Origin of the sequence: Pseudomonas sp. dw_358, assembly GCF_018449655.1 — a bacterium.
Taxonomy (GTDB): Bacteria; Pseudomonadota; Gammaproteobacteria; order Pseudomonadales; family Pseudomonadaceae; genus Aquipseudomonas.
Genome location: NZ_JAAVUX010000001.1, coordinates 510,034 through 567,337, shown reverse-complemented (window position 1 = coordinate 567,337; position 57,304 = coordinate 510,034). Strand labels below are relative to the sequence as shown.

Below are 57,304 nucleotides of genomic sequence, written 5' to 3'. Positions count from 1 at the left end.
CCGGTGGCTACCCGGATACTCAGGTGGCCCGAGTGGTGGGCTATGCGTCTTCATCGCTGTTTGATCGCAAGAACCCGCTGAACCCGGTCAACCGGCGGATCGATATCATCGTCATGACCAAAAAGGCCCAGCGTGACCTTGAGGGTGAGCAGAAGCCTGAGGACGCAGCGCCGCCTGCGGCACCGGCCGATGGTGCGTCGGCGCCGGCAGCCCCGGAAAGCACCCCGGCTCCAGCCGCTCCAGCGGGCGCCCCGGGTGCTTCGGCGTCGCCGTCCAATGTGCAGGTGCCGGCCCATGAGGTACGGGAGAAGTTGAACCTGTTCGACGATAACGGTAAACCGGCGCTGGGCGCGCCGGGCAAGGGTAATGCGCTGTAAAGGCTGGATATCGGATCCGGGGCATGCCTGGGCGCTGTGGGAGCAAGCAGCCCTTGGGCGCGATTCAGGCGACGCAGTCGGCCGGCCATGCTCTCACAGGTCCCACAGAAACGGCGATGCGATCAGTAGGAATCCTGCGGCAAACTCGCAATGATCGACCGGTAGCTGTTCATCCGCTGCTGCTGCACACGGCCATCCTCCAGCGCCATCAGCAAGGCACAGCCAGGTTCGCGGTCGTGCTTGCAATCGCGAAAGCGGCAAGTACCCAGCAAGTCGTTGAACTCTATGAAGCCGGCTTCCACATCCGCTCGGCTCACATGCCCCAGGCCGAATTCGCGAATCCCCGGTGAGTCGATCAGTTCACCGCCGCCCGGGAAGTGGAACAGTCGCGCCGTGGTGGTGGTGTGGGTGCCCTGGCCGGAGAGTTCCGACAGGGGCCCGACCCGGGTCTGCACTTCGGGCAGCAGGCTGTTGACCAGCGATGACTTGCCCACCCCGGACTGCCCGACGAACACACTGATGTGCCCATCCAGACGCGCCTGCAATTGCTGCATGCCATCGCCGTGGTGTGCCGACACTTCCAGTAACGGATAGCCCAGCTGTCGATACACGGCCAGCAGCGCATTGAGCGCCGGGGCATTCTGCTCGTCGATCAGGTCGGCCTTGTTCAGCAGCAGCAGCGGGTGGATGCCGGCATGTTCGGCGGCCACCAGATAGCGGTCGATCAGGTTGGCATGGGGTTCGGGCATAGGGGCGAAAACGATGACGATCAGGTCGACGTTGGCCGCCACTGGCTTGAGCTGGCCACGGCTGTCGGGCCGGCACAATTCGGTGTGACGCGGCAGCTGTGCGACGATCACCCCGATGCCCTGGTTGCCTGCCCGCCAGACTACAGTGTCGCCGGTGACCAGCGCTGGCAGGTTGGCGCGCAGGTGGCAACGAAACACCTGGCCGGCCAGTTCACCTTCGGTGGCTTCGACTTCCACCTGCACACCAAAGTGCGCAATCACCAGCCCGGTCTGCTCGGGGCCAAGGTCGCCGCCCTCAAGGGTCTCCAGGGTCTGTGATTCGCGTTTGGCAGCGCGGGCGGCGCGCTCGCCCTGGATTTTTTCGATGCGCCAGTTTTGGCGGCGATTGAGCTGGCGTTTGGCCATGAGTGTTCCGAGTGAATGCGTCTAGATAAAAGGTCGAGCGACAAGAATCGAACGGCAGCGAGTTTAGCACGCTCGCCTGGGCTAAACTGCGCGCCTATGCCGAGGAGCCCAACCATGCAAAACCCACAGAACCTGATCTGGATCGACCTGGAAATGACCGGTCTGGACCCTGACCATGACGTGATCATCGAAATGGCCACCATTGTCACCGACAGTCAGCTCAATACCTTGGCCGAAGGCCCGGTGATCGCGATTCACCAGAGCGACGAGATTCTCGCTGGCATGGACGAGTGGAACACCCGCCAGCACGGCGGCTCGGGCCTGACCCAGCGGGTGCGCGAAAGCACTGTCAGCATGGCCGAGGCCGAGGCGCAGACCATAGCCTTTCTGGAGCAGTGGGTGCCCAAAGGCAAGTCGCCGATCTGTGGCAACAGTATCTGCCAGGACCGCCGCTTCCTGTATCGCCACATGCGCGGCCTGGAAGAGTACTTCCACTACCGCAACCTGGATGTCTCCACCCTCAAGGAGCTGGCCGCGCGCTGGGCACCGGAGGTCAAGGACAGCTTCAAGAAAGGCAGCACTCACCTGGCACTGGACGACATCCGCGAGTCGATTGCCGAGCTGCAGCATTACCGCAAACACTTCATCAAGGCTTGAGGGTTCCGGCCCGGTGCTGTTTACCCTCTATCTGATTGCCATCACTGCCGAGGCCATGACCGGTGCCCTTTCCGCCGGGCGTCGCGGCATGGACTGGTTCGGCGTGGTGCTGGTCGCCAGCGTGACGGCGCTGGGCGGTGGTTCGGTACGCGACGTGCTGCTGGGGCACTATCCACTGACTTGGGTGGCGCATCCGCGCTATTTGATCCTGACCAGTGTCGCGGCCTTGCTGACGATTTTCCTGGCGCCGTTGATGCCGCGTCTGCGCAGTCTGTTTCTGGTGCTGGACGCGCTGGGCCTCGTGGCCTTTACCCTGATCGGCTGCCAGATTGCCCTTGAACTGGGGCTCGACCCGTTGGTGGCGTCCATCAGCGGGATGATCACCGGGGTGTTTGGCGGGATTCTCCGGGACATTCTTTGTAACGATATTCCGCTGATTTTTCGGCGGGAATTGTATGCGAGTGTCTCATTTGTTTCAGCCTGGTGCTTTTTAGGCTGCCGGTACGTCGGCTTGCCCGATGAGCAGGGGCTGTTGATCACGTTGTTTGGCGGGTTTCTGTTGCGGCTGTTGGCCATTCGTTTTCATTGGGAAATGCCCAAGTTCGTTTATGACGACGAAGCCTGAGCGTTACGCAGACCGGCTGGCATGCTCCGCCAGCGCCCATTCCACGTGCTCGCGCACCATCTCCGAGGGCGAATCGCGCCGCGCCTGCAAGGCCTCCAGTACGGGGATGGTGGAGGGCGCATTGCCCAACCCCACCGCCAGATTACGCAGCCAGCGCTCGTAACCTGCCCGCCGCAAGGGCGAGCCCTCGGTATTGCTCAGAAACTGCTCTTCATCCCAGAGAAACAGTGTCGCCATTTCGGCATTGTCCAGGCTATGGCGCGGGGTGAAATCACTTTCCGCTGACGGCCGCGCAAAGCGATTCCATGGGCAGACCATCTGGCAGTCGTCGCAGCCGAACACGCGGTTGCCGATCAGCCCGCGCAGTTCCACCGGAATTGAAGTCTTCAGTTCGATGGTCAGGTATGAAATGCAGCGTCGCGCGTCCAGTACGTAAGGGCCGACAAAGGCATCGGTCGGGCATACGTCCAGGCAGGCGGTGCAACGGCCGCAGTGCTCGCTGGCATGGGGTGGGTCCACCGGCAGGGCAATGTCGACGAACAGCTCGGCGAGAAAGAAGTAGCTGCCGGCCTTGCGGTTGAGCACCAGAGTGTTCTTGCCGATCCAGCCCAGCCCTGCCTGTTCGGCAATGGCCTTTTCCAGCACCGGCGCGCTGTCGACGAAAGCGCGAAAGCCGAACGGCCCGATGTCCTGCTGGATACGCTCGGCCAACTGCTGGACGCGCTTGCGGATCAGTTTGTGATAATCCCGGCCCAGGGCGTAGCGGGACACATAGGCTTTCTCGGGCTGGGCAAGGCGTTGGGCCATCTGGGTGTCGCCCGGCAGGTAATCCATGCGCAGGGATACCACCCGCAAGGTGCCCGGTACCAGTTCGGCAGGCCGGGAACGTTTCTGGCCGTGGGCAGCCATATAGTCCATCTCGCCGTGATAGCCCGCTTCGAGCCAGCGGGTCAGATGATTTTCGTGTTCGGCCAGGTCAAGGCCGGAGATGCCGACCTGCTGAAAGCCCAGCTCACGGCCCCATTGCTTGATGGAGTCGGCTAATTCGGGAAGGTTGAGCGTTGACGCGGTCATGCGATGAGGAAACCGAAGCGGAGGTGCGTATAATTCTGCCAGACATCGACCCCCAGAGTTGCATCATGCCGACGCCTAACCACGAATTACCGGAAGCGCTGTACAGCGCCGCGCAGGTGCGCGCCATTGACGCCCAGTTGATTGACGGCGGAACGCCAGGCATCGAGCTGATGGCGCGGGCGGCCAGCGTGGTCTGGTGCGCCTTGCGTCAACACTGGCCTGAGGCCCGCTCGCTGTGCGTGATGGCCGGTCACGGCAACAACGCCGGTGACGGCTACCTGGTCGCCGCGTTGGCTCGGCGTGCCGGCTGGCACGTGGAAGTGCTGGCGGTGACCGACCCGGGTCGGCTGCAAGGTGATGCCGCCACGGCACATGCCGAGGCGCAAGTGGCGGGTGTGCTGGTCAAGCACTGGAGTGCCGATGACGTCCTGCAAGGCATCGTCCTCGATGCCCTGCTGGGCACCGGCCTCAGTGGCGAAGTGCGCGGGCCTTATGTGGCGGCTATCCAGGCGATCAATGCCAGCGGCCTGCCGGTGGTGGCCGTGGACATTCCTTCCGGCTTGAGCAGCGACACCGGGCAGATTCTCGGCTGTGCGGTCAAGGCCGACCTCACGGTCAGCCTGGTCGGCCTCAAGTTCGGCCTGCTGACGGGACAGGCTGCCGACGTGGTCGGGGCCTTGGTTTTCGACGACCTGCTGGTGGGGTCGCCGGATCTGCTGACCTCGCCGACGGTGGCTCAGCGTTTGCGCCCGGCCAATCTGCCCCGGCTGGCGCCGCGGCCGCCGACGGCGCACAAGGGGAAATATGGCCGAGTGTTGGTGATAGGCGGCGATCATGGCACCGGCGGTGCCACCCTCATGGCGGCCGAGAGCAGTCTGCGTTGTGGGGCTGGCATGGTCTCGCTGGCGACCCGCGTCGAGCATGTGGCTCCCGCGCTGACCCGTTTGCCGGAAGTCATGACCGTAGCCGTTGCTTCGGCCAACCAGTTGATGCCGTTACTGGAGGCGGCGGCTGTGCTGGTGGTGGGGCCGGGCATGGGGCAGGGCGCATGGGCGCGCAGCCTGCTCTCCGCCGTGGCCAACGCCGACAAGCCGCAAGTCTGGGACGCCGATGCGTTGAACCTGCTGGCCAGCGGCTATGTGTCTTTGCCCCGGGGCTGCGTGATCACACCGCACCCTGGTGAAGCGGCACGGTTGCTGGGCAGTGACGTCGCCCGGGTGCAGGCTGATCGAGCCAGTGCCGCGCACCAGTTGGCACAAAAATACGCCAGCGTAGTGGTCCTCAAGGGCTCTGGCAGTTTGATTGCCGCGCCGGATGGCCGCCTGGCCCTGTGTGACAAAGGCCACCCGGCCATGGCCACCGGCGGCCTGGGGGATGTCTTGTCGGGGGTGATCGGCGCGCTGCTGGCGCAGCACCTGCCGCCTTTCGAAGCGGCTTGCCTGGCGGTCTGGCTGCACGCCAGTGCCGGAGAGGAGCTCGGCACCCACGGCCGAGGGTTGGCGGCGACCGATCTGATCCCGGTCATCCGTCGACTTCTGGAGGAGCAACAACCATGCCTGAGCTGAACCTCTATATCCCTGACGAGGCCGCCATGGTCGGTCTTGGTGGGCGTCTGGCCCAGGTGACGGCCGGCACGGGGGTGATTTTTCTCGAGGGGGATCTGGGCGCGGGCAAGACCACCCTGTCACGTGGCCTGATCCGCGGCCTGGGTCACGTGGGCGCGGTGAAAAGTCCGACATTCACCTTGGTCGAGCCCTATGAGTTCGACGATGTGCGTGCCTTTCATTTCGATTTATATCGTCTGGTCGACCCCGAAGAGCTGGAGTACCTCGGCATTCGCGACTATTTCGACGGTCAGGCCCTGTGCCTGGTTGAATGGCCGGAGCGCGGCGCGGGCTTTTTGCCAAAGCCCGACCTGACCATTACCATAAGCGCCCAGGCAAGCGGACGTTCGCTGATTTTGTCGCCACTGGGCTCGCGTGGCGAGTCGTGGTGTGCCGTTCTGGCACGGGAATACATATAGATGAGGCCATAGGTGAGGTTAGGTATGCGCATTCGCGCGATGGTTGCGGTCGCCGGGTTGTTTCTCATGGCGCAGGCCGTCGACGCGTGGGCCGTCACCCAGGTCAAGAGCGTACGTCTGTGGCGAGCGCCGGATAACACGCGGCTGGTGTTCGACCTGTCCGGGCCGGTGGAACACAGCCTGTTCACCCTGACTTCACCTGATCGCCTGGTCATCGACATCAATGGCGCCAACCTGGCATCGCCGCTCAAGGTATCCACCGCCAACACGCCGATCACCAGCCTGCGCTCGGCCCAGCGCACGCCCACCGACCTGCGGGTGGTGATCGACCTGAAAAAGGCGGTCACCCCCAAAAGCTTCGTGCTCGCCCCCAACCAGCAGTACGGCAATCGCCTGGTGGTCGACCTCTACGACTCGCCGGCCGATGCCGAGCCAAGTCCCGTCGACACGCCGGTGAGCAGCGCGCCGGCGGTGCCGGTGTTGCCGAATCAGCCACCGATCAAGCTGGCGCCGGTGCCCAATGGCAAGCGCGACATCATTGTCGTGATCGATCCCGGTCATGGCGGTGAGGACCCGGGCGCTTCGGGCTCCCGGGGCCAACATGAAAAAGACATCGTGCTTTCCATCGCCAAAGAGCTACAACGTCAGATCAATAGCGAAAAGGGCTTCCGAGCCGAGTTGACCCGCACCGGCGATTACTTCATCCCGCTGCGTGGTCGTACCGAGATCGCTCGCAAGAAGGGCGCCGACCTGTTCGTGTCGATCCATGCCGATGCGGCGCCTTCGTCGGCAGCCTTCGGCGCGTCGGTGTTTGCCTTGTCCGAGCGTGGCGCCACCTCGGAGACGGCGCGCTGGCTGGCTGACAGTGAAAACCGCTCCGACCTCATCGGCGGCGCTGGCAACGTCAGTCTCGATGACAAGGATCGCATGCTGGCCGGGGTGCTCCTGGACCTGTCAATGACGGCCTCGCTGACCTCGAGCCTCAACGTCGGACAAAAAGTCCTGAGCAACATCGGCCAGGTCACCACGCTGCACAAGCGCCGTGTGGAGCAGGCCGCGTTCATGGTACTGAAGTCTCCGGATATTCCGTCGATCCTGGTGGAAACCGGGTTCATTTCCAATGGCAGCGAAGCGTCCAAGTTGCAGAGCGCATCCCATCAGCAGGCGCTGGCCCGCTCGATCCGCGCGGGGGTCAAGCAGTTCTTCCAGCAGAACCCGCCGCCGGGGACCTACATTGCCTGGCTGCGTGACAGCGGCAAGATCGCTCAGGGCCCGCGCAATCATGTGGTGGCCAGTGGCGAGACCCTGGCCATGATCGCGGTGCGTTATCAGGTCAGCCCGGGCGTCTTGCGCAATGCCAATGAGCTGAAAAGCGACGATCTCAAGATAGGTCAGAACCTGACGATTCCCGGCACGACCCTGGCGTCGCAACCATGAGTGAGGCCATCGCAATGGACAGTGCCCGTATAGAACTGCTCAGCCCCCGTCTGGCTAACCAGATCGCCGCTGGCGAAGTGGTCGAACGTCCTGCCTCGGTGATCAAGGAGCTGCTGGAAAACAGCCTGGACTCCGGTGCCCGGCGAATCGACGTGGAGGTCGAGCAAGGCGGCGTCAAGTTGTTGCGTGTGCGCGATGATGGCAGCGGCATTTCTGCCGACGACCTGCCGTTGGCCCTGGCGCGCCATGCCACCAGCAAGATCCGCGACCTGGAGGACCTTGAACGGGTCATGAGCCTGGGCTTTCGCGGCGAGGCGCTGGCGTCCATCAGTTCGGTGGCGCGCCTGACCCTGACCTCCCGCACGCGCCAGGCCAGCGAGGCCTGGCAGGTGGAGACCGAGGGTCGGGACATGGCGCCCCGCGTGCAGCCCGCTGCGCATCCGGTGGGAACGTCGGTGGAGGTGCGGGACCTGTTTTTCAACACGCCGGCGCGGCGCAAGTTTCTCAAGACCGAAAAAACCGAATTCGATCACTTGCAGGAAGTGATCAAGCGTTTGGCCCTGGCACGTTTCGATGTCGGCTTTCATCTGCGCCACAACGGTAAAAGCATTCTCAGCCTGCATGAAGCCGCTGACGATATCGCGCGTGCCCGGCGTGTGGCAGCGGTCTGCGGCCCCGCGTTCCTCGAACAGGCCTTGCCTATCGAGGTGGAGCGCAACGGCCTGCATCTGTGGGGCTGGGTGGGGCTGCCGACGTTTTCCCGCAGCCAGGCCGACCTGCAATATTTCTACGTGAACGGCCGCGCGGTGCGTGACAAGCTGGTGGCCCATGCGGTGCGCCAGGCTTACCGCGACGTGCTGTTCAATGGCCGGCATCCAACCTTCGTGCTGTTTCTGGAAGTCGACCCGGCGGTGGTGGACGTCAACGTGCACCCTACCAAGCACGAAGTGCGCTTCCGCGACGGCCGCATGGTTCACGATTTCCTCTACGGCACCCTGCACCGTGCACTGGCCGACGTGCGCCCTGAAGATCAGCTGGCCGCGCCGGCTGCAGTCAGCGAGATGGTCCGTCCGACTGGACTCGGCGCCGGCGAGTTCGGTCCGCAGGGTGAAATGCGTCTGGCGGCCAACCTGTTGGAGCCGCCGATGGCCGAGCCGCGTGCCTACAGCTCCGGCGCTGGCGCCGGCTATCAATATGTACCTCGCAGCACCTCGGCCCTGCCGGTGGCAGAGTCCCAGGCCGCCTACCGGGAATTTTTCGCGCCTCTGCCAGCAGCGGTCAATGGGTTGAAGGGTGCCAATCTGCCGGAAGGGCAAGGCGACATTCCGCCATTGGGGTATGCCCTGGCGCAGCTCAAGGGCATCTATATTCTTTCGGAGAACGCCCAGGGACTGGTGCTGGTGGACATGCACGCCGCCCACGAACGCATCATGTACGAGCGTCTGAAAATCGCCATGGCCAGTGAAGGCCTCAGCGGTCAGCCATTGCTGGTGCCCGAGTCGATTGCCGTCAGCCAGCGCGAGGCCGACTGCGCCGAAGAACATGCCGGCTGGTTTCAGCGGCTGGGTTTCGAATTGCAGCGCCTGGGCCCGGAAACGCTGGCAATCCGCCAGATACCGGCCTTGCTGAAGCAGGCCGAAGCCAATCGGTTGGTCCATGATGTGCTGGCCGACCTGATGGAATACGGTACCAGCGACCGCATCCAGGCCCACCTCAACGAGCTGCTCGGGACCATGGCCTGCCATGGTGCCATTCGCGCCAACCGCCGCCTGGCGGTGCCGGAAATGAATGGTTTGTTGCGGGACATGGAAAACACCGAGCGCAGCGGCCAGTGCAACCACGGTCGCCCGACCTGGACGCAACTGGGTCTGGATGACCTCGATAAACTCTTCATGCGCGGTCGTTGAGCATGAGTGCGCTACCTCCGGCGATCTTTCTCATGGGGCCCACTGCCTCCGGCAAGACCGACCTGGCCATCGAATTGAGCAAGGTGCTGCCCTGCGAGCTGATCAGTGTCGACTCGGCGCTGGTCTATCGCGGCATGGACATCGGCACCGCCAAGCCGTCCAAAGAGCTGCTGGCAGCTCACCCGCATCGCCTGATCGACATTATCGACCCGGCCCAGAGCTACTCGGCAGCAGAGTTTCGTCGCGACGCCCTCGAGGCCATGGCTGACATCACACGTCGCGGCAACATTCCGTTGCTGGTGGGCGGCACCATGTTGTATTTCAAGGCGTTACAGGACGGCCTGGCCGACATGCCGGCGGCCGACCCGCTGATTCGCGCCGAACTCGAAACCCAGGCGGCTACCGAGGGCTGGCAGAGGCTGCATGACGAGTTGGCGCGTGTCGATCCCGAGTCCGCAGCGCGTATTCATCCCAATGACCCGCAGCGTCTGATCCGCGCGCTCGAGGTGTTTCGTGCCAGCGGTACCAGCATGAGCGGGCACCGTGCACGGCAATTGGCGCAAAGTACCGAGGTAGCCGCATCGGGCGGGGCACAATTACCCTATACTGTGGCCAACCTGGCCATCGCTCCACAGGATCGGCAGGTGTTGCACCGCAGAATTGCGCTGAGATTCGAGCAAATGCTGGAACAAGGCTTCGTCGACGAGGTCATTGCCCTGCGCGCACGAAGTGACTTGCATCCGGCGCTGCCGTCTATACGTGCAGTGGGTTATCGCCAGGTCTGGGATCACCTGGATGGCAAGCTGACAGCAGTTGAAATGCAGGAGCGTGGGGTCATAGCCACTCGCCAGTTGGCGAAACGGCAATTTACCTGGTTGCGCAGCTGGGCTGATCTTCACTGGCTTGACAGCCTGGAACGCGACAATCTATCGCGTACCTTGAAATACCTGGCTTCGGTCTCCATATTGGCCTGAGTCCTTTGCAATTGCCGTCTATCCTTGGGGGTGGGGCGGCGTGAACCATCTAATTTCTCAGCTTTTTCTATTGATCCTTAAAGGAGTGCGGCACATGTCAAAAGGGCATTCGCTACAAGACCCTTACTTGAACACTTTGCGTAAAGAGAAGGTCGGCGTTTCGGTCTATCTCGTTAACGGCATCAAGTTGCAAGGTACGATCGACTCGTTCGACCAGTTCGTGATCGTGTTGAAAAACACCGTCAGCCAGATGGTCTACAAGCACGCGATCTCCACCGTGGTTCCCGTGCGTGCGATCCGTTTGCCTAGCGCAACCGAATCCGAGCAGGGCGACAACGAGCCAGGTAACGCTTGATAGGAGTCTGCCTTGTTCTTTGAGCGCCACGGTGGTGGTGAGCGGGCCATACTCGTTCATCTGGATGGTCAGGACCCTGAGGCGCGAGAAGATCCGCAGGAGTTTCAGGAGCTGGCCATTTCGGCCGGCGCCGAAACCGTCGCGTTCGTCAATGTGGCGCGGCACCGTCCTTCAGCAAAATTTCTGATTGGCAGCGGCAAGGTCGAAGAATTGCGTGATCAGGTGAAAACCGAACACGCCGACCTGGTCATTTTCAATCACACCCTTACACCCAGCCAGGAGCGCAACCTCGAGAAGGTCTTCGAGTGTCGTGTGCTTGACCGTACCGGTCTGATCCTGGACATCTTCGCGCAACGCGCCCGCACCCATGAAGGCAAGCTGCAGGTCGAACTGGCCCAGCTCGAGCACATGAGCACGAGGCTGGTACGCGGCTGGACTCACCTTGAGCGCCAGGGCGGTGGTATCGGCCTGCGCGGGCCCGGTGAAACCCAGCTGGAAACCGACCGGCGGCTGTTGCGGGTGCGCCTGCGGCAGATCAAGGCGCGCCTGGAAAAGGTCCGCAGCCAGCGCGAACAGGCGCGGCGCGGCCGCCAACGGGCCGACATCCCCTCGGTGTCGCTGGTGGGTTACACCAACGCCGGCAAGTCGACGCTGTTCAATGCGGTGACCGATTCTACGGTGTATGCCGCCGACCAACTGTTTGCCACCCTTGACCCGACCTTGCGCCGCCTGCAACTGGACGACCTTGGTCCGGTGGTGCTGGCTGACACGGTAGGTTTCATTCGCCACCTGCCGCACAAGCTGGTCGAAGCGTTTCGTGCCACCCTCGAAGAGTCCAGCAACTCGGATTTGTTGCTGCATGTGATCGATGCCCATGAGCCCGAGCGCATGGCGCAGATCGAGCAAGTCATGGCCGTGCTCACCGAGATCGGCGCGCAAGGGTTGCCGATCCTCGAGGTGTATAACAAACTCGATTTGCTGGAAGGGGTGGAGCCGCAGATTCAGCGTGATGCCGATGGCAAGCCGCAGCGGGTCTGGGTTTCGGCCCGCGACGGACGCGGTCTTGACCTGGTGCGCCAGGCCGTGGCAGAGCTGTTGGGCGAAGACCTGTTCGTGGCGACCTTGTGCCTGCCGCAGAATCTGGGCCGGCTGCGTGCTCAGTTCTTTGCCCTGGGGGCCGTGCGCAACGAGCGCCATGACGAGCAGGGCTCAAGCCTGCTGGACGTGCGCATACCTCGAATCGAGTTGAATCGCCTGGTTAGCCGAGAAGGGATGGAGCCCGAAGATTTCATCGAGAAACACACTTTGCAATAAAAGCGCAGCAAAGCGGTTGTGCCGTGACGCTGCGCATTCTGTAGCATTGGTTGGCGCGCCGTGGGCGCGTCTTTGCTTTATCAGATGGAGAGCGCTATGGCTTGGAATGAGCCGGGTGGCAACTCGAACAATCAGGATCCCTGGGGTGGCAAACGCCGTGGCGGCGACCGCAAGGGGCCACCGGATCTCGACGAAGCCTTCCGAAAGCTGCAGGAAAGCCTGAACGGTTTGTTCGGTGGCGGAAAGAAACGCAGCGGCAGCGGAGGTGGTGACGGCAACTCGTCCCGTGGCGGTGGCTTCGGCCTGCTGGGGATCGGTCTGGTCGTGCTGGCCGCCATCTGGCTGTACAGCGCCGTCTATGTCGTCGACGAGCAGGAGCAGGCTGTGGTGCTGCGCCTGGGCAAGTACTACGAAACGGTCGGCCCGGGCCTGAACATCTATTTCCCGCCGTTCGATAAAAAGTACATGGAGAACGTCACGCGCGAGCGTGCCTACACCAAGCAGGGCCAGATGCTGACCGAGGACGAAAACATCGTCGAGGTGCCTTTGACCGTGCAGTACAAGATCACCAATCTGCAAGATTACGTACTGAACGTCGATCAGCCGGAAGTCAGCCTGCAGCACGCCACCGACAGTGCCCTGCGTCATGTGGTCGGTTCGACTGCCATGGACCAGGTCCTGACCGAGGGCCGCGAGTTGATGGCCAGCGAAATCAAGAAGCGTCTGCAAGGCTTCATGGACACCTACAAGACCGGCATCACGGTGACTCAGGTCAACGTGCAGAGCGCCGCCGCGCCGCGTGAGGTGCAGGAAGCCTTCGACGACGTGATCCGTGCCCGTGAAGACGAGCAGCGTTCGCGCAACCAGGCCGAGACCTACGCCAACGGTGTGGTGCCGGAAGCCCGTGGCCAGGCGCAGCGCATCATCGAGGACGCCAATGGCTACCGCGATGAAGTGATCTCCCGTGCCAAGGGTGAGGCCGACCGCTTCACCAAGCTGGTGACCGAATACCGCAAGGCGCCAGATGTGACGCGTCAGCGTCTCTATCTGGAAACCATGCAGGACGTGTACAGCAACACCAGCAAGGTGCTGGTCAGCAGCAAGGAAGGTCAGAACAACCTGATCTACCTGCCGCTGGACAAGATGGTCGACGGTGGCCGCAGCAACAGCGCATCCGCTACCGGTACGCCGGCTGCTGCCAGCGATGCAGGCGCCCGCGCGGCTGCCGATCTGCAGCAGCAACAGCGTGAACTGCGTTCAAGGGAGAGTCGCTGATGGGCAATAAATCACTGATCGCCCTGGTCGTCGCCGTCATCCTGGCGGTCGTGGCGTGGAACAGTTTCTACATCGTGTCCCAGACCGAGCGTGCGGTTCTTCTGCAGTTTGGTCGTGTGGTCCAGGCCGATGTCCAGCCGGGCCTGCACGTCAAAGTGCCTTACGTGAACCAGGTGCGCAAGTTCGACGCCCGCTTGATGACCCTTGACGCTCCGACCCAGCGGTTCCTGACACTGGAGAAGAAGGCGGTGATGGTCGATGCCTATGCCAAATGGCGGGTCAAGGACGCAGAGCGCTACTACACGGCGACGTCCGGTCTCAAGCAGATTGCCGATGATCGCCTGTCCCGTCGCCTGGAGTCCGGGCTGCGTGACCAGTTCGGCAAGCGCACCCTGCACGAGGTGGTTTCCGGGCAGCGTGACGAGCTGATGGCTGGCATCACCGAGTCGCTCAACAAGATGGCCAACGACGAGTTGGGTATCGAAGTCATCGACGTGCGAGTGAAGGCCATCGACTTGCCGAAGGAAGTCAACCGCAGCGTGTTCGAGCGCATGAGCACCGAGCGTGAGCGCGAGGCGCGCGAGCATCGGGCCAAGGGTAACGAGTTGGCCGAGGGTATTCGCGCTGATGCTGACCGTCAGCGCCGCGTGCTGCTGGCCGAAGCCTATCGTGAATCTGAAGAGGCCCGGGGTGATGGCGATGCGCAAGCGGCGGCCATCTATGCCAAGGCCTACGGCCAGGATCAGGAGTTCTACGCGTTCAACCGTAGCCTGCAGGCCTACCGCCAGAGCTTCTCGAACAAGGGCGATGTGCTGGTGCTCGATCCAAGCAGTGACTTCTTCAAGTACATGGAGAAGTTCAAACCGTGATCCACACGGCTCCGCCGGGCGGCTAAAGCGCCTGGCGGGGTGATCCTTTGCGAAAACGTGTGTATCATGCGGCAGCCGGGAAATTCCCGGCTTTTTTGCGTCTGCAAGTTCGATTGCCGATTCGCGGCCCCGTCGGGGCGCGGGTCGGGCTTCACACAAGGTCTGCCGCAGGGTGGGCCATGCGGGATCATAGGGGAAAGGCGTAATGGCAACGGTAGACCGCTGGCTGCTGCCAGATGGCATCGAAGAAGTACTGCCACCTGAGGCTGCGCGTATCGAAGTGGCGCGTCGCAAGGTGTTGGACCTGTTCCAGAGCTGGGGTTACGAGTTCGTGGTGACCCCGCATATCGAATACCTCGAATCACTCCTGACCGGTGCCGGCCAGGATCTGGATCTGCGTACCTTCAAGGTGATCGACCCTCAATCGGGTCGGCAGATGGGCTTTCGCGCCGACATCACGCCACAGGTTGCTCGCATCGACGCGCATACCCTGCGCCGCGAGGGCCCGACCCGTCTGTGCTACGCCGGCAGCGTCCTGCATGCGCAGCCGCGAGCGTTGTCGTCATCGCGCAGCCCGATTCAACTGGGGGCCGAGTTGTATGGCGATGCCAGCCCGAGCAGCGATGTCGAAGTGATCAGCCTGATGCTGGCTATGCTTGAACTGACGGATGTGCCGGATGTGCACATGGACCTCGGTCACGTCGGCATCTACCGCGGCCTGGCCAGGGCGGCCGGCTTGTCCGGGGCCGTGGAACAGCAGCTGTTCGACGCCCTGCAGCGCAAGGCTATCGACGAAGTGGTCGCCCTGACGGCAGATCTGCCCGCCGAGCTGGCGGCCATGCTGCGTTCGCTGGTGGATCTGTGTGGTGGTCGCGAGGTGCTGGCTCAGGCCCGTGTGCGGCTGGCCGGTGCGCCGGGTCCCGTCGTCGCGGCACTGGATGACCTCCTGACCATCGCCGAACGCCTGTCCTTGCGTTTCCCCGAGCTGCCGCTGTATTTCGATCTTGGCGAGCTGCGCGGCTACCACTACCACACCGGTGTGGTGTTCGCCGTGTTCGTTCCTGGCATGGGGCAGTCCATTGCACAGGGTGGCCGCTACGATGATATCGGCGCCGACTTCGGTCGCGCACGGCCCGCAACGGGGTTTTCCACGGACCTGAAAAGCCTGGTGACCCTCGGTCGCGCCGAAATTGAAGTGCCGAGCGGCGGCATCTGGGCCCCTGACAGCACCGAGTCTGCCTTGTGGCAGCAGGTTTCCCGGTTGCGTCATGAAGGCCAGCGCGTGGTTCAGGCGTTGCCGGGCCAAGCCTTGAGCGACGCGGCGCAAGCCGACTGCGACCGCCAACTGATTCAGCAGAACGGGCAATGGCAAGTACTGCCGCTGGCCCTTTGATTTTTTTGCCGGCCGCTGCCGGCCCAGCTTGCGTGAATGAGGACAAGTATCATGGGTAAGAATGTCGTAGTCCTGGGCACTCAATGGGGTGATGAGGGCAAAGGCAAGATCGTCGATCTGCTGACCGAACATGCTGCGGCCGTGGTGCGCTACCAGGGCGGCCATAACGCGGGTCACACCTTGTGGATCAACGGCGAAAAAACCGTTTTGCACCTGATTCCTTCGGGCATCCTGCGTGACGGGGTCGAGTGCTTGATCGGCAACGGCGTTGTGGTTGCCCCTGACGCCCTGATGCGCGAGATCCTCAAGCTGGAAGAGAAGGGCGTACCGGTGCGCGAGCGCCTGAGCATCAGCCCATCCTGCCCGCTGATCCTGTCTTTTCACGTGGCCCTGGACCAGGCTCGCGAGAAAGCCCGTGGCGAGCTGAAGATCGGCACCACCGGTCGCGGCATCGGCCCGGCCTATGAAGACAAGGTTGCCCGTCGTGGTCTGCGCATCGGCGATCTGTTCCATCGTGAGCGTTTCGCGGCCAAGCTGGGCGAGCTGCTGGACTACCATAACTTCGTGCTGGTCAATTACTACAAAGAGCCTGCCGTCGACTTCCAGAAGACCCTGGACGAGTGCATGGAGTACGCCGAGCTGCTCAAGCCGATGATGCTCGACGTCACTGCCGAACTGCACAACCTGCGCCGCGCCGGCAAGGACATCATGTTTGAAGGCGCGCAAGGCTCGCTGCTGGATATCGACCACGGTACCTACCCGTACGTGACCAGCTCCAACACCACCGCTGGCGGCATCGCCACAGGTTCGGGCTTCGGTCCCATGTACCTGGATTACATCCTGGGCATCACCAAGGCCTATACCACCCGCGTCGGCTCGGGGCCGTTCCCGACCGAGCTGTTCGACGATGTAGGCGCTTTCCTGGCCAAGCGCGGCCACGAGTTCGGTGCGACCACCGGCCGTGCTCGTCGTTGTGGCTGGTTCGATGCCGTTATCCTGCGTCGCGCCATCGACGTCAACAGCATCTCGGGCCTGTGCCTGACCAAGCTCGACGTGCTGGACGGTCTGGAAACCATCAACATTTGCGTCGGCTACAAAAACGCCGAAGGCGCTGTGATCGAAGCGCCGACCGATGCTGACAGTTACCTGGGCCTGGAACCGGTGTACGAGCAAATGTCGGGCTGGAGCGAGTCGACTGTGGGTGCCAAGACCCTGGAAGAGCTGCCGGCTGCCGCACGTGCCTACATCAAGCGTGTCGAGGAGTTGGTCGGTGCACCGATCGATATCATTTCGACCGGTCCGGACCGCAACGAGACCATCGTGCTGCGTCATCCGTTTGCCTGATCGCTGCTGATGCTGGAAGACAAAGGGCCCCTCGGGGCCCTTTGTCGGTTTTGATACCCTCGCGGCACGCCCTTTGCTAGCGATCCCTTATGTGGGTGGCCATCTTTTTATGGCGCCAGAAGTCCAGGGGATATTCCAGTGTCGGCCGTACTCTCTCTATTACGCAGTCGTTTGCTGCGCCCGGTGTTCATTGCGCTGGGCCTCGCTCTTTTGGTGCAAGTGCTGGTGGCGGTCGCGCTGACCCGGAGCACGGTCACCGCGCTGGAATCGGACCTTGATCAGCACCTGGGTGCCGACAGTCAGAAGCTTTCCGGTGATCTGGTAAAAGCCAGTCAGGAAGTCACCTCCGGGCTCGACAGCCTGTCGAGCAATACTCGTCAGCGCCTGAGCGCCGGTCTGTCCGCCCGTTTAAAGGATGAGCAGGCGAAGTTGCGTGTCACTCTGGAGAAAGCGCTGGAAGATTCGGCAACGGACATGGCCGGCTTGCTGGCTTCGGTAGCGCCGCGGGCCATGTGGGACAACGACGTGCCGACCCTGAGCGAATTCGCACGACGTGCCCAGCGCAACCCCAATGTGTTGTTCGTGGTCTACGACGATGCCCAGGGCGAGCACCTGACGCGCTACCTCAATCGCGACAACCCGATCAACCAGGCCCTTTTGGAAAAGGGGCAGGGGGATCGTGCCTTGGACAAGGTGCTCAGCGCCGCCAAGGTCGACCCTGAAGTCTTCTATGTCGAGTCTTCGATCAGCCCGAACGGCGTCGAAATCGGCAAGGTATTGATGGCGGTGTCCAAGGCTTCGGTCGATACCGAGCTCAAGGCGCTGGATCAGCGTTTCGCCGCCTTGATTGCCAGCAGCGACCAACTGGTTGGCGACAGTCTGGCGGGGGCGTCGGCTGACAGTGCCAAGGCTTTGCAGGCGCGCCTGCAAAGCGCTCAGGTCAGTGCCAGTGCGATGCAGGCCAACACCACCAGCACCGTGCAGGATGCCGCTGCGACCTTGCGCTGGCGGATCGGTCTGGGTCTGGCCTTGGTGGGTCTGGGGGTTCTGCTGGCTCTGGCCGTGGTGCTGGGGCGCCGAGTGGTCAGCAAGCTGCACCTGCTGATTGCCGCACTCAATGATCTGGCGGCCGGCGACGGCGACCTGACCAAGCGCGTCAAACTCGACAGTCGCGACGAAATCGGCGACATGGCGGGCGCGGTCAACCGATTTATCGACAAGCTCCAGCCCATTGTTCGCGAGGCCGGCGAGGCTGCCCAGCGCACCGGGATCGAGATCGGCGCCATGGCCAAGCGCAACGCCGGCGCCGATGCCGCGGCCGAGCGCCAGCGTGATGAGGTGGCCGCGAGCCTGGAGGCGTTGTCCACCATGGCTGTTCAGGCTCAGGCCGAGAGTCGGGCCATGCAGGCGGCCTTGGGGCAGGTTGCCGAAATTCGTCGCGCCACGGACGACAACACCAAGGCCTCGGCCAAAGTGGGCGGTCTGATCGAGGCGTTGGCCGTGCAGGTGGAAACTGGATCGAAAGTGATCGAGCGGCTGGCCGAGCAGAGCCAGCAGATCGAAGTGGTGCTGACCGTGATTCATGGCATCGCCGAGCAGACCAACCTGCTGGCACTGAATGCGGCCATCGAGGCGGCGCGAGCGGGCGAGACCGGGCGCGGTTTTGCGGTAGTGGCCGACGAAGTGCGTGCCCTGGCAAGCAAGACCCAGAGCTCCACCGGCGACATCCAGGCTCACATCGGTGCCTTGCAATCCGGTGCGCGGGAGGCGGTGGCGGCGATCAGCCAGGCGGGGCGTCAGGCCAGCGAGGGGCTATTGGTGCTGCGCGACAATGCACGCTTGCAGCAGTCGGTGCAGTCTTCGGTGGAGCAAGTGCACGATGCGATCGGCACGGCGACCCGCGCAGCGGAGCACCAGGCGCAGGGCGCGCACGCGGTGAAGGGCAGGGTCGAGACGATTCATGCTCAGGCCGAGAAGGCAGCACAGGCAGTCATGGAGACCACGGCCAGCAGCAAGGTGCTGGATGGGCTGGCGGCGCAGTTGAAGGCGAGCCTGGGGCAGTTCAGGGCTTGAGGTCGCCCTCAGTCTCTGTAGGGTCGAGCTTGCTCGGGAACGGGCTTGCTCGCATGCGCCGTTCCCGAGCAAGCTCGGTCCTGCAGACGAAAGACATTATCGTGGCCCGGAAACGCAAAAACCCGCTTTCGCGGGTTTCTACTCAATTGGTGCCCAGAAGAAGACTCGAACTTCCACGACCGTAAGGTCACCAGCACCTGAAGCTGGCGTGTCTACCAATTTCACCATCTGGGCAATCACGAAAACCTTGTTCGTCGTCGTGGAGCGCACTATATAGAGGCTCTCGGAATCTGTAAACCCCCAGTTGCAGGTTTAAGAAACCCTTGTTTCATAACGCAAAAACCCGCTTTCGCGGGTTCTTGTTGAATTGGTGCCCAGAAGAAGACTCGAACTTCCACGACCGTAAGGTCACCAGCACCTGAAGCTGGCGTGTCTACCAATTTCACCATCTGGGCAGTATCAACATCGCTGTGCGTTGTCGATGGCGCGCACTATACGGAGCGCTCCCGAAGCTGTAAAGCGTAAAATCACAAAAAAAATGATTTATTTCAAAAGTAACGGATGAACGTTCATCTGCGCCGCGCTACTCTCACGTTCATAGGCGCTGGCGCCCCCGAAATTTCCCGTTTCAATCGCCGTATGCCAAACTAACCCCTATATAGACAAGGTGAATTCTCTCTAATGGCCGATTGGCAGACCCTCGATCCCGAGGCCGCTCGTGAAGCGGCAAACTACGAAAACCCCATTCCCAGCCGCGAGCTGATTCTCAAGCATCTCGCCGATCGGGGTTCGCCCGCCAGCCGTGAGCAGTTGGTGGAAGAGTTCGGCCTGACCACCGAAGACCAGTTGGAGGCCTTGCGCCGCCGTCTGCGCGCCATGGAGCGCGACGGTCAATTGATCTACACCCGCCGCGGCACGTATGCGCCGGTCGACAAGCTCGACCTGATCCTGGGTCGCATCACTGGCCACCGTGACGGCTTCGGCTTCCTGGTGCCGGACGATGGCAGCGATGACCTGTTCATGAGCCCGGCGCAGATGCGCCTGGTGTTCGATGGCGACCGCGCGCTGGCGCGGGTCTCGGGCCTGGACCGTCGTGGTCGCCGCGAAGGGGTGATCGTCGAAGTCATCTCCCGCGCCCACGAAAGTATCGTCGGCCGCTATTTCGAAGAGAGCGGCATCGGTTTTGTGGTCCCTGACAACCCTAAAGTGCAGCAGGAAGTGCTGATCACCCCGGGTCGTCATGGCGCCGCCAAGGTCGGTCAGTTCGTCGAAGTGAAGATCACGCATTGGCCTACCGTGCGCTTCCAGCCTCAAGGCGATATCGTCGAAGTGGTCGGTAACTACATGGCGCCGGGCATGGAAATCGACGTGGCTTTGCGCACGTACGACATTCCCCACGTCTGGCCCGAGGCTGTGCTCAAGGAAGCCGCGAAGCTGCGTCCGGAAGTGGAAGAGAAGGACAAGGAGAAGCGCATCGACCTGCGCCACCTGCCTTTCGTCACCATCGACGGTGAAGACGCCCGCGACTTCGACGACGCCGTCTACTGCGAAGCCAAGAGCAAGCTGCGCTTGTTCAACGGTGGCTGGAAGCTCTACGTGGCGATCGCCGACGTGTCCAGCTATGTGAAGCTCGGTTCGGCCCTGGACGACGAAGCCCAGGTACGCGGCAACTCGGTGTACTTCCCCGAGCGCGTGATCCCGATGCTGCCCGAGCAGCTTTCCAATGGCCTGTGCTCCCTGAACCCGCACGTCGATCGGCTGGCCATGGTCTGCGAGATGACCATCTCCAAGACCGGCGAGATGACCGACTATCAGTTCTATGAAGCAGTCATCCACTCCCATGCGCGCCTGACCTATAACAAGGTCAGCACCTTGCTCGAGCATTCGCGCTCCAGCGAGGCCAAGGCGTTGCGTGGCGAGTACGGCGATGTGCTGCCGCACCTCAAGCAGCTTTATGCGCTTTACAAGGTGCTCCTCGAAGCCCGTCACACCCGTGGCGCCATCGACTTCGAAACCCAGGAAACCCGAATTGTCTTCGGTTCGTCACGCAAGATCGCCGAGATCAAGCCGACGGTGCGCAACGACGCCCACAAACTGATCGAAGAATGCATGCTGGCGGCCAACGTGGCCACCGCCGAGTTCCTCAAGAAGCACGAGATTCCGGCGTTGTACCGGGTCCACGACGGTCCGCCGCCAGAGCGCCTGGAAAAACTGCGCGCCTTCCTCGGCGAGCTGGGCCTGTCGATCAACAAGGGCAAGGATGGTCCGTCGCCCAAGGACTACCGTGCCTTGCTGGCCAGCATTCAGGGGCGCCCGGATTTCAACGTGATCCAGACCGTGATGCTGCGCTCGCTGAGCCAGGCGGTGTACAGCGCCGACAACCAGGGCCACTTCGGCCTGAACTACGAGGCGTACACGCACTTCACCTCGCCGATTCGTCGCTACCCCGATCTGCTCACCCATCGCGCCATCCGCAGCGTCATCCGCTCCAGGCAGGACACCCCGCACGTACGTCGTGCCGATGCACCGACCATCCCCAAGGCGCGCATCTATCCGTACGACGAAAACGCCCTGGAGCAATTGGGCGAGCAGTGCTCCATGAGCGAGCGCCGCGCCGATGAAGCCACCCGCGACGTGGTCAACTGGCTCAAGTGCGAGTTCATGAAGGACCGCGTCGGCGAGAGCTTCCCAGGTGTGATCACCGCGGTGACCGGTTTCGGTCTGTTTGTCGAGCTGACCGATATCTTCGTCGAGGGTCTGGTCCACGTCACTGCGCTGCCAGGCGACTACTACCACTTCGACCCTGTGCATCACCGCCTGGCGGGCGAGCGCACCGGCCGCAGCTTCCGTCTGGGCGATACCGTGGAAGTGCGGGTCATGCGCGTCGACCTCGACGAACGCAAGATCGACTTCGAGATGGCCGAGAACACGCTGAATGCGCCTATCGGAAAAAAAAACCGTCAAGCCAGCGCTCCGGTAGCCGCCGCTAAGCCTGTTACCAAGCCGGCTCAGCGCCAGGAAGAGGCCAAGCCGGCCGTGCGTTCGCGGGCCAAGGAGCCCGCCGCACGGGAAGAGGCGCCGATCAAGGCGCCCCGTCGCTCGGAAAAATCCAGCGCCAAGGCGTCCGGCTCCAGTGAGGCTTACCGCGTTTCCGACGCGGTGGCCAACAATGCCGATATCCGCAAAAGCCGTGAAATGAAAAAAGCCCTGCTGGCCGATGCCAAAGGGGCGGGCGGTAGTGCCAGCAAGTCATCGGCCAAGGCCGAAGGCAAGCCCACCACGCACCGCAAGGGGCCATCCAAGTCTGGCGCCCGTAAACCCAAGGCGAAGTCATGAGTCAGTTGGAAAAGATCTACGGCGTGCATGCCGTGGAAGCGCTTTTGCGTCATCACCCCAAGCGGGTCAAGCAAGTCTGGCTGGCCGATGGTCGCAGCGAGCCGCGGGTACAGAAATTGGTGGAGCTGGCCAATCTGAACAAGGTCTCCATCGGTCAGGCCGAGCGCCGCGAGATGGATGCCTGGGTCGAAGGCGTGCATCAGGGCGTAGTGGCCGAAGTCAGCCCGAGCCAGGTCTGGGGCGAGGCCATGCTTGACGAGCTGCTCGACCGCACGGAAGGTGCACCTTTGTTGCTGGTGCTGGATGGCGTGACCGATCCGCATAACCTTGGTGCCTGCCTGCGCAGTGCCGACGCAGCTGGCGCCCTGGCCGTGATCGTGCCCAAGGACAAGTCCGCGACCCTGACCCCGGCAGTGCGCAAAGTCGCCTGCGGTGCGGCGGAAGTGATCCCGCTGGTGGCCGTGACCAACCTCGCGCGCTCGCTGGAAAAGCTCCAGCAACGTGGTTTGTGGGTGGTCGGGACTGCGGGCGAAGCGGACGTCGAGATCTACGACCAGGACATGACCGGGCCGACCATCCTGATCATGGGCGCCGAAGGCAAGGGCATGCGCCGCCTGACCCGCGAGCATTGCGATTACCTGGTGAAATTGCCGATGGCCGGCAGTGTCAGCAGCTTGAACGTATCCGTGGCGACCGGGGTGTGCCTGTTTGAAGCCGTGCGCCAGCGCAAGGTGAAGGCTGCGACGAAGAAATAGGCCTCGGGGTCATCCTGCAGGGCCGAGCTTGCTCGGGAACCGGTGCAACATGGGTCCCGAGCATCACCGTTCCCGAGCAAGCTCGGTCCTGCATGGCAGTGCAGTCATCTGCTCAAATAATCACCAATCCCCTTGCTTCCCCCCACCCCCTTCTCTACAATTGCGCGCCTTGCCTGTGGGCAAGACTCACTAGTGTCATTCACTCCTTGTCTGACCGCCCTGGCGGCAGGCTACAACCCGTAAGGAGCATTCATGCGTCATTACGAAATCGTTTTCCTGGTTCACCCGGACCAGAGCGAACAAGTTCCCGCGATGGTCGAGCGTTACACCAAGGCCATCAAAGACGACGGCGGCGAAATCCACCGTCTGGAAGATCTGGGCCGTCGTCAGCTGGCTTACGCCATCGACAACGTGCACAAGGCTCACTACGTTCTGCTGAACGTGGAATGCAGCGGCAAGGCCCTGGCCGAGCTGGAAGACAACTTCCGTTACAACGATGCCGTGATCCGTAACATGGTCATCCGCATGGACGAAGCTGTCACCGGTCCTTCCGAGCTGATGAAAGCCGAAGAAAACCGCGGTGAGCGCCGTGAGCGTCGTGACCGTCCTGAGCACGCCGACAGCGCCGATGGCGATGATGGCGATAACAGCGACGCCAGCGATAACGCTGACGAGTAATTCCCGGATCTTTTGAGGAGCCAATTACATGGCACGTTTCTTCCGTCGTCGTAAATTCTGCCGTTTCACCGCTGAAAACGTGAAAGAGATCGATTACAAGGATCTCAACACGCTGAAAGCCTACGTATCTGAAACCGGCAAGATCGTTCCAAGCCGTATCACCGGTACCAAGGCTCGCTATCAGCGTCAGCTGGCCGTCGCTATCAAGCGCGCCCGCTTCCTGGCCCTGCTGCCCTACACCGACAGCCACGGCCGCTGAGTCCAGGTAGTCGATACGTAGCAAAAGGATAGATGCATGCGCGCCTTGGCTGATTTCATCATGCGCGGTCGCGTGCAAGCCACCCTGGTGGTGGCGGGATGTGCGGCATTGCCGCTGATGGTCTGGTTAAGTGCTGCCGCGGGGTGCCTGGTGCTCCTGCGGCGGGGTCCGAAGGACGCTTTCAGCGTGCTTCTCTGGGCGTTACTGCCGGCTTTGGCCTGGTGGTTCTACGGTGAGCCGCGCACCTTGATGGTGTTGCTGGGCTCGCTGGGGCTCGCAGCGTGTTTGCGCTCGGGAATGGCCTGGAATCGCCTGCTGCTGGTCAGCGTGGCGCTGGGTCTGGTGTTTGGGGTGGTGTTGGGCGCGGTGTTCCGCGAGCCCATCGAGCAGTTTTCGCAGGTATTGCAACAGCACCTGCCCGACATGCTCGAGGGTATCTATCAAAAGATGTCGATAGAGGAACGTGCGCGCCTGGGATCGCTGATTACACCGGTACTGATCGGTCTGATAGCGGCAATGATGCAAGCCCTCAGTCTGCTGGCCCTGATGTTGGGGCGGTATTGGCAGGCAGTGTTGTATAACCCCGGCGGGTTCGGTCGCGAGTTTCGCGAAATCCGGATCGCTCCTTGGCCAGCGATGATGCTGCTGGCGTTGATGTTGATCGGGCCGAACTTCGGTTCCCAGGTCGCCATGTTGACGCCGTTGTGCAGCTTGCCGTTGTTGATCTCGGGGTTGGCCCTGGTGCACGGTCTGGTCGCTCAAAAGCGCCTGGCACGGTTCTGGCTCGTGGGGATGTATGTAACGCTGGTGCCGTTCATGCAGCTGGTCTACCTGTTGCTCGTGGTTGCGGCCATTGTCGACAGCCTGATTGATTTTCGCGGACGCCGAGGCCCTAAAGATGGGGCCGACCAAGGTTCCGCGAACGGTGAAGGTTAAAAGTTAAGAGGTTATTACCAAATGGAACTGATCCTGCTGGAAAAAGTCGCCAACCTGGGCAACCTGGGCGATAAGGTAAACGTTAAAGCCGGTTACGGCCGTAACTTCCTGCTGCCGTTCGGCAAGGCTACCGCTGCAACCGCCGCCAACCTGGCTGCGTTTGAAGAGCGTCGCGCCGAGCTGGAAAAAGCTGCTGCCGACAAGAAGGCTTCGGCCGAAACCCGCGCTGCCCAACTGGCCGAGCTGGAAGTGACCATCACTGCCACCGCTGGCGATGAAGGCAAGCTGTTCGGTTCGATCGGTACACACGACATCGCTGACGCACTGACCGCCTCCGGCGTTGAAGTGGCCAAGGCTGAAGTTCGTCTGCCGAACGGCACCATCCGTAACGTTGGCGAATACGACGTTGCCGTGCACCTGCACAGCGACGTAGAAGCCACCGTACGTGTGGTCGTTGTAGCGGCGTAAAAACCTTGCTGGCACCTCGTGTGCCGGTCGGTTTAACATCGGGCACGCTCTGCGCAAGCAGACGTGCCCTTTGTCTTTGCTGTACCCCTGAACAACAGAATCCTGCGTGGCCATGAACGAAATCAGCGCTCCCGAGCAGTACGATCTGCAAACCGCCGCCCTCAAGGTGCCGCCGCATTCCATCGAGGCCGAACAGGCTGTGCTCGGTGGTCTGATGCTGTCCAACGATGCCTGGGAGCGGGTGCTGGATCAGGTTTCGGACGGCGACTTCTATCGGCATGACCACCGCCTGATCTTCCGGGCCATTTCCCGGCTGGTGGATCAGAACATCCCCTTCGACGTCGTCACCCTGCACGAGCAGCTAGACAAGGAAGGGCAGAGCTCGCAAGTCGGTGGCCTTGGCTACCTGGGCGAGCTGGCGAAGAACACGCCATCAGTGGCGAACATCAAGGCCTATGCGCAAATCGTGCGCGAAAGAGCGACCTTGCGGCAGCTGATCAGTATCAGTACCGACATCGCCGACAGCGCATTCAACCCCTTGGGTCGCAATGCTGCGGAGATCCTCGACGAAGCCGAACGGCAGATCTTCCAGATTGCCGAGGCGCGGCCCAAGACCGGCGGCCCGGTCAGCGTCAACGACCTGCTGACCAAGGCCATCGACCGCATCGACACGCTGTTCAATACCGATGCAACCATCACCGGCCTTTCCACCGGCTACGCCGACCTCGACGAAAAGACCAGCGGCCTGCAACCCGCCGACCTGATCATCGTCGCCGGTCGTCCGTCCATGGGTAAAACTACTTTTGCCATGAACCTGGTGGAGAACGCCGTGCTGCGCAGCGACAAGGCCGTACTGGTCTACTCGCTGGAAATGCCCGGCGAATCGCTGATCATGCGGATGCTGTCGTCGCTGGGGCGCATCGACCAGACCAAGGTCCGCTCCGGGCGCCTGGACGATGACGATTGGCCGCGCCTGACCTCGGCGGTCAACCTGCTCAACGACCGCAAGCTGTTCATCGACGATACCGCCGGCATCAGCCCGTCGGAAATGCGTGCCCGCACCCGTCGTCTGGTGCGCGAGCATGGCGACATCGCCATGATCATGATTGACTACCTGCAGCTGATGCAGATCCCGGGTTCCGGCGGCGACAACCGTACCAACGAGATTTCCGAGATCTCCCGCTCGCTCAAGGCCCTGGCCAAGGAGTTCAATTGCCCGGTGATTGCACTGTCGCAGTTGAACCGATCGCTGGAGCAGCGGCCCAACAAGCGCCCGATCAACTCCGACTTGCGTGAGTCCGGTGCAATCGAGCAGGACGCCGACGTCATCATGTTCGTTTATCGGGACGAGGTGTATCACCCCGAGACCGAACACAAGGGCGTTGCCGAGATCATCATCGGCAAGCAGCGTAACGGCCCGATCGGCACCACGCGGCTGGCGTTCATTGGCAAATATACCCGTTTCGAGAATCTCGCACCGGGCAGCTATAACTTCGACGACGAGTAACTGCGTGGCTTACGCTTCTATTGCACCCCGACACCTGCTGGATCGCGAGTTGAGCCCGGCCCAGGCTCGGTGGTTTTTTCTGCTGGCGGTGCTGGCGTTCGCTTTACCTTTCATCCTTGCCGATTATCGTTACGTCGATGACAACTGGCGCTCCGAACTGGACGTACAGCGCGCCTGGCGTGTCGAGGGGCGCATTCTGGCCGAGGTGTTCTACCGCATCATGACCTTCAGCGGCGTGACGGTGGACATCTTCCCACTGCCGTTGCTGCTGGCTTGTGTGGCCATGGCCTTTGCTCTGGCGGCGTTGGTGAAGCATTACTTCATCGAGCCGCGCCTGAGCCATTGTCTGGTGGTGCTGCCGCTGTGGTACAGCCCCATGTACCTGGGTAACCTGACGTACCAGTATGACGGCCCGACCATGACCCTGAGCATGGTGGCAGCGATCTACGCGGTGATCTGGCGCGGACGCAATACCCTGCTCAACGTGCTGGTGCCAGGCTGCCTGCTGGGCGTGGCGCTGTGCTTGTATCAGGTCACAGTCAATGTGTTCGTCGGCCTGTGCTGCATCGAACTGATTCGCGCAGTGCGCTTCCAGCTGCCGGGCCGGAGTGTCTGCAGCCTGCTGGGCCGTCAGCTGGGGCAGCTGGTGCTCGGGCTTTTCGTCTACTACGCCAGCGCCTACCAGCTGATGCACACCGACCGCAAAGGCATGCTGCCGCTCAATGCCGAAGGGCTGGGCGAGCTGGGCCTGCGTGCGGGCCGCATCATGCACAAGATCAGCTTGTTCATCACCGACGGCAACGGCTGGATGTGGATCGCGCTGGCCGTGCTGGCAGCGATCGGTTACCTGTGGATCGCCCTGCGCCAGCTGCGTGCCCTGGGCCTGGCTGGCCTGGGTGGCGTGCTGATCTATCTGCTGGTGCCGCTGGTGCTGGCCTTCAGCATCGGCGGGATGATCCTGCCGTTTGCCGAGTTCACCCTTGAAGCCCGCACCTTGATGGGGCTGTCGCCGGTGCTGGTGGCGTTGTTCTACCTGGCCCAGTTCAGCCTCAGTCGGGTGCACCCGCGGCTGGAATGGCTGCTGGTGATCCCCTTGATGTGCATGCTGTCGCTGTCGTTCGTCTACGGGCGGGTGCTGGCGGCGCAGAAAACCCTGGAGCGCAGCCTGGCGCAGGATCTGCATCACGACATCACCCGTTTGCCGGAGCTGCGCAACAAGCCGGTCTACTGGACCAGCGTCGATTGCACCGGTGCCTGGCTGCCGGCCCTGAGCGGGACCCTGGAGAATCTGCCAGCGCTGCGCTTTGTCCTGAGCCTCAAGCCGTGCGAGATGGACACCGTCGAGAACCTCACCGACTTGAACCTGGAAGCCAACGACGATCTGTTTCTCCGACTGATGGTTCACAGCACCGGGCAGCGTCTGGTCGATAACAAGTATTACGACATCTGGCTGCTCAACGGCTACGGTTACGTCAACATCAAGCCGGTGGACAAGACGCCCAAGCTGCCGAGCGAGTGATTTTCCCCTCGATCACGCGCTGAGCGAGCAAACCCGACCACCGTTGTCGGGTTTGGTCAAAAAATGTGCTATATTCCGCGCCCGCGATTTTTCACTCTGTAGCTAACACGGTCCCTACCATGCAAGCAGCCAAGCCGCTTTTCGACTATCCCAAGTACTGGGCCGAATGTTTCGGGCCAGCACCGTTCCTGCCCATGAGCAGGGAGGAGATGGATCAGCTTGGCTGGGATTCGTGCGACATCATCATCGTCACCGGTGATGCCTATGTCGACCACCCGTCCTTCGGCATGGCCATCATCGGCCGCCTGCTGGAAGCCCAGGGCTTTCGCGTCGGCATCATTGCCCAGCCGAACTGGCAATCCAAAGACGATTTCATGAAGCTCGGCGAGCCGAACCTGTTCTTCGGCGTCGCGGCCGGCAACATGGATTCGATGATCAACCGCTACACCGCCGACAAGAAAATCCGCTCGGACGACGCCTACACCCCGGGCGGCCTGGCCGGCTCGCGGCCCGATCGCGCCAGCCTGGTCTACAGCCAGCGCTGCAAGGAAGCCTACAAGCATGTGCCGATCGTGCTCGGCGGCATCGAGGCTTCCCTGCGCCGGATCGCTCACTATGACTACTGGCAGGACAAGGTCCGCCATTCGATCCTGATCGACGCCTGCGCCGATATCCTGCTGTACGGCAACGCCGAGCGGGCCATCGTCGAAGTGGCCCAGCGCCTGTCCTACGGCCAGAAGATCGAAGACATCACCGACATTCGCGGCACCGCGTTCATTCGCCGCGATACGCCCAAGGACTGGTACGAGGTGGACTCCACCCGTATCGACCGGCCGGGCAAGGTCGACAAGATCATCAACCCGTACGTCAACACACAAGACACCCAGGCCTGCGCCATCGAGCAGGAAAAAGGCCCGGTCGAGGATCCGAACGAACCCAAGGTGGTGCAGATTCTGGCCAGCCCGCGCATGACCCGGGACAAGACGGTGATCCGCCTGCCGTCCTTCGAGAAGGTCCGTGGCGACGCCGTGCTCTATGCCCACGCCAACCGCGTGCTGCACCTGGAAACCAACCCGGGCAATGCCCGTGCGCTGGTGCAGAAGCATGGTGAAGTGGACGTGTGGTTCAACCCGCCGCCCATTCCCATGACCACCGAGGAAATGGACTACGTGTTCGGCATGCCCTATGCCCGTGTTCCGCATCCAGCCTATGGCAAGCAGAAGATTCCGGCCTACGACATGATTCGCTTCTCGGTGAACATCATGCGTGGCTGCTTCGGCGGTTGTACCTTCTGCTCGATCACCGAGCATGAAGGGCGGATCATCCAGAACCGTTCCGAAGAGTCGATCATTCGTGAAATCGAAGAGATTCGCGACAAGGTTCCAGGTTTTACCGGGGTGATCTCCGACCTTGGCGGTCCGACCGCGAACATGTACCGCATCGCCTGCAAGAGCCCGGAAATCGAATCTGCGTGCCGCAAGCCGTCCTGCGTGTTCCCTGGCATCTGCCCGAACCTGAACACCGACCACTCCTCGCTGATCCAGCTGTACCGCAGCGCCCGTGCCTTGCCGGGGGTAAAAAAGATCCTCATTGCCTCGGGCCTGCGCTACGACCTCGCGGTGGAGTCGCCCGAGTACGTCAAGGAGCTGGTGACCCACCACGTGGGTGGCTACCTCAAGATTGCGCCGGAGCACACCGAAGAAGGCCCGCTGAACCAGATGATGAAGCCGGGGATCGGCTCCTACGACAAGTTCAAGCGCATGTTCGAGAAGTATTCGAAAGAAGCCGGCAAAGAGCAGTACCTGATCCCGTATTTCATCGCGGCCCACCCCGGCACCACCGACGAAGACATGATGAACCTGGCCCTGTGGCTCAAGGGCAACGGCTTCCGTGCCGACCAGGTGCAAGCGTTTTACCCTTCGCCAATGGCATCGGCCACGGCCATGTACCACTCGGGCAAGAACCCGCTGCGAAAGGTCAGCTACAAGAGCGATAACCTGGTCATCGTCAAGAGCGAAGCCCAGCGTCGTCTGCACAAGGCCTTCCTGCGTTACCACGACCCGAAAGGCTGGCCGATGCTGCGTGAGGCGCTGGAGCGCATGGGCCGCAGTGATCTGATCGGCTCGGGCAAGAACCAGCTGATTCCGCTGCACCAGCCGGACACCGACAGCTACCAGAGCGCCCGTCGCAAGAACTCGACGCCGGCTGGCAGCCACAAGGTGGCCAAGGAGCAGAAGATCCTCACCCAGCATACCGGCTTGCCCCCTCGCGCCAGCGACGGCAGCAACCCGTGGGACAAGCGGGAGCAGGCCAAGGCCGCCGCCTTCGCCCGGAACAAGGAGGCGGCCAAGGCCCGCGCCGATGCCGCCAAAGGTGGCAAAAAAGGCGGCAAGAAGCCGGCTCGCCAGCCGGTCGTGCCGCGCTAGGCTGGATTCCCACAAGGGTCGCAGGGTGATGCGACCTGTGTGGGAGCAACCGTTGGGCGCGATACAGGCGACTCGGTCTGGCGGCCCTGAGCGGTGACGCTATCGCACCCAGGGGCTGCTCCCCACAAAGGCCCCGGCGCCCCGTTTCCTTCCCTGCGCCCCGACACAGTGCACTCGCACAAAGCCAAACCTCGCGATTGAGTGTTTTTGGTGCCATGGTAATGTCCTGCTTTCAGCTCCCGTCGGTCTTGGGCCTTTGGCATAAGTCTTGCGCGGTTCTGATCACGTCCAGGTTTGCAGGAGGCACGCTGTGTCGATACATGTCGGGTTGCACCACGTCACGCACTACCGCTACGACCATGCGGTCGAGCTCGGGCCGCAGATCGTCCGTCTGCGGCCGGCTCCCCACAGCCGTACGCGGGTGTTGTCCTATGCGCTGAAAATCCTCCCCGAACAGCACTTCATCAACTGGCAGCAGGACCCCCAGGGCAACTATCTGGCCCGACTGGTCTTCCCCGAGAAGACCGACGAGTTCCGCGTCGAAGTAGACCTCGTTGCCGAAATGGCCGTGTTCAACCCCTTCGACTTTTTCCTTGAGCCCTATGCCGAGAAAATCCCTTTCGCCTATGCGAAGGATGAAAAACACGAGCTGGCGCCGTACCTGGAAAAACTTCCGCTCACGCCGACCTTCGAGGCTTACCTCAAAAGCATCGACCTGACGCCCAAGCCCGCCGTGGACTTCCTGGTGGCGATCAACCAGCGGTTAAGTCAGGACATCCGTTACCTCATCCGCATGGAGCCTGGCGTCCAGACGCCCGAGCACACCCTGGTCGAAGCCAGCGGTTCATGCCGTGACTCGGCCTGGCTGCTGGTGCAGTTGTTCCGCCATATCGGCCTGGCCGCACGCTTCGTCTCCGGCTACCTGATCCAGCTCACGGCTGACGTCAAGGCATTGGACGGCCCCTCGGGCACCGAGGTCGACTTCACCGACCTGCACGCCTGGTGCGAGGTGTACCTGCCGGGTGCGGGCTGGATTGGCCTGGACGCTACCTCCGGGCTGTTTGCCGGTGAAGGGCATATCCCGTTGGCGTGCAGCCCGGATCCCTCCTCGGCTGCCCCCATCAGCGGGCTGGTGGAACCATGCGAATGCGAGTTCAGCCACGAGATGTCGGTGGAGCGCATCTGGGAAGCGCCCCGGGTCACCAAGCCTTACACCGAAGAGCAGTGGGAAGAGATCGAGGCCCTGGGCCGGCAGATCGACGACGACCTGATCAAGGGCGACGTGCGCCTGACCATGGGCGGCGAACCGACCTTCGTTTCCATTGACGACCCGGACGGCGCCGAGTGGAACACCGCTGCGCTGGGCGACGACAAACGCAAGCTGTCCACCGAACTCTACCACCGCATGCGCGCCCAGTATGGCGCTGGTGGCCTGGTGCATTTCGGCCAGGGCAAGTGGTACCCCGGCGAACAGCTGCCGCGCTGGTCGCTCAATTGCTACTGGCGGGTGGACGGCGAGCCGATCTGGCGCAACGACGCCCTGATCGCCGACGAAAGCCGTGATGACGGCGTGACCGGGGAAATGGCCGGGCGCTTTCTGGCCAGTGTCGCCGAGCGCTTGAAGATGCCCGCGCGTTTTGTCTTCCCGGCTTACGAAGACCAGTTCTACTACCTGTGGCGCGAAGGGGCGTTGCCGGGCAACGTCACCCCCGAAGATTCGCGTCTGGGCGATGTCATGGAGCGCAAGCGTCTGCGCAAGGTCTTTGCCCAGGGCCTGGACAAAGTCATTGGCCAGGTCCTGCCCTTGGCCCGCACCGCTGCCGGCGATCACTGGCAGAGCGGGCGCTGGTACCTGCGCGACGAATATTGCCGCCTGGTGCCAGGGGATTCGCCGCTGGGCTATCGCCTGCCGCTGGGCTCGCAGCCGTGGGTGAAGGCGGCCGAATACCCCTACGTGCACCCCACCGATCCCAACCAGGACCTGCCGGTGCTGCCCAGCGTCACCCAATTGCAAGGCGTCACCGCCGGACAGACCCCGGTGGTCGAAGAGCGCGAACCCAAGCTTGACGAGTCAGCCAGCTGGCTGACCCGCACGGCCCTGTGCGCCGAAGCCCGTGACGGTCGCCTGTACCTGTTCATGCCGCCGCTGGAGCGGCTGGAAGATTATCTGGAGTTGGTGTCGATCATTGAAGCCACCGCCGAGGAACTGAAGATCCCGGTGATGCTGGAAGGCTACGAGCCGCCGTTCGACCCGCGCATCAGCAACTTCAAGGTCACTCCGGATCCGGGCGTGATCGAAGTCAACGTGCAGCCCTCGGCCAGTTGGGACGAATTGGTGGTGCGTACCGAGTTCCTCTATGAACAGGCGCGCCTGACCCGGCTGACCACGGAAAAATTCATGATCGACGGTCGCCACACCGGCACCGGTGGCGGTAACCACTTTGTCCTGGGCGGCGCCACGCCCGGCGATTCGCCGTTCCTGCGGCGTCCGGACTTGCTGCGCAGCCTGATCAGCTACTGGCACAACCATCCTTCGCTGTCGTACTTGTTCTCGGGGTTGTTCATCGGCCCGACGTCCCAGGCGCCGCGGGTGGACGAGGCGCGCAACGATTCGCTATACGAGCTGGAAATCGCTTTCGCCCAGATGCCACCGGTGGGCCAGCCATGCGCCCCTTGGCTGGTGGACCGGCTGCTGCGCAACCTGCTGATCGACGTGACCGGCAACACCCATAGGGCCGAGTTCTGCATCGACAAGCTGTATTCGCCGGACGGAGCCACCGGGCGCCTGGGCCTGCTGGAACTGCGTGCCTTTGAAATGCCGCCCCATGCGCGCATGAGTCTGGTTCAGCAGTTGCTGCTGCGGGCGCTGGTGGCGCGTTTCTGGCGCGAGCCTTACGCACCGGCCAAGCTGGCGCGCTGGGGCACCGAACTGCACGACCGGTTCATGTTGCCGCACTTCATCGAGCAGGACTTCGCCGATGTCATCAGCGACCTCGACTCGGCCGGCTACCCGTTGCGGGCCGAGTGGTTCTCGGCGCACATGGAGTTCCGTTTCCCCATGGTCGGCGACTACGCGGTCAACGGCATCGAGCTGGAATTGCGCCAAGCCCTGGAGCCATGGCACGTACTGGGGGAGGAGGGCGGTGCCGGCGGTACGGTGCGCTACGTCGATTCGTCCCTGGAGCGCTTGCAGGTGCGCCTCAATGGCCTCGCCCCCCAGCGCTATGTACTGACATGTAACGGAGTTGCCGTGCCATTGCAGCCCACCGGCAAGGTAGGCGAATTTGTCGCAGGGGTGCGTTTCCGTGCCTGGCAGCCGTCCAATTGCCTGCAACCGACCATTCCAGTTCACGCGCCTTTGACTTTCGATCTGCTGGACACCTGGATGGGTCGCTCCCTCGGAGGCTGCCAATATCACGTGGCTCACCCGGGCGGGCGCAATTACGAGACCCTGCCAGTCAACGCCAACGAGGCGGAAAGCCGACGCATGGCACGGTTTTTCCGACTGGGGCACACCGCCGGAGCGCTGCCTGTGCCTACCCTCAAGATCAACGACGAATTGCCGATGACACTCGATATGCGCCGTTTTTAAGTTATATTGCGCGCCCCCAGGGACGGGGGCATCACAGGCCGCTGTGGTGCCGCCCCGAAAGGGTGCGGCGTCGGCGGCCGTGAGCGTTTGTAACTGAATTTGTGCAAATTGACGACTGACCGCTGCCGCCGAGCATTCCATGCCTGATCTGCTTGACCGTTACCCGCTGAGCGCGGGTACCTACCACGAAATGCTTGAAGCCGATGGTGCCGTGCGGCCCCACTGGCGGCGGCTGTTCGACCAGCTGCAACGCAGCAGTTCGGCTCAGCTCGGCCAGCGGCAGGCATTGATGGCGCGGCAGATCCAGGAAAACGGCGTGACCTACAACGTCTACGCCGACCCCAAGGGTGCGGACCGTCCGTGGGAGCTGGACCTGCTGCCCAACCTGATCCCCGCCGCCGAATGGCAACAGGTATCGGCGGGCATCGCCCAGCGCGCGCGGCTGCTCAATGCCGTGCTGGCCGACATTTATGGCCCGCAGACCCTCATCGCCGAAGGGTTGTTGCCTGCCGAGCTGGTCTACGGCCATAACAACTACCTCTGGCCCTGCCAAGGCATCGTCCCGCCGGAGAATACTTTCCTGCATCTGTACGCGGTGGATCTGGCGCGTACCCCGGACGGCCAGTGGTGGGTCACCGCCGACCGCACCCAGGCGCCCTCCGGTGCGGGTTACGCGCTGGAAAACCGCATGATTGTGTCGCGGGCGTTTCCCGAGCTGTACCGCGACCTGCGGGTGCAGCACCTCACCGGTTTTTTCCGCACCCTGCAGGAAACCCTGACGCGGCTGGCCCCCAGCGAGGGCGAGACGCCGCTGGTGGTGCTGTTGACTCCCGGCCGTTTCAACGAAAGTTACTTCGAGCATCTGTATCTGGCGCGCCAGCTCGGTTACCCGTTGGTGGAAGGCGGCGATCTCACAGTGCGCGACGCTACGGTATACCTCAAGACCCTCAGCGGGCTGCGGCGGGTCCACGCGATCATGCGCCGCCTGGACGATGACTTCTGTGACCCGCTGGAGTTGCGCACCGACTCGGCCCTGGGCGTGCCCGGCCTGCTCCAGGCCGTGCGTCAGGGCCGCGTGGTGGTGGGCAACGCTTTGGGCAGTGGTGTGCTGGAGTCTCCCGGCCTGCTGGGCTTTCTGCCAAAGATCAATCAGCACTTGTTTGGCGAAGCATTGATTCTGCCCTCCGTCGCCACTTGGTGGTGCGGCGAGCCGCCGGTGCTGGACCAGGCCATCGAAAAGCTCGGTGATCTGCTGATCAAGCCGGCCTTTCCGTCGCAAAGCTTTGTGCCGGTGTTCGGCCGCGACCTCGACAGCGCCCAGCGCAAGACCCTGGCCAAGCGCATGCAGGCGCGCCCCTACGCCTACGTGGCGCAGGAAATCGCGCAGTTATCCCAGGCGCCGGTCTGGCAGGCGGACAGTAGCCAGCTGCAGCCACGGGCCATCGGCATGCGGGTGTATGCCGTGGCCGGGAAGGATGATTACCGGGTGTTGCCCGGCGGCCTGACCCGCGTGGCCGCCGAGGCCGATGCCGAAGTGGTGTCCATGCAGCGCGGCGGTGCCAGCAAGGACACCTGGGTGCTGGGCGACCGCTCGCCCGTGGGCGAGCAGTGGAAGGCCCAACGGCCCATCGGCGTGCACGATCTGGTGCGCCTGGACCCTTACCTGCCGTCGCGGGTGGTAGAGAACCTGTTCTGGTTCGGTCGCTACTGCGAACGTTGCGACGACAGCGCGCGGTTGCTGCGCATCATCCTTGGCCGTTATGTCGATGGCGATGACCCGCAAGCGCTGGAGGCCGCCGTGGAGCTGGCCGACAGCCTCAACCTGCTGCCGGAAGAGGGCGACCTCGAAGAGCGCCTGCTCGCCGCCTTGCTGGGGGAGGACTGGCCATTCAGCCTGCGTTCCAACCTGCAACGGCTGCAATGGGCAGCGTCGCAGGTGCGCGGCAAGCTGTCCCGGGAAAACTGGCAAGCGCTGGTGGAGTTGCAGCGCGAGGCGCAGACCCTGGACAGTGAAGAGCCGGACTTTGCCGAGCTGCTGGATTTCCTCAACCGTCTGGTCATGTCCCTCGCCGCGCTGTCGGGCTTCGCCCTCGACGACATGACCCGTGACGAAGGCTGGCGCTTCCTGATGATCGGCCGGCGCCTGGAGCGCTTGCAGTTCCTCAGCACCAGCCTTTCGGCGTTCCTGCGCGGTACGGCGGTGGACGATCAGGCCGGGTTGGAGTGGTTGTTGGAGCTGGGCAACAGCAGCATCACCTACCGCTCCCGTTATCTGGCGGTGCCGCAACTGATTCCGGTGCTGGACCTGCTCCTGCTGGACGAGCAGAACCCCCACGCCGTGCTGTTCCAGCTCAAGCTGGTAAATCGCTCGTTGCGTCGCCTCAATGAAGAGTTCGGCGCGCCCCGTGACCGCGCCATTGCACTGCTGATCGAGCGCCTGCGCCACTTCGACCTCGGCACTCTGGAAAACCCGCTGTTCGGTGCCGGCAGCGCCAATGCCGTGCTCGAGGGGCTGGCCGACCTGCTGGCGGAAATTTCCGCCACCAGCAGTCAGGTCTCCGACCGTCTGGCCTTGCGCCATTTCGCCCACGTCGATGACGTCAACCAGCAGACGGTATCGGTGTGATGAGCGCGCGCTATCAGATCATTCACGACACCCACTACACCTACGACAGCCCGGTTTCCCTGGCCAAGCAGCTCGCTCACCTGTGGCCTCGCCCCAGCGAGTGGCAAGTCTGCGAGCGCCATGAGATGCGCATCAGCCCCGAGCCGACGTCGCGCATGGACGAGCAGGATGTCTTCGGCAACCCGCTGACCCGTCTGGCGTTCGAGCGGCCCCACGATGAATTGAAAGTGTGCGCACGTTTGTGGGTCGAGGTGTTGCCACGGCCGACCCTGGATTTCGCCCGGTCGCCAGCCTGGGAGGACACCCGTGCGGCGTTGTGCTACAGCGGCAATCCCATGGTCAACCAGTTGCTGGAGGCCTGCCGCTATCGCTTCGAGTCGCCCTACGTGCGCTTGAAGAAGAGCTTCGTGGAGTTTTCCCAGAGCTGCTTCCCGGCGGGCCGACCGCTGCTGGAAGGCACCCAGGCGTTGATGGAAAAGATTTTCGACGAGTTCACCTTCGATGCCGAAGCCACCCAGGTGGCAACGCCCCTGGTGGAAGTGCTGGAAAGCCGTCGTGGCGTCTGCCAGGACTTCGCTCACCTGATGCTGGCCTGCCTGCGCTCTCGTGGCCTGGCAGCACGTTATGTCAGCGGCTACCTGCTGACCCAGCCACCGCCCGGCCAGCCCAGGCTGATCGGTGCCGACGCTTCCCATGCCTGGGTCTCGGTGTTCTGCCCGGCGCTGGGTTGGGTGGATTTCGACCCGACCAACAATGTGCAGCCGGCCCTGGAGCACATCACTCTGGCTTGGGGCCGGGACTTCTCCGATGTCTCGCCACTGCGCGGGGTGATTCTGGGCGGCGGCAATCATGATCCCGAGGTCCAGGTGACGGTGATGCCGCTGGAGGGGTAGCGGATCTTTCATGAAAACCCATGATCCCCAGTGGACTATCATGGCGGCAGTTGCCTTCTTCCCTCTGCCGGAGACCTCCATGCTCTTCAAAGCCGTCACCCTGTCCCTGCTGACCCTCGCCAGCGCCCATGCGATGGCCGCCGAATGCCAGACCACCGTCGACTCCACCGACACCATGACCTTCGATACCAAGGCCATTCAGGTCCCCAAAGCCTGCAAGACTTTCACCGTCAACCTGACCCACTCCGGTGGCTTGCCGGTGGCGGTAATGGGGCACAACTGGGTGCTGTCCAAGGAGGCAGATGCCGATGGCATTGCCGCGGACGGCATGGCAGCGACGCTGGACCACGACTACATCAAGCCTGGGGACACGCGGGTCATCGCCCATACCAAGATCATTGGTGCAGGGGAAAAGGACTCGGTGACGTTTGATGTGGCGAAGTTGGACCCGTCTGAAAAATACGCTTTCTTCTGCTCGTATCCGGGGCATATCTCGATGATGAAGGGCACGGTCTCACTGGTGGATTGATCCCCTGTGGGAGCACCCCTTCGTCCAGTCAGACCGAGTCGTCTGCATCGCAGCCAAGGCTGGCTCCCACAGGCTTCGGTCTTCAGCCAGGCACCTTGAACACATGCCTTAGATAAGCCACGAAATTGGGGTCACGACACTGAGTCTTGGCCGACTCGTCGGAAATCTTTGCCACCGGCTGGCCATTGCAGTCGGTCATCTTGCAGACGATGCTCATCGGCTTGACCCCTGGAATGTCACAGGTCAGGTGGGTGCCGATGCCGAAGCTGACATTGATCCGCCCGCGCAGCTGGCGAAAGATGTCCAGTGCCTTGGGCAGTGTCAGGCTGTCGGAAAAGGTCAGGGTCTTGGTCATCGGGTCGATGCCCAGCTTGTGATAATGGGCGATCGCTTTTTCTGCCCAGATGATCGGGTCGCCCGAGTCGTGGCGCAGACCGTCGAACAGCTTGGCGAAGTACAGATCGAAGTCGCCGAGAAACGCGTCCATGGTGATGCAATCAGTCAGGGCAATGCCCAGCAAACCACGGTATTCCCGCACCCAGCAATCCAGCGCGGCCGCCTGGCTGTCGATCAGTCGTGGGCCCAGTTGCTGGTGCGCCATGATCCACTCGTGGGCCATGGTGCCTAATGGCTTGAGGTCGAACTCTCGGGCCAGGTGGACATTGCTGGTGCCGACAAAGCGCCCGGGGAAATCGTGCTTGAGCACGTTGACCACTTCTTCCTGCACCTTGAATGAAAAGCGCCGACGGGTGCCGAAGTCAGCCACCTGGAGCTGGGCGAGCTCGTCCTGGGTGGCGTTGGCGGTCAGCCAATCGAACTTGCGGTAAAGCTGGCTGCGCACCTGCTCCAGCGTCACGTCCGGGTGCAGTGCGCGGTTGCGCACCTCGCTGACCGTGGCCAGCAGCGGCACCTCGTACAGAATCACATGCAGCCACGGCCCGCGCAGGCGGATGAACAGTTCGTCGTTCTCGATGCCCATGTGCAGGTAGCGCAGGTTGAAGCGAAACAGCCCCAGAAAGCGCAGGAAGTCCGGCTTCATGAAGTTGATGCGTTCCAGAAAATCCAATTGGTCCGGGCTCAGACTCAATTCGCTCAAGCGTTCTATCTGCAGGCGCAGTTCGGGCAGGTAATCGCGCAGGTCTTCGCCGTTGCGGCAGCGAAACTCCCATTCCACCTCTACATTCGGGTAGTTGTGCAGAACCGCCTGCATCATGCTGAGTTTGTACAGATCGGTGTCGAGCAGGTTTTGCACGATGCGATCAGCGAAAACGCCTTCGCTCATGGGTCTCTCCGGGTCACAAATTGCTGGGCAGGCTGCTAGTGGCGCACAAGTGCGCGTGCGGGGAAAGTATTTTTTCTGTCGTGACCTGATGGCTACCCGCCATCCATGGCCTAAGCCCCCGCAAAACAAGGGTTTTGCCGAGTCTGGCAAAATTGCGTCTACGCTGATCCGTCAGTAATGGTGCGTCCTGTAGCAGTGACGCACCGCCGATGTGCAGTTCGGTTACGCAAGCTGTTACAGCATGGTTGCACGAGACTGTAATAAAAGGTTGCAACGATAGTGGCGAAGGGTTGCACCTTTTTCTGCTGCAAGTACCACCTGCCGCATTCCAGACGGTTGCACGGCCCGCAAAGCGACGTCGATGAAAGGGTCTAGGGCGGTGATGTAACGGGTTTTAAACAGCGGGAATCAGTGCTGGCACGGTGCTTGCTCAGGGCATTGGGCTGAAGTTGTTGTGCGAAACCAAAAAATCTCAGGAGCACCACCTCATGTCGCAGACGTTTTACAGGAAAGGTTTTCTGGCCCTCGCAGTGGCTTCCGCTTTGGGTGTTTCTTCGTTTGTTCAAGCTGCTGACATCAAAATCGGCGTTGCCGGCCCGATGACTGGCGCCAACGCCGCTTACGGCGAGCAGTACATGAAAGGTGCACAAGCTGCGGCTGATGCCATCAACGCTGCCGGCGGCGTGAATGGCGGCAAGATTGTTCTGGTCCCGGGCGACGACGCCTGCGAGCCCAAGCAGGCTGTGGCTGTCGCCAACAAACTGGTCGACCAGGACAAAGTCTCCGGCGTGGTCGGTCACTTCTGCTCGTCCTCGACCATTCCCGCTTCTGAGGTCTACGCCGACGCCGGCGTGATCGCGATCACTCCTGGCTCGACCAACCCGACCGTCACCGATCGCGGTCTGAGCGCCATGTTCCGTATGTGCGGCCGTGACGACCAGCAAGGCATCGTCGCCGGCGACTACATCGTCGACGTGCTCAAAGCCAAGAAAGTCGCAGTCATCAACGACAAGGACACCTACGGTAAAGGTCTGGCTGACGCCACCTCTGCCGAGCTGACCAAGCGCGGCGTCAAGCCGGTGCTGGAAGAAGGCCTGACCCGCGGCGAGAAAGACTTCAGCGCCTTGGTCACCAAGATCCGCGGCACCGGTGCCGACACCGTTTACTTCGGCGGTCTGCACCCGGAAGCCGGTCCACTGGTTCACCAACTTCGTGACCAGGGCCTGAAGGTCAACTTCGTCTCCGGCGACGGTATCGTCACCGACGAAATGGTCACCACTGCCGGCGGACCGCAATACACCGACGGTGTGTACATGACCTTCGGTGCCGACCCGCAGAAGCTGCCAAGCAGCAAGGCGGTGGTCGAGCAGATGACCAAGTCCGGTTTTGCGCCGCAAGGCTACACGTTGTATGCCTACGCTTCGGTGCAGGCCCTGGCTGCCGGTTTCAACGGCGCCAAGTCGAACAAGGGCGAGGACGCTGCCAAGTGGCTGAAATCGCACCCGGTCAACACCGTCATGGGCGAGAAGACCTGGGACAGCAAGGGCGATCTGAAAGTCTCCGACTACGTGATGTACCAGTGGGATGCCAGCGGCAAATACCACCAGTTGGACAAGCAGAAGTAATGTGAAAAATGGGTCCGGCTCGTGCACCTCTGTGCGGGCCGATCCTGCTCCTGGCTACGCTCAGGCGTAGCCTGTCAGTTCTCTCATTCATTGTGCCTGCCTGCGTCGCCGTGTTCTGACTCGGTGCCGCGAGCCGGTGCGTGATGACCGACGTTCACGAGAGTGCATTGATGGACGGTATCTTCCTGCAACAAATGGTCAACGGCCTTACCCTGGGTTCGGTCTACGGCCTCATCGCCATTGGCTACACCATGGTTTACGGCATCATCGGCATGATCAACTTCGCCCACGGCGATGTGTACATGATCTCGGCCTACCTGGCGGCCATCGGCCTGGCGGTGCTGTCGTTCTTCGGAATTCACTCCTTCCCGTTCCTGATTCTCGGCACGCTGATCTTCACCGTCGTGGTGACCGGTGTGTACGGCTTCGTGATCGAACGGGTCGCGTACAAGCCTTTGCGCAACTCGACGCGGCTGGCGCCGCTGATCAGTGCCATTGGTATCTCGCTGATCCTGCAGAATTACGCGCAGATCGCCCAAGGTGCCAAGCAGCAAGGTATCCCGACCCTGCTTGAGGGGGCCTGGCGCTTCAACATCGGCAGCGGCTTCGTGCAGATCACCTACACCAAAGCCTTCATTCTGCTGGTGTCGCTCATCGGCATGGCCGCGCTGACCTATATCATCAAATACACCAAGCTGGGCCGGATGTGCCGTGCTACCCAGCAGGACCGCAAGATGGCGTCGATCCTCGGGATCAACACCGACCGCGTGATTTCCTACGTCTTCGTCATCGGCGCCGCCATGGCCGCGCTGGCCGGCGTGCTGATCACCCTGAACTACGGCACCTTCGACTTCTACGCCGGCTTCATCATCGGCATCAAGGCGTTCACCGCTGCCGTGCTGGGCGGTATCGGCTCGTTGCCGGGGGCCATGCTCGGCGGCTTGATCCTGGGGGTTGCCGAATCGCAGTTCTCCGGGCTGATCAACTCCGACTACAAGGACGTGTTCAGTTTTGCCCTGCTGGTGCTGATCCTCATCTTCCGTCCCCAAGGCCTTCTGGGTCGCCCACACGTGGCGAAGGTATAAGTATGTCTGCTGCCCTGAACAAACCCATCGAAATCAAGAAAAGCCTGATCGACATGGTCATTGCCGGTTTGCTGGCCTTGATCGTGTTCGGTCCGATCGTCGGCGTCGTGCTGGACGGCTACAGCTTCAATCTGCAACCCACCCGGGTGGTCTGGCTGGTGCTGGTGGTCATGATCGGACGGTTCCTGATCAGCCTGTTTCTGCAGACCCCCCGTGGTCAGGCCGTCTCGCACCGCTTCGAAAGTGCAGGCTCCGGGGTGCATGTGCTGCCGCCCAGCCACAAGTCGAATCTGCGTTTCATCATCCCGGCATTGATCATCATTGCCATCGTGTTTCCGGTGTTCGCCAACAAATACATACTGACTGTGGTCATCCTCGGTCTGATCTACGTGCTGCTGGGGCTGGGCCTGAACATCGTGGTCGGCCTGGCCGGCCTGCTCGACCTGGGCTACGTAGCCTTCTATGCCATTGGCGCCTATGGCCTGGCCTTGGGTTACCAATACCTGGGCCTGGGGTTCTGGTCGGCGTTGCCGTTGTCGGCCATCGCTGCGGCGTTGGCGGGCTGTATTCTCGGCTTTCCGGTGCTACGGATGCACGGCGACTACCTGGCCATCGTGACGTTGGGTTTCGGCGAGATCATCCGTCTGGTGCTGACCAACTGGGTGTCCTTCACCGGCGGCCCCAACGGTGTGCCGGTGCCCTCGCCGACGTTCTTCGGTCTGGAGTTTGGTCGTCGCGCGAAAGATGGCGGTGTCCCGATTCATGAATATTTCGGCTTTGAATATAACCCGGACCTGAAATTCATTTTCATCTACAGCGTGCTGTTCCTGGTGGTGATGGCCGTGCTGTATATCAAGCACCGCCTGACCCGCATGCCGGTCGGCCGCGCTTGGGAAGCGCTGCGCGAGGACGAAATTGCCTGCCGCTCCATGGGCCTGAACCATGTGCTGGTCAAGCTCTCGGCGTTCACCCTGGGTGCTTCTACCGCAGGTCTGGCGGGCGTGTTCTTTGCCAGCTATCAGGGCTTCGTCAACCCTACCTCGTTCACCTTCTTCGAATCGGCGCTGATCCTGGCCATCGTGGTACTGGGCGGCATGGGTTCCACTGTGGGCGTGGTGATTGCCGCGTTCGTCCTGACCGTGGCTCCCGAATTGCTGCGCAGCTTTGCCGAGTACCGCGTGCTGCTGTTCGGCGTATTGATGGTGTTGATGATGATCTGGCGTCCCCGTGGCCTGATTCGGGTCAGCCGTACCGGTGTGACCCCACGTAAAGGAGTGGCGCCATGAGCGACGAAGTCATCCTGTCGGTGGAAAACCTGATGATGCATTTCGGCGGCATCAAGGCGTTGAGCGACGTCAGCCTGAAGGTTCGGCGCAATTCGATCTTCGCTTTGATCGGCCCCAACGGCGCCGGCAAGACCACGGTGTTCAACTGTCTGACCGGTTTCTACAAGGCCACCGGCGGGCGCATCCAGCTCAACGCGCGGGGCAAGAGCACCAACGTGATCAAGCTGCTGGGGGAATCGTTTCAGGTGAAGGATTTTGTCTCGCCGGCGAGCTTTCTCAATCGGCTGTATTTCAAGATGTTCGGGGGTACTCACCTCGTCAACCGCGCGGGCATGGCCCGGACCTTCCAGAACATTCGCCTGTTCAAGGAGATGTCGGTGGTGGAGAACCTGCTCGTGGCCCAGCACATGTGGGTCAACCGCAACATGCTGGCCGGCATCCTCAACACCAAGGGCTACCGCAAGGCCGAAGAGGATGCACTGAACACGGCGTTCTACTGGCTGGAAGTGGTGGACCTGGTGGACTGCGCCAACCGCCTGGCCGGCGAGCTGTCGTACGGGCAGCAGCGCCGCCTGGAAATCGCCCGGGCCATGTGCACGCGGCCGCAGGTCATCTGCCTTGACGAGCCGGCGGCGGGCCTCAACCCGCAGGAAACCGAGGCGCTCAGTGGCATGATCCGCCTGCTGCGCGACCAGCATGACATGACCGTGGTGCTGATCGAGCATGACATGGGCATGGTCATGGGCATTTCCGATGACATTGTGGTCCTTGACCACGGCAACGTGATCGCGACGGGCAAGCCCGAGCAGATCCGCAATGACCCGAAAGTCATCGCCGCCTACCTGGGCGCCGATGAAGAGGAGCTGGTATGAGTACGCCCATCCTCGAGATGAAGGACATCGACGTCTATTACGGGCCGATCCAGGCCCTGAAGAAAGTCTCGCTGCATATCAACGAAGGCGAAACGGTCAGCCTGATCGGCTCCAACGGCGCAGGCAAGTCGACGCTGCTGATGTCGATCTTCGGTCAGCCGCGTGCAGCTGCCGGGCAGATCATCTATCAGGGCACGGACATCACCCAGAAGTCTTCCCACTACATCGCCTCCAACGGTATTGCCCAGTCGCCGGAAGGCCGGCGGGTGTTTCCGGACATGTCGGTGGAAGAGAACCTGATGATGGGCACCATTCCCATCGGCGACAAACACTCGGATGAGGATATGCAGCGCATGTTCGAGCTGTTCCCCCGGCTCAAGGAGCGTCGCAACCAGCGTGCCATGACCATGTCCGGGGGCGAGCAGCAGATGCTGGCCATCGCTCGCGCCTTGATGAGCCGGCCCAAGCTTTTGCTGCTGGACGAGCCGTCCCTGGGCCTGGCGCCCATCGTGGTGAAGATGATCTTTGCGACCCTGCGCGAGCTGGCGCAGGGCGGCATGACCATCTTTCTGGTGGAGCAGAACGCCAACCATGCCCTGAAGCTGTCGGACCGTGCCTACGTGATGGTCAACGGCGAGATTCGCCTGACCGGCACCGGGCAAGAGCTGCTGACCAATGACGAAGTGCGTAACGCCTACCTCGGTGGGCACTGACAGCACATTCCAGACGAATGAGGGACACTTGATTTTGTGGAAAACATATTTTCAGGGTCCCAAACTGCGACAGTCGGCCGCCGCAATTCATTGTTTTGTCACAGTTTCAAGTTGTCCCCCGTTACTGTGGGTCCGCCTGTGCACAACGTGGGTGTAGTCGGCCACAGCCCACGGTTGACGTGGCCTGCAAGCCTCTGATTGTTTTTTGATCAGGTCATTCCCCGGCCAGCCCCGCGCCTTTTGTCAACTCTTTTATCCACCGGCCAACCGATCTGAAAGGCGTGCTCAGGGCCTGTGGATAAGTCTGTGGGCAAACCTTGGAAATACCTCGCCAGCCATGATGCTGACTGGTCTCGCGCGGTTGGCCCGTTGGCCACCGCCTGGTGCTTGCGGGCGCCGTGATCAAGCGCGAGTGCCGGGGTCAAGCAAAATACTTTCAATCACTGACCGTAACGGCTTTGCTTGCTGGGCGGGCGCATGCCGGGCATGCTTTAAACGATTCACCTACCGTGACTGAATGGACTGACTTGGAGAGCAAGATGACTTCCACTGTGTTTATCACTGGCGCCACCTCGGGTTTCGGCGAAGCCTGTGCCCGGCGGTTTGCCGAGGCCGGCTGGTCGTTGATCCTCACCGGCCGCCGTGAGGAACGCCTGCAGGCGTTGAGCGCCGAGCTGTCGAAGGTGACCTCGGTGCACACCCTGACCCTCGACGTGCGCGACCGCAAGGCCATGGAGGCGGCCGTTGCCGGTCTCCCGGCGCAATTTGCGACCATCAACGCCCTGATCAACAACGCCGGCCTGGCCTTGGGCACTGACCCGGCACCCAAGACCGACCTGGACGACTGGGACACCATGGTCGACACTAACGTCAAGGGCCTGATCTACAGCACCCGCTTGCTGCTGCCGCGCCTGATTGCCCACGGCAAGGGCGCAACGATCGTCAACCTCGGTTCGGTGGCGGGCAACTACCCCTACCCGGGCAGCCACGTGTACGGCGCGAGCAAGGCGTTCGTCGGGCAGTTCTCGCTGAACCTGCGATGCGACCTGCAAGGCACGGGTGTGCGGGTCACCAACCTGGAGCCGGGCATGTGCGAAAGCGAGTTCTCGCTGGTGCGCTTCGGTGGCGACAAGGCCAAGTACGACGCCACCTACGCGGGCGTCGATCCGATCCAGTCCAAGGACATTGCCGACACCATCTACTGGATCGTCACCCAGCCGGCGCACATCAACATCAACAGCCTTGAATTGATGCCGGTCACCCAGAGCTGGGCAGGGTTTGCGGTAGAGCGGCACAAGCAGGGTTGATCGTGTTTCCGAGCAAGCCTGGTCCTGCACGAACTGCGCAGGACCGAATTTGCTCGGGAACCGCTCACAACGCCTTGTAGCAAGTCTCGAGGTGGTAAGGCGTGGTCGAAGGCATGTCGCTTCGGCTCACCTTGCCCTCGGCATCACGGCACTCGTACCAGCCGTCGGCATGCAGGAATTTCTCTCGGAACACCTTCAACTGCTGCGCTACGCGCGGTTGCGCATCCCCACGCAAGGTCAGGGCGCGCAGGTACTCAGCCTGGGCCCAGATGCGACGTGTCCCGTCTCGTACTCGCCCGTCGGGCTCCAGCATCGACAGCACCACGCCGTCCTGCACGCCGAACTGCTCGGAAAATGCGAAACAGCGCGCCACCGAGTGTCGCAACGGATGGTCGTGCATCAAGGCGCAGGACTCTAGCAGGTAGAACCATTCGAACTGATGCCCCGGCTCGAACCAGTTATCCACAGCCCCGCAGGGTTTCTCCAGCATCAGGCCACGCACCGGTTCGATGAAGTGGCGTTGCATGGCATCAGCCAGCGCCAGCAGGTCAGTCTTGACCTGTTCGTCATCACGTACCGCCAGCGTGGCGAGGAAAGCCTCGGTCAGGTGCATCAGCGGATTCTGCAGGGCACCGCTGCCGTTGTCCGCCCAGTCCTCGGCGAGGCTGGAGGCGTACAGGTCATCCTCGCTGGCAAAGCGCGTGGCAACGATCTCCAGCGCGGCATCCAGCACCGACTCCACCAGAGGCTCGGACACAGCCGCCCAGTAGTGAGCACAGGCGAAGATGATGAAGGCGTGGGTGTAGAGGTCCTTGCTGCGGTCCAGTGGCTGGCCCTGGGGGTCGATGCTGTAGAACCAGCCGCCGTGTTCAGCGTCGTGGAAATGCCGCTGCAGAGAGCGGAACAACGCGGCGGCGCGCTCGCGAGCACCTGGCTGGTCGATGTGGCTGGCGAACAGATACAGCTGGCGCGCACAGGCCATGGCGCGATAGCGCTGGGGGGGCAATGGCGCGTGGCTGGCGTCCAGCGCCTCGTAGGGCAGCGCCAGCTCGGCATCCCAGCCCGGGCCCAGCCACAGCGGCATGACCTTCTGGAGGAAGTGCGTACGGGTGGCGTCAACGAGGGGGGCGAGGCTGGGATCTTGAGGCATTGGGCAGGCAGTCGTCACAAGGGGGGGCGTTTTTGTGGGCGACATGGTAGCAGGTCTGGGCGCGGCCATCGCGCGCCCCTACTTGCAGAGGATCGATTTACCGAGGATCGATCAAGCCGCCGTCAGCAGCCCCTGGCGTTCGATGAAGGCGATGATCTGCTCCAATCCTTGCCCGGTCTTCTGGTTGCTGAACACGAACGGCCGCTCGCCGCGCATGCGCCGGGTGTCTCCGTCCATCATTTCCAGTGACGCGCCTACCAGCGGTGCCAGGTCGATCTTGTTGATCACCAGCAGGTCGGACTTGCAGATCCCGGGGCCGCCCTTGCGTGGCAGCTTGTCGCCGGCGGAGACGTCGATGACGTAGATGGTCAGGTCCGAGAGCTCGGGGCTGAAGGTGGCGGAAAGATTGTCGCCGCCGGATTCCACCAGAATCAGGTCGAGGCCGGGGAAGCGCCGGTTGAGCTGATCCACCGCTTCGAGGTTGATCGAGGCGTCCTCGCGAATGGCGGTGTGCGGGCAGCCGCCGGTTTCCACGCCGATGATGCGCTCCGGCGCCAAGGCCTCGTTGCGCACCAGAAAGTCGGCGTCTTCGCGGGTGTAGATGTCGTTGGTCACTACGGCAAGGTTATAGCGTTCGCGCAGCGCCAGGCACAGGGCCAGGGTCAGGGCCGTCTTGCCGGACCCGACAGGTCCGCCGATGCCGACGCGCAGAGGTTGAGCATTCATGATGTTTCTCCTAGGAGCGGAACAGGCGGCTGTACTGCCGTTCGTGGGCCATGCTCGCCAGAGCGAGGCCGAACGGGGCACTGCCGTAATCGTTGGATGACAGGCGCGCGGCCCGTTGTTCGGCCTGCTGCAGCAGCGGCAGCAGTTCACTGGTCAGGCGTTGAGCGGCCTGCTGGCCCAGAGGCAGGGTTTTCATCAGCACCGCCAACTGGTTTTCCAGCCAGCTCCACAGCCAGGCGGCGAGAGCGTCCTGCGGGCTGATGCCCCAGGCGCGGGCGGCCAGCGCCCAGCCCAGAGCCAGGTGCGGCTCGTCGACCTGGGTCAGGCATTGGCGCGCGCTGTCGTCGAGCTCCGGCAGGCCCAGCAGCAGTTGCTTGAGGGAATAGCCCATTTGCCGGCTTTCCTGGGCCAGCTCCCGGGTTTCGCGGCTGGCGCGATGTTCGTCACAGCGCTCGCGCAACAGCGACCAGTCGTCTTCGGCGGCAGCCTGGCAGTGATCGAGTAGCAGCGGCGCCTCAAAGCGTGAAAGGTTGAGCAGCAGCTGGTCGCCGATCCAGCGCCTTGCGGTGCTCGAATCGGTAACCTTGCCTTGTTCCACGGCCATTTCCAGCCCCTGGGAGTAGCTGTATCCCCCAATCGGCAGCTGTGGACTGGCCAGACGCAGCAGCGCCCAGGCCGGGTTCATTTGCGCACGCCGAACTGGTGCAGGCGCGGCGGGTAGTTGAAGTCTTCGTCGCCGTGCCGGGAGTGGTGGTGGCCGCCGCCGTAGGCGCCATGTTCGGGCTGAAACGGTGCCTGGATCTGCTCGCAATGGGCCCCTAGCTGGTCGAGCATGGCCTTGAGCACGTAGTCATCCAGCAGCCGCAACCAGCCATCGCCCACTTGCAGGGCGACGTGGCGGTTGCCCAGATGATAGGCGGCGCGGGTCAATTCAAAGGCGCTGGAGCAGGTGACATGCAGCAGCGATTCCGGGCGCGCGCAGACACGCACGATGCGCCCGTCTTCCGCCTCCAGACATTCACCGTCGTACAGCGGCGGCTGGCCGCGTTCGAGGAACAGGCCGACGTCCTCGCCGGTGGCACTGAAACAGCGCAGGCGGCTTTTGCTGCGCGCGTCGAAGTTGAGATGGATCTCGGCCGACCAGTCAGGTTTTGGCTCGATTCTGCGATGAATCACCAGCATTGCGGGCATCCGGCTGTTTGCGATGGGAAATGCACAGCAAGGGGCTTGCCAATGGGTCTCTTCCCGCAATATCCCTGATTGAGCCGGGTGACGCTTGAAGATGGGGCGCAGGAATGATCTGTTATGGTGCGCCAGCACTCATGATGCTCGTTAATGGTGCCTGTCAGAATTTGTAGCCCACCCCGACCATGTAAACCCATGGGTCGACGTCCACGTTGACCTTGGTCCGACCTACGCCCAGGGCGGTAGGGCCGTCCACGCTGGCTGTGGTGTTGATGTCGACGTACCACACGGCGGCGTTGAGCATGATGTGGTCGGTGAGCATGTAGTCCACGCCGACTTGCCCGGCCAGGCCGACGGAATCGCGCAGCTTCAGGTTACTGAACCCTTCGGCCTTGCGCTCGCTGCTCAGATCTTCGCCGTAGAAGAAGGTGTAGTTCAGGCCGACGCCGGCATAGGGCTGGAAGGCCGACGTTGGCGCCATCGGGTAGTACTGCAGGGACAAGGTCGGCGGCAGTTGCTTGACCGTGGCCAGCTTGCCATCCAGCCCGGCAACGCCGGTGGCGGCACTGACGCCGCGTACGCCAACGTTATGCTGGAAGGGTGAGGCCGCCAGCAGCTCGACACCCCAGTGGTCGGCGAACATGTACGCTACGGCCAGGCCCAGCTGGGTGTCGCTGTCCAGAGTGGCCTTGGTCCCGGCGACTTTTGCACCGTCGAGTTTCAGCTCGCCGCTGTCTTCGTGGGGGTCGGTGGTGGCAGCGCCGGCACGGATGATCCAGTCACCGGCTTCATGGGCCTGGACAAAAGGTGCGACCAACGCCAGGCTGAGCAAGGTGGCGCATACGAGAGGGGTGTTCATGGGAGCTCCATCTGACCAAGGTTGAAAATTTGGCTCCGATGGTAGTGAGGCGCGGGCGGCGCTTTTTGACCTGAGGCAATAAAACCCTGATCAGGTCGCTGGGTGGACGAAAATCTTGTCGGCCGCCGCTCCCTCGCTCGCGGGTATGATGCCGAGTGACGTACGCAGAGGACTCGAGATGATACGTATTCGTGGCAATGTCGGAGCGATTGCGGTGGACCTGACGGTGGAAATGGACGCCGAGGATTGGGCGCGGCTGGGAGCGCAGTTACCGGTAGTGGCGGGTGAAGCGCAGGCGGCTGCGCCGGCTGCGCCTCGTGGTCAGAACGATGCACTGTGGGAGACGGCGTTGCGCCTGGTGCAACAGGCCGGACAGGTCAGCGGACCAGAGTTGCTGGGGCAGCTTGAAGGGCTGGCGGGCAGTACGGCAGCAGGGAAACGATTGCTGGTGCGGTTGCGTCATTGCAGCCAGGTGAGTGTGCAGGCGGGGGATCAGGCGCCGGTTTATTGTTGGGTGGAATGAGCGCGTAACGGCCATCGCCACGCGCTGAGCCTGCTAGTACAAGGCCGCAAACAACCGCCGCCGATACGTCGTCACCAGCGGATGATCATTGCCCAGCAACTCGAACACCTGAAGCAAGCTCTTGTGGGCCGCGCCTTCGTTGAAGCTGCGGTTGCGCACGAACAGTTTGAGCAACCCTTCCAGCGCCGCCTCGTACTGCTGGCGCGATAACTGCTGGATGCTCAGCTGGTAAGCCGCCTCGTCATCTGCCGGGTCCTGGGCCAGACGGCTTTTCAGCTCGGCCGGGTCGGGCAGGGTGGCGGCCTGGCGCAGGAAGGTCAGCTGCGCTTTGGCGCCCGCCAGGGCAGCCTTGTGCTCGTCACTCTTGACGGCGCCGAGGATGGTCTGCGCCTCGTCCAGTTCACCCCGTTCAGCCAGGCAGCGGGCATACAGGATCAACGCCTGGGCGTTGCCGTTGTCTTCGCTGAGCAGCAGCTTGAGCGCGGCCTCGGCTTCGCCGAAACGGCTTTCGTTGAAGAGCGCCTGGGCGGCTTCGAACGGGTCGGCCTCGGCCGGTGGCGGCATCTGCACATGGGGTTCGAGCAGGGCGCGAATCGCTGATTCAGGCTGCGCGCCGGCAAAGCCGTCGACGGGTTGGCCGTCCTTGAACAGCACCACCGTGGGCAGGCTGCGAATGCCGAAACGACCGACGATGTCCTGCTCGGCATCGCAGTCGACTTTGGCCAGCAGCAGTTCGCCCTGGTACTCCTCGGCAATGCGTGCCAGCAGCGGCATCAGCACTTTGCAGGGCGCGCACCACTCGGCCCAGAAATCCACCAGGACCGGTTTGACAAAAGAGTTCTGGATCACCGCCTGATCGAAGTTGAGGGCGGTGGCATCGAAAATGAACGGGGTTTCTTGACTCATCGCGGTCTCGGGAAAGCGGGCTGGTTGAGGGATGATATCGTCGAGCGGTTCAATATGGCCATATCAAGGCGCCTGCTCGAACTGCAAAGCCCCCAGGGCCTGGGTGGTCGGCTGGGTAATCTGCCGCGACGGCAAATGCAGAATCAACTGCCCGGACTGTGTTGCCCGTCCGCGCAGTTCCACGCGCTCGCCGGCGGGAAAGGCATCGGGGTTGAAGCGCAGTTGGAACGCCAAGGGCTGATTGTTGCCAATCCATTTACTGCTGGCCAGCAAGCGTTGCGGCAGGTTTCGCTCATTGACCACCAGCAAGGCCAACTCCACCTGGGCCCCGGCCGGTATGCCCAACAGGGTCCCGCTCAGCTCACGCTGGTAGACGGGCAACGGCCCCAGGCCCAAGGGTTGCGCGGCTTTGGCCTGGGCCGGTGCGTTCACGACGGGCGGCGGCGGGGTGCTGCTGCAAGCGGCCAGCAGGGTGATCAGGCTGAGGAGAACAAGCGGTCGAAGCGACATGGACGTTTCCGGCAGAATCAAAGTCGTCTGTATACCGCAAAGGCTTTGACTTGTCTTGCCAGTGGGATGCGCTACCATGGCCCTCCCTTTTTTTGTTGCCTGCCACCATGCACTGTCCCTTCTGCGGTGCCAACGACACCAAGGTCATCGACTCGCGACTGGTCGCCGAAGGCGAACAGGTTCGCCGTCGTCGCGAATGCCTGGCCTGTGGTGAACGTTTCACCACCTTCGAAACCGCCGAACTGGTATTGCCGCGCCTGATCAAGCAAGACGGCAGCCGCCAGCCCTTCGACGAAGAAAAACTGCGCGCCGGCATGCAGCGGGCGCTGGAAAAGCGCCCGGTGAGTGTCGAGCGGCTCGAAGCGGCCATGGCCCACATCAAGCACAAGCTGCGCGCGACCGGTGAGCGCGAGGTCAAGTCGCTGGTGGTGGGTGAACTGGTGATGGCTGAGCTGCAACAACTGGACGAAGTCGCCTATATCCGCTTTGCCTCGGTGTACCGGCGCTTCCAGGACTTGAACGAGTTCCGCGAAGAACTCGACCGTCTGGCCCGCGAGCCGGCCAAGCCATGAACGACATGATTGATCGGCTGCACATGGCGCGTGCCATCGAGCTGGCGCGCCTGGGCATCTACTCCACTCATCCCAACCCGCGGGTCGGCTGTGTCATCGTGCGCGATGGCGAAGTGGTGGGCGAGGGCTGGCACGTGCGCGCCGGTGAAGGCCATGCCGAAGTGCATGCCCTGCGCCAGGCCGGCGAGCGGGCCCGTGGGGCCACCGCGTACGTCACCCTGGAACCCTGCAGCCATCATGGCCGTACCCCGCCCTGTGCCGACGCGCTGGTCAACGCTGGCGTGGCGCGAGTGGTGGCCGCCATGCAGGACCCCAATCCGCAAGTGGCCGGAAACGGTCTCAAGCGCTTGGCGGCGGTGGGCATCGAGGCGCAGTCCGGCCTGCTGGAAGGCGAGGCCCGGGCCTTGAATCCCGGTTTCATCAAGCGCATGGAGCAGGGCCTGCCGTACGTACGGATCAAGCTGGCCATGAGTCTGGATGGGCGCACTGCCATGGCCAGCGGCGAGAGCCAATGGATCACCGGCCCGGCGGCGCGCTCGGCGGTGCAGCGCTTGCGCGCTCGCTCCAGCGTGGTGTTGACCGGTGCCGACAGCGTTCTCGCCGACCGCGCGCGCATGACCGTGCGTGCCGAAGAGCTGGGCCTGAGCGGTGAAACCCTGGCCCTGGCTACCGAGCGAGCGCCCTTGCGCGTGCTGGTGGACGGGCGCTTGCGCGTGCCACTGGATGCACCGTTCTTCCAGGCCGGTCCGGCGCTGGTGGCGAGTATGCGCACGGGGCCGGGCTACCCTGAGCAGGGTCACGAATTGCTGACGCCGGGGTCACAGGATGGCCACGTCGACCTCCACGCGCTGTTGCGCGAACTCGCCCGCCGTGGCGCCAACGAGGTGCTTGTGGAAGCGGGTGCCCGCCTCGCCGGCGCCTTTGCTCAAGCCGGCCTGGTGGACGAGTACCACTTGTTCATCGCCGGCAAGTTCCTCGGCTCCTCGGCACGGCCCTTGCTGGATTGGCCATTGACGCAGATGAGCCAGGCGCCGAATCTGAAAATCATCGACATGCGTGCGGTGGGCGACGACTGGCGAGTCATCGCAATCCCTGCACCACCCTCACCCCTATAACCTGCGGTCCCCGGCTTTGAGGAGCATCCCATGTTCACCGGCATCATCGAATCCATCGGCAGCATCCGCGCACTGACGCCCAAGGGTGGCGATGTGCGTGTCCACGTGGCCACTGGCAAGCTCGACCTGAGCGACGTCAAGCTGGGCGACAGCATTGCTATCAACGGTGTGTGCCTGACCGCCGTGGAGCTGCCGGGCGACGGCTTCGTCGCCGATGTCAGCCGCGAGACCCTCGATTGCACCGCGTTCCACCAGTTGAAGACTGGCAGCCGCCTCAACCTGGAAAAGGCCCTGACCCCGACCACGCGTCTGGGCGGCCACCTGGTCAGCGGCCACGTCGATGGCGTGGGCGAAGTGGTGTCCCGCGAGGAAAACGCCCGCGCCGTGCAGTTCCGCATCCGCGCCCCGAAGGAGTTGGCCAAGTACATCGCCCACAAGGGTTCGATCACCGTGGATGGCACCAGCCTGACCGTGAACGAAGTGGACGGCGCCGAGTTCGAGTTGACCATCATCCCCCACACCCTCAGCGAAACCATCATGGGTGACTACAAGCCCGGTCATCTGGTGAACCTGGAGGTCGATCTGCTGGCTCGTTACCTGGAGCGTCTGTTGCTCGGTGACAAGGCGGCGGTGTCGAGCAAGGGCGGCATCAGCGAAAGCTTTCTGGCCGAAAACGGGTTCGTGAAGTCCTGAGCCCCCGTCACCCTATCGAGAAGGAGGTGCCGCGTGGCCCTCAGCAGCGTTGAAGAACTGGTCGAAGACATTCGCCTCGGCAAGATGGTCATTCTCATGGATGACGAAGACCGCGAAAACGAAGGCGACATCATCATGGCGGCCGAGTGCTGCCGGGCCGAGCACATCAACTTCATGGCTCGCTACGCGCGCGGTCTGATTTGCATGCCGATGACTCGCGAGCGTTGCGAGGCCCTCAAGCTGCCGTTGATGGCGCCGCGCAACGGCTCCGGTTTCGGCACCAAGTTCACCGTGTCCATTGAAGCCGCCGAGGGCGTCACCACCGGCATCTCCGCCGCCGACCGCGCGCGCACCGTGCAGGCCGCGGCTGCTCGCGACGCCAGGCCGGAAGACATCGTCAGCCCTGGCCATATCTTTCCGCTGATGGCCCAGCCCGGCGGCACCCTGGCGCGCGCCGGCCACACGGAAGCAGCCTGCGACCTGGCGCGCATGGCCGGTTTCGAACCCACTGGGGTGATCTGCGAGGTGATGAACGACGACGGCACGATGTCCCGTCGCGCCGAGCTCGAAGCCTTCGCCGCCGAACACGGCATCAAGGTCGGCACCATTGCCGACCTGATCCACTACCGGATGATACATGAGCGTACCGTCCAGCGGATCGCCGAGCAGCCGCTGGACAGCGAGTTGGGCCAGTTCAATCTGGTCACCTACCGTGATTCGGTAGAGGGCGATGTGCATCTGGCCCTCACGCTGGGCACCGTCAGCGCCGACGAACCGACCCTGGTCCGGGTCCACAATATGGACCCGTTGCGCGACCTGTTGCTGGTCAAGCAGCCCGGCCGCTGGAGCCTGCGGGCCGCCATGAGCGAAGTGGCAGCGGCCGGCAGCGGCATCGTCTTGTTGTTAGGACACCCTCTCGATGGCGACGTGCTGCTGGCGCACATTCGAGAAACGGCCGAGCACACGCCGGTGAAAACGCCGACGACCTACAGCATCGTCGGCGCCGGTTCGCAGATCCTGCGCGACCTCGGCGTGCGTAAAATGCGCCTCATGAGTTCGCCAATGAAGTTCAATGCGATATCCGGATTCGATCTGGAAGTAGTAGAATACGTGCCCTCTGAATAAACACCGTCAAGGGGTCGCCAGAACCACAGCCCGACGCTATGGTTTGTGCGATCCCCTTTCGTTATTCGTGACCCATGACTCCCACAGGCCGCAGTTTGCGCCCTGGCTCTTTAAAACGAGACACACCCGAATGACCCTGAAGACCATCGAAGGTAACTTCATCGCCCCCGAGGGCCGCTATGCCCTGGTGGTTGGCCGCTTCAACAGCTTCGTCGTCGAAAGCCTGGTGAGCGGTGCCGTTGATGCCCTGGTTCGCCACGGCGTGAGCGAGAACGACATCGTGATCATCCGTGCCCCTGGCGCCTTCGAAATTCCGCTGGTGGCGCAGAAAGTCGCGCAGCAGAGCGAATACGCCGCCATCATCGCGCTGGGCGCAGTCATTCGGGGCGGCACGCCGCACTTCGAATACGTGGCGGGCGAGTGCACCAAGGGCCTGTCCCAGGTGTCTATGGAGTTCGGCGTACCCGTTGCCTTCGGCGTGTTGACCGTCGATTCCATCGAGCAGGCCATCGAGCGTTCCGGCACCAAGGCCGGTAACAAGGGCGCCGAAGCTGCCCTGTCCGCCCTGGAAATGGTCAGCCTGCTGTCGCAGTTGGAGGCCAAGTGATTTCCGACGATACCGATCAATTCAACCCCCGTGACGCCAAGGACCCGGACGCTGCCAAGGGCAAGAGCGCCAAGCGCCGCGAAGCCCGTAAGCTGGCGACCCAGGCCCTGTACCAGTGGCACATGGCCGGTCATTCGCTGAATGAAATCGAAGCGCAGTTTCGCGTGGATAATGATTTCAGCGACATCGACAGCGGTTACTTCCGGGAAATCCTCCATGGCGTGCCGGCCAACCGCAGCGAGATCGATGCGGCGCTGACGCCTTGTCTGGACCTGACCCTGGACGAGCTCGATCCGGTCGAACTGGCCGTGTTGCGTCTGTCCACCTGGGAACTGCTCAAGCGTGTCGACGTGCCCTACCGCGTGGTCATCAACGAAGGCATCGAGCTGGCCAAGGTGTTCGGTTCGACCGACGGGCACAAATTCGTCAACGGCGTACTCGACAAGCTCGCACCGCAGGTGCGCGCTGCTGAAGTCAAAGCCCACAAGCGCTGATCAGCGCCCATGGGTGAGTTCGAGCTGATCCGCCATTACTTCGCTGCCGCGCCTTGCGCGCGGGCCGGCGGTGCCGTGGCGTTGGGGATCGGCGACGATTGCGCCTTGCTGAGCCTGGCCCCAGGGCAGCAACTGGCTGTTTCCACCGATACCCTGGTGGAGGGCGGGCATTTCCCCAATGGTGCCGAACCTTTCCTGCTGGGGCAGCGCGCACTGGCCGTTGCCGCCAGTGACCTGGCTGCCATGGGAGCGGAACCCCTCGGCTTTGCGCTGGCCCTGACTTTACCTGCCAAC

At 62.5% G+C, this 57,304-nt stretch carries 52 protein-coding genes and 2 tRNA genes (2 of these 54 running past the window's edge); 42 read left to right on the top strand and 12 right to left on the bottom strand.

Annotated elements, in window-relative coordinates; all coding sequences use genetic code 11:
• Positions 1-377, top strand: the final stretch of a protein-coding gene (gene motB, locus HB675_RS02695; RefSeq protein ID WP_213875535.1) for a flagellar motor protein MotB. It extends 727 nt beyond the left edge of the window; only the last 377 of its 1,104 coding nucleotides appear in the window; its start codon lies off the left edge, out of view; the stop codon is at positions 375-377.
• Positions 378-499: 122 nt separating this feature from the next.
• On the opposite strand, the gene rsgA is transcribed toward motB, so the two are convergent.
• Positions 500-1,531: a small ribosomal subunit biogenesis GTPase RsgA gene (gene rsgA, locus HB675_RS02690; RefSeq protein ID WP_213875534.1), complete on the bottom strand. Its 1,032-nt coding sequence runs from the start codon at positions 1,529-1,531 to the stop codon at positions 500-502.
• 114 nt (positions 1,532-1,645) lie between these two features.
• Here rsgA and orn point away from each other — a divergent pair, with 114 nt between their 5' ends.
• Positions 1,646-2,188 carry an oligoribonuclease gene (gene orn, locus HB675_RS02685; RefSeq protein WP_213875533.1) on the top strand — a complete coding sequence of 181 codons (543 nt, stop codon included), beginning with the start codon at positions 1,646-1,648 and terminating at the stop codon, positions 2,186-2,188.
• A 13-nt stretch (positions 2,189-2,201) separates the two neighbouring features.
• Complete coding sequence (locus HB675_RS02680; RefSeq protein ID WP_213875532.1) at positions 2,202-2,813, top strand: TRIC cation channel family protein; 612 nt, start codon at positions 2,202-2,204, stop codon at positions 2,811-2,813.
• 3 nt (positions 2,814-2,816) lie between these two features.
• Here the strand turns inward: HB675_RS02680 and queG are convergent, their stop codons facing one another.
• On the bottom strand, positions 2,817-3,887 hold the full coding sequence (queG, locus tag HB675_RS02675) for a tRNA epoxyqueuosine(34) reductase QueG (protein WP_213875531.1): 1,071 nt from the start codon (positions 3,885-3,887) through the stop codon (positions 2,817-2,819).
• Between the two features lie 65 nt (positions 3,888-3,952).
• Here queG and HB675_RS02670 point away from each other — a divergent pair, with 65 nt between their 5' ends.
• The 12 genes from HB675_RS02670 to HB675_RS02615 all read left to right on the top strand — a co-directional run bounded on the left by HB675_RS02670 (position 3,953) and on the right by HB675_RS02615 (position 18,851).
• Positions 3,953-5,452 carry an NAD(P)H-hydrate dehydratase gene (locus HB675_RS02670; protein ID WP_213875530.1) on the top strand — a complete coding sequence of 500 codons (1,500 nt, stop codon included), beginning with the start codon at positions 3,953-3,955 and terminating at the stop codon, positions 5,450-5,452.
• Complete coding sequence (tsaE, locus tag HB675_RS02665; RefSeq protein ID WP_213875529.1) at positions 5,440-5,910, top strand: tRNA (adenosine(37)-N6)-threonylcarbamoyltransferase complex ATPase subunit type 1 TsaE; 471 nt, start codon at positions 5,440-5,442, stop codon at positions 5,908-5,910. Before HB675_RS02670 ends, tsaE begins: the two co-directional genes overlap by 13 nt.
• 39 nt (positions 5,911-5,949) lie before the next feature.
• A complete protein-coding gene (locus tag HB675_RS02660; protein WP_256737455.1) occupies positions 5,950-7,347 on the top strand; it encodes an N-acetylmuramoyl-L-alanine amidase in 1,398 nt (465 codons plus the stop codon).
• Positions 7,344-9,254 (top strand): DNA mismatch repair endonuclease MutL, encoded by a 1,911-nt coding sequence (gene mutL, locus HB675_RS02655; protein ID WP_213875527.1) that lies wholly within the window; start codon positions 7,344-7,346, stop codon positions 9,252-9,254. Before HB675_RS02660 ends, mutL begins: the two co-directional genes overlap by 4 nt.
• Positions 9,255-9,256: 2 nt before the next feature.
• Positions 9,257-10,228 carry a tRNA (adenosine(37)-N6)-dimethylallyltransferase MiaA gene (gene miaA / locus HB675_RS02650; protein ID WP_213875526.1) on the top strand — a complete coding sequence of 324 codons (972 nt, stop codon included), beginning with the start codon at positions 9,257-9,259 and terminating at the stop codon, positions 10,226-10,228.
• A 94-nt stretch (positions 10,229-10,322) separates the two neighbouring features.
• Entirely contained in the window at positions 10,323-10,583 is a 261-nt protein-coding gene (gene hfq / locus HB675_RS02645) for an RNA chaperone Hfq (RefSeq protein ID WP_213875525.1), read from the top strand.
• A 12-nt stretch (positions 10,584-10,595) separates the two neighbouring features.
• Positions 10,596-11,897, top strand: a complete 1,302-nt coding sequence (gene hflX, locus HB675_RS02640) for a ribosome rescue GTPase HflX (protein WP_213875524.1) — start codon at positions 10,596-10,598, stop codon at positions 11,895-11,897.
• Between the two features lie 96 nt (positions 11,898-11,993).
• A complete protein-coding gene (hflK, locus tag HB675_RS02635) occupies positions 11,994-13,172 on the top strand; it encodes an FtsH protease activity modulator HflK (protein WP_213875523.1) in 1,179 nt (392 codons plus the stop codon).
• A complete protein-coding gene (gene hflC / locus HB675_RS02630; RefSeq protein ID WP_213875522.1) occupies positions 13,172-14,041 on the top strand; it encodes a protease modulator HflC in 870 nt (289 codons plus the stop codon). Before hflK ends, hflC begins: the two co-directional genes overlap by 1 nt.
• Before the next feature lie 205 nt (positions 14,042-14,246).
• Positions 14,247-15,434 carry an ATP phosphoribosyltransferase regulatory subunit gene (locus HB675_RS02625; RefSeq protein WP_213875521.1) on the top strand — a complete coding sequence of 396 codons (1,188 nt, stop codon included), beginning with the start codon at positions 14,247-14,249 and terminating at the stop codon, positions 15,432-15,434.
• A 51-nt stretch (positions 15,435-15,485) separates the two neighbouring features.
• Positions 15,486-16,778 carry an adenylosuccinate synthase gene (locus HB675_RS02620; protein WP_213875520.1) on the top strand — a complete coding sequence of 431 codons (1,293 nt, stop codon included), beginning with the start codon at positions 15,486-15,488 and terminating at the stop codon, positions 16,776-16,778.
• Between the two features lie 138 nt (positions 16,779-16,916).
• Entirely contained in the window at positions 16,917-18,851 is a 1,935-nt protein-coding gene (locus HB675_RS02615; protein ID WP_213875519.1) for a methyl-accepting chemotaxis protein, read from the top strand.
• Between the two features lie 147 nt (positions 18,852-18,998).
• On the opposite strand, the gene HB675_RS02610 is transcribed toward HB675_RS02615, so the two are convergent.
• Both HB675_RS02610 and HB675_RS02605 read right to left on the bottom strand, forming a co-directional pair.
• Positions 18,999-19,085: transfer RNA gene (locus HB675_RS02610), tRNA-Leu, on the bottom strand.
• A 134-nt stretch (positions 19,086-19,219) separates the two neighbouring features.
• A tRNA-Leu gene (locus tag HB675_RS02605) sits at positions 19,220-19,306 on the bottom strand.
• 226 nt (positions 19,307-19,532) lie between these two features.
• Between HB675_RS02605 and rnr the strand changes: the two genes are divergently transcribed.
• The 13 genes from rnr (at position 19,533) to azu (ending at position 38,375) form a co-directional block, all read left to right on the top strand.
• Complete coding sequence (rnr, locus tag HB675_RS02600; protein WP_213875518.1) at positions 19,533-22,187, top strand: ribonuclease R; 2,655 nt, start codon at positions 19,533-19,535, stop codon at positions 22,185-22,187.
• Entirely contained in the window at positions 22,184-22,942 is a 759-nt protein-coding gene (gene rlmB, locus HB675_RS02595; RefSeq protein ID WP_213875517.1) for a 23S rRNA (guanosine(2251)-2'-O)-methyltransferase RlmB, read from the top strand. The genes rnr and rlmB overlap by 4 nt, the downstream gene beginning before the upstream one ends.
• A gap of 252 nt (positions 22,943-23,194) precedes the next feature.
• Positions 23,195-23,620 (top strand): 30S ribosomal protein S6, encoded by a 426-nt coding sequence (rpsF, locus tag HB675_RS02590; protein ID WP_213875516.1) that lies wholly within the window; start codon positions 23,195-23,197, stop codon positions 23,618-23,620.
• 28 nt (positions 23,621-23,648) lie between these two features.
• The gene (gene rpsR, locus HB675_RS02585) at positions 23,649-23,879 is read left to right on the top strand and encodes a 30S ribosomal protein S18 (RefSeq protein WP_213875515.1); all 231 of its coding nucleotides are present in this window, start codon (positions 23,649-23,651) and stop codon (positions 23,877-23,879) included.
• A gap of 36 nt (positions 23,880-23,915) precedes the next feature.
• The gene (locus HB675_RS02580; RefSeq protein ID WP_213875514.1) at positions 23,916-24,815 is read left to right on the top strand and encodes a hypothetical protein; all 900 of its coding nucleotides are present in this window, start codon (positions 23,916-23,918) and stop codon (positions 24,813-24,815) included.
• A gap of 21 nt (positions 24,816-24,836) precedes the next feature.
• Entirely contained in the window at positions 24,837-25,283 is a 447-nt protein-coding gene (gene rplI, locus HB675_RS02575; RefSeq protein WP_043191123.1) for a 50S ribosomal protein L9, read from the top strand.
• A gap of 112 nt (positions 25,284-25,395) precedes the next feature.
• Positions 25,396-26,790 (top strand): replicative DNA helicase, encoded by a 1,395-nt coding sequence (gene dnaB / locus HB675_RS02570; RefSeq protein ID WP_213875513.1) that lies wholly within the window; start codon positions 25,396-25,398, stop codon positions 26,788-26,790.
• Between the two features lie 4 nt (positions 26,791-26,794).
• Complete coding sequence (locus HB675_RS02565) at positions 26,795-28,309, top strand: glucosyltransferase domain-containing protein (RefSeq protein WP_213875512.1); 1,515 nt, start codon at positions 26,795-26,797, stop codon at positions 28,307-28,309.
• A gap of 119 nt (positions 28,310-28,428) precedes the next feature.
• Positions 28,429-30,735, top strand: coding sequence for a YgiQ family radical SAM protein (locus HB675_RS02560; RefSeq protein WP_213875511.1), 2,307 nt, complete (start codon positions 28,429-28,431; stop codon positions 30,733-30,735).
• Positions 30,736-31,045: 310 nt separating this feature from the next.
• A complete protein-coding gene (locus HB675_RS02555) occupies positions 31,046-34,327 on the top strand; it encodes a transglutaminase family protein (RefSeq protein ID WP_213875510.1) in 3,282 nt (1,093 codons plus the stop codon).
• Between the two features lie 139 nt (positions 34,328-34,466).
• The gene (locus HB675_RS02550) at positions 34,467-36,953 is read left to right on the top strand and encodes a circularly permuted type 2 ATP-grasp protein (protein ID WP_213875509.1); all 2,487 of its coding nucleotides are present in this window, start codon (positions 34,467-34,469) and stop codon (positions 36,951-36,953) included.
• On the top strand, positions 36,953-37,846 hold the full coding sequence (locus HB675_RS02545) for a transglutaminase family protein (RefSeq protein ID WP_213875508.1): 894 nt from the start codon (positions 36,953-36,955) through the stop codon (positions 37,844-37,846). The genes HB675_RS02550 and HB675_RS02545 overlap by 1 nt, the downstream gene beginning before the upstream one ends.
• Positions 37,847-37,925: 79 nt before the next feature.
• Positions 37,926-38,375, top strand: a complete 450-nt coding sequence (azu, locus tag HB675_RS02540; RefSeq protein ID WP_213875507.1) for an azurin — start codon at positions 37,926-37,928, stop codon at positions 38,373-38,375.
• Between the two features lie 82 nt (positions 38,376-38,457).
• Here azu and pncB read toward each other — a convergent pair whose 3' ends face one another.
• On the bottom strand, positions 38,458-39,657 hold the full coding sequence (gene pncB / locus HB675_RS02535) for a nicotinate phosphoribosyltransferase (protein WP_213875506.1): 1,200 nt from the start codon (positions 39,655-39,657) through the stop codon (positions 38,458-38,460).
• Positions 39,658-40,145: 488 nt separating this feature from the next.
• Here pncB and HB675_RS02530 point away from each other — a divergent pair, with 488 nt between their 5' ends.
• The 6 genes from HB675_RS02530 (at position 40,146) to HB675_RS02505 (ending at position 46,545) form a co-directional block, all read left to right on the top strand.
• The gene (locus HB675_RS02530) at positions 40,146-41,282 is read left to right on the top strand and encodes a branched-chain amino acid ABC transporter substrate-binding protein (RefSeq protein ID WP_213875505.1); all 1,137 of its coding nucleotides are present in this window, start codon (positions 40,146-40,148) and stop codon (positions 41,280-41,282) included.
• Positions 41,283-41,452: 170 nt separating this feature from the next.
• A complete protein-coding gene (locus tag HB675_RS02525) occupies positions 41,453-42,367 on the top strand; it encodes a branched-chain amino acid ABC transporter permease LivH (RefSeq protein WP_213875706.1) in 915 nt (304 codons plus the stop codon).
• Between the two features lie 2 nt (positions 42,368-42,369).
• The gene (gene livM / locus HB675_RS02520; protein WP_213875504.1) at positions 42,370-43,653 is read left to right on the top strand and encodes a high-affinity branched-chain amino acid ABC transporter permease LivM; all 1,284 of its coding nucleotides are present in this window, start codon (positions 42,370-42,372) and stop codon (positions 43,651-43,653) included.
• Complete coding sequence (locus tag HB675_RS02515; protein ID WP_213875503.1) at positions 43,650-44,525, top strand: ATP-binding cassette domain-containing protein; 876 nt, start codon at positions 43,650-43,652, stop codon at positions 44,523-44,525. The genes livM and HB675_RS02515 overlap by 4 nt, the downstream gene beginning before the upstream one ends.
• Positions 44,522-45,238 (top strand): ABC transporter ATP-binding protein, encoded by a 717-nt coding sequence (locus HB675_RS02510; protein WP_213875502.1) that lies wholly within the window; start codon positions 44,522-44,524, stop codon positions 45,236-45,238. The genes HB675_RS02515 and HB675_RS02510 overlap by 4 nt, the downstream gene beginning before the upstream one ends.
• A gap of 539 nt (positions 45,239-45,777) precedes the next feature.
• Entirely contained in the window at positions 45,778-46,545 is a 768-nt protein-coding gene (locus HB675_RS02505; protein ID WP_213875501.1) for an SDR family oxidoreductase, read from the top strand.
• Positions 46,546-46,609: 64 nt separating this feature from the next.
• Here HB675_RS02505 and HB675_RS02500 read toward each other — a convergent pair whose 3' ends face one another.
• From HB675_RS02500 to HB675_RS02480, 5 genes are all read right to left on the bottom strand, one after another.
• Positions 46,610-47,695, bottom strand: a complete 1,086-nt coding sequence (locus tag HB675_RS02500) for an AGE family epimerase/isomerase (RefSeq protein WP_213875500.1) — start codon at positions 47,693-47,695, stop codon at positions 46,610-46,612.
• A gap of 111 nt (positions 47,696-47,806) precedes the next feature.
• Positions 47,807-48,421 carry an urease accessory protein UreG gene (gene ureG, locus HB675_RS02495; protein WP_213875499.1) on the bottom strand — a complete coding sequence of 205 codons (615 nt, stop codon included), beginning with the start codon at positions 48,419-48,421 and terminating at the stop codon, positions 47,807-47,809.
• A gap of 10 nt (positions 48,422-48,431) precedes the next feature.
• Complete coding sequence (locus HB675_RS02490) at positions 48,432-49,106, bottom strand: urease accessory protein UreF (RefSeq protein ID WP_213875498.1); 675 nt, start codon at positions 49,104-49,106, stop codon at positions 48,432-48,434.
• The gene (gene ureE, locus HB675_RS02485; protein WP_213875497.1) at positions 49,103-49,603 is read right to left on the bottom strand and encodes an urease accessory protein UreE; all 501 of its coding nucleotides are present in this window, start codon (positions 49,601-49,603) and stop codon (positions 49,103-49,105) included. Before ureE ends, HB675_RS02490 begins: the two co-directional genes overlap by 4 nt.
• Positions 49,604-49,766: 163 nt before the next feature.
• Positions 49,767-50,465: an OmpW family outer membrane protein gene (locus tag HB675_RS02480; protein ID WP_213875496.1), complete on the bottom strand. Its 699-nt coding sequence runs from the start codon at positions 50,463-50,465 to the stop codon at positions 49,767-49,769.
• 178 nt (positions 50,466-50,643) lie between these two features.
• Between HB675_RS02480 and HB675_RS02475 the strand changes: the two genes are divergently transcribed.
• Positions 50,644-50,988 carry a hypothetical protein gene (locus HB675_RS02475; RefSeq protein ID WP_213875495.1) on the top strand — a complete coding sequence of 115 codons (345 nt, stop codon included), beginning with the start codon at positions 50,644-50,646 and terminating at the stop codon, positions 50,986-50,988.
• Between the two features lie 33 nt (positions 50,989-51,021).
• Here HB675_RS02475 and trxA read toward each other — a convergent pair whose 3' ends face one another.
• Both trxA and HB675_RS02465 read right to left on the bottom strand, forming a co-directional pair.
• Complete coding sequence (gene trxA / locus HB675_RS02470; RefSeq protein WP_213875494.1) at positions 51,022-51,894, bottom strand: thioredoxin; 873 nt, start codon at positions 51,892-51,894, stop codon at positions 51,022-51,024.
• A gap of 63 nt (positions 51,895-51,957) precedes the next feature.
• Positions 51,958-52,404 carry a YbaY family lipoprotein gene (locus HB675_RS02465; protein ID WP_213875493.1) on the bottom strand — a complete coding sequence of 149 codons (447 nt, stop codon included), beginning with the start codon at positions 52,402-52,404 and terminating at the stop codon, positions 51,958-51,960.
• Positions 52,405-52,511: 107 nt separating this feature from the next.
• On the opposite strand from HB675_RS02465, the gene nrdR reads away from it, so the two are divergent.
• From nrdR to thiL, 7 genes are all read left to right on the top strand, one after another.
• Positions 52,512-52,976 carry a transcriptional regulator NrdR gene (nrdR, locus tag HB675_RS02460; RefSeq protein WP_213875492.1) on the top strand — a complete coding sequence of 155 codons (465 nt, stop codon included), beginning with the start codon at positions 52,512-52,514 and terminating at the stop codon, positions 52,974-52,976.
• Positions 52,977-52,981: 5 nt separating this feature from the next.
• On the top strand, positions 52,982-54,091 hold the full coding sequence (ribD, locus tag HB675_RS02455; RefSeq protein WP_213875705.1) for a bifunctional diaminohydroxyphosphoribosylaminopyrimidine deaminase/5-amino-6-(5-phosphoribosylamino)uracil reductase RibD: 1,110 nt from the start codon (positions 52,982-52,984) through the stop codon (positions 54,089-54,091).
• Positions 54,092-54,121: 30 nt separating this feature from the next.
• The gene (locus tag HB675_RS02450) at positions 54,122-54,784 is read left to right on the top strand and encodes a riboflavin synthase (protein WP_213875491.1); all 663 of its coding nucleotides are present in this window, start codon (positions 54,122-54,124) and stop codon (positions 54,782-54,784) included.
• Positions 54,785-54,817: 33 nt separating this feature from the next.
• Positions 54,818-55,909 carry a bifunctional 3,4-dihydroxy-2-butanone-4-phosphate synthase/GTP cyclohydrolase II gene (gene ribBA, locus HB675_RS02445; RefSeq protein WP_213875490.1) on the top strand — a complete coding sequence of 364 codons (1,092 nt, stop codon included), beginning with the start codon at positions 54,818-54,820 and terminating at the stop codon, positions 55,907-55,909.
• Between the two features lie 130 nt (positions 55,910-56,039).
• Positions 56,040-56,516 carry a 6,7-dimethyl-8-ribityllumazine synthase gene (ribE, locus tag HB675_RS02440; protein WP_213875489.1) on the top strand — a complete coding sequence of 159 codons (477 nt, stop codon included), beginning with the start codon at positions 56,040-56,042 and terminating at the stop codon, positions 56,514-56,516.
• Entirely contained in the window at positions 56,513-57,010 is a 498-nt protein-coding gene (gene nusB / locus HB675_RS02435; protein WP_213875488.1) for a transcription antitermination factor NusB, read from the top strand. Before ribE ends, nusB begins: the two co-directional genes overlap by 4 nt.
• Positions 57,011-57,019: 9 nt before the next feature.
• Positions 57,020-57,304: the beginning of a thiamine-phosphate kinase gene (gene thiL, locus HB675_RS02430; protein WP_213875487.1), read on the top strand. It continues 681 nt past the right edge of the window; 285 of the gene's 966 nt are visible here — the first part of the coding sequence; it begins with the start codon at positions 57,020-57,022; its stop codon lies off the right edge, out of view.

Bases quoted from the DNA above. Each gene is read 5' to 3' on its own strand.
- HB675_RS02670 (WP_213875530.1), top strand. From the start codon at position 3,953: ATGCCGACGCCTAACCACGAATTACCGGAAGCGCTGTACAGCGCCGCG.
- HB675_RS02500 (WP_213875500.1), bottom strand. From the start codon at position 47,695: ATGCCTCAAGATCCCAGCCTCGCCCCCCTCGTTGACGCCACCCGTACG.
- HB675_RS02480 (WP_213875496.1), bottom strand. From the start codon at position 50,465: ATGAACACCCCTCTCGTATGCGCCACCTTGCTCAGCCTGGCGTTGGTC.
- HB675_RS02560 (WP_213875511.1), top strand. From the start codon at position 28,429: ATGCAAGCAGCCAAGCCGCTTTTCGACTATCCCAAGTACTGGGCCGAA.
- HB675_RS02625 (WP_213875521.1), top strand. From the start codon at position 14,247: ATGGCAACGGTAGACCGCTGGCTGCTGCCAGATGGCATCGAAGAAGTA.
- HB675_RS02620 (WP_213875520.1), top strand. From the start codon at position 15,486: ATGGGTAAGAATGTCGTAGTCCTGGGCACTCAATGGGGTGATGAGGGC.
- HB675_RS02490 (WP_213875498.1), bottom strand. From the start codon at position 49,106: ATGAACCCGGCCTGGGCGCTGCTGCGTCTGGCCAGTCCACAGCTGCCG.
- rsgA (WP_213875534.1), bottom strand. From the start codon at position 1,531: ATGGCCAAACGCCAGCTCAATCGCCGCCAAAACTGGCGCATCGAAAAA.
- HB675_RS02545 (WP_213875508.1), top strand. From the start codon at position 36,953: ATGAGCGCGCGCTATCAGATCATTCACGACACCCACTACACCTACGAC.
- rnr (WP_213875518.1), top strand. From the start codon at position 19,533: ATGGCCGATTGGCAGACCCTCGATCCCGAGGCCGCTCGTGAAGCGGCA.
- dnaB (WP_213875513.1), top strand. From the start codon at position 25,396: ATGAACGAAATCAGCGCTCCCGAGCAGTACGATCTGCAAACCGCCGCC.
- miaA (WP_213875526.1), top strand. From the start codon at position 9,257: ATGAGTGCGCTACCTCCGGCGATCTTTCTCATGGGGCCCACTGCCTCC.
- nrdR (WP_213875492.1), top strand. From the start codon at position 52,512: ATGCACTGTCCCTTCTGCGGTGCCAACGACACCAAGGTCATCGACTCG.
- HB675_RS02450 (WP_213875491.1), top strand. From the start codon at position 54,122: ATGTTCACCGGCATCATCGAATCCATCGGCAGCATCCGCGCACTGACG.
- rpsR (WP_213875515.1), top strand. From the start codon at position 23,649: ATGGCACGTTTCTTCCGTCGTCGTAAATTCTGCCGTTTCACCGCTGAA.
- hflC (WP_213875522.1), top strand. From the start codon at position 13,172: ATGGGCAATAAATCACTGATCGCCCTGGTCGTCGCCGTCATCCTGGCG.
- hflK (WP_213875523.1), top strand. From the start codon at position 11,994: ATGGCTTGGAATGAGCCGGGTGGCAACTCGAACAATCAGGATCCCTGG.
- HB675_RS02550 (WP_213875509.1), top strand. From the start codon at position 34,467: ATGCCTGATCTGCTTGACCGTTACCCGCTGAGCGCGGGTACCTACCAC.
- HB675_RS02580 (WP_213875514.1), top strand. From the start codon at position 23,916: ATGCGCGCCTTGGCTGATTTCATCATGCGCGGTCGCGTGCAAGCCACC.
- pncB (WP_213875506.1), bottom strand. From the start codon at position 39,657: ATGAGCGAAGGCGTTTTCGCTGATCGCATCGTGCAAAACCTGCTCGAC.
- livM (WP_213875504.1), top strand. From the start codon at position 42,370: ATGTCTGCTGCCCTGAACAAACCCATCGAAATCAAGAAAAGCCTGATC.
- HB675_RS02510 (WP_213875502.1), top strand. From the start codon at position 44,522: ATGAGTACGCCCATCCTCGAGATGAAGGACATCGACGTCTATTACGGG.
- mutL (WP_213875527.1), top strand. From the start codon at position 7,344: ATGAGTGAGGCCATCGCAATGGACAGTGCCCGTATAGAACTGCTCAGC.
- rpsF (WP_213875516.1), top strand. From the start codon at position 23,195: ATGCGTCATTACGAAATCGTTTTCCTGGTTCACCCGGACCAGAGCGAA.
- hfq (WP_213875525.1), top strand. From the start codon at position 10,323: ATGTCAAAAGGGCATTCGCTACAAGACCCTTACTTGAACACTTTGCGT.
- azu (WP_213875507.1), top strand. From the start codon at position 37,926: ATGCTCTTCAAAGCCGTCACCCTGTCCCTGCTGACCCTCGCCAGCGCC.
- orn (WP_213875533.1), top strand. From the start codon at position 1,646: ATGCAAAACCCACAGAACCTGATCTGGATCGACCTGGAAATGACCGGT.
- HB675_RS02505 (WP_213875501.1), top strand. From the start codon at position 45,778: ATGACTTCCACTGTGTTTATCACTGGCGCCACCTCGGGTTTCGGCGAA.
- rplI (WP_043191123.1), top strand. From the start codon at position 24,837: ATGGAACTGATCCTGCTGGAAAAAGTCGCCAACCTGGGCAACCTGGGC.
- ureE (WP_213875497.1), bottom strand. From the start codon at position 49,603: ATGCTGGTGATTCATCGCAGAATCGAGCCAAAACCTGACTGGTCGGCC.
- ribE (WP_213875489.1), top strand. From the start codon at position 56,040: ATGACCCTGAAGACCATCGAAGGTAACTTCATCGCCCCCGAGGGCCGC.
- ureG (WP_213875499.1), bottom strand. From the start codon at position 48,421: ATGAATGCTCAACCTCTGCGCGTCGGCATCGGCGGACCTGTCGGGTCC.
- ribD (WP_213875705.1), top strand. From the start codon at position 52,982: ATGATTGATCGGCTGCACATGGCGCGTGCCATCGAGCTGGCGCGCCTG.
- HB675_RS02660 (WP_256737455.1), top strand. From the start codon at position 5,950: ATGGTTGCGGTCGCCGGGTTGTTTCTCATGGCGCAGGCCGTCGACGCG.
- tsaE (WP_213875529.1), top strand. From the start codon at position 5,440: ATGCCTGAGCTGAACCTCTATATCCCTGACGAGGCCGCCATGGTCGGT.
- HB675_RS02525 (WP_213875706.1), top strand. From the start codon at position 41,453: ATGGACGGTATCTTCCTGCAACAAATGGTCAACGGCCTTACCCTGGGT.
- queG (WP_213875531.1), bottom strand. From the start codon at position 3,887: ATGACCGCGTCAACGCTCAACCTTCCCGAATTAGCCGACTCCATCAAG.
- rlmB (WP_213875517.1), top strand. From the start codon at position 22,184: ATGAGTCAGTTGGAAAAGATCTACGGCGTGCATGCCGTGGAAGCGCTT.
- HB675_RS02465 (WP_213875493.1), bottom strand. From the start codon at position 52,404: ATGTCGCTTCGACCGCTTGTTCTCCTCAGCCTGATCACCCTGCTGGCC.
- HB675_RS02475 (WP_213875495.1), top strand. From the start codon at position 50,644: ATGATACGTATTCGTGGCAATGTCGGAGCGATTGCGGTGGACCTGACG.
- HB675_RS02530 (WP_213875505.1), top strand. From the start codon at position 40,146: ATGTCGCAGACGTTTTACAGGAAAGGTTTTCTGGCCCTCGCAGTGGCT.
- trxA (WP_213875494.1), bottom strand. From the start codon at position 51,894: ATGAGTCAAGAAACCCCGTTCATTTTCGATGCCACCGCCCTCAACTTC.
- HB675_RS02515 (WP_213875503.1), top strand. From the start codon at position 43,650: ATGAGCGACGAAGTCATCCTGTCGGTGGAAAACCTGATGATGCATTTC.